Origin of the sequence: Chryseobacterium carnipullorum (genome assembly GCF_900142785.1) — a bacterium.
GTDB classification, from domain to species: Bacteria; Bacteroidota; Bacteroidia; order Flavobacteriales; family Weeksellaceae; genus Chryseobacterium; species Chryseobacterium carnipullorum.
The window spans coordinates 1-44,237 of record NZ_FRCD01000028.1 but is presented as its reverse complement, the minus strand read 5'-3'; the positions used below and the strand labels follow the sequence as shown (position 1 = coordinate 44,237).

Annotated in this window: 43 protein-coding genes; 39 read left to right on the top strand and 4 right to left on the bottom strand. The window is 36.6% G+C overall.

Annotated elements, in window-relative coordinates; all coding sequences use genetic code 11:
• Window positions 1–202 precede the first annotated feature (202 nt).
• From BUC06_RS22265 to BUC06_RS22125, 29 genes are all read left to right on the top strand, one after another.
• Window positions 203–2,041: a T9SS type A sorting domain-containing protein gene (locus tag BUC06_RS22265; RefSeq protein ID WP_073336686.1), complete on the top strand. Its 1,839-nt coding sequence runs from the start codon at window positions 203–205 to the stop codon at window positions 2,039–2,041.
• A gap of 138 nt (window positions 2,042–2,179) precedes the next feature.
• Window positions 2,180–2,794, top strand: coding sequence for a uridine kinase (gene udk, locus BUC06_RS22260; RefSeq protein WP_073336684.1), 615 nt, complete (start codon window positions 2,180–2,182; stop codon window positions 2,792–2,794).
• A 1-nt stretch (window position 2,795) separates the two neighbouring features.
• A complete protein-coding gene (locus BUC06_RS22255) occupies window positions 2,796–3,152 on the top strand; it encodes an FtsB family cell division protein (RefSeq protein WP_073336682.1) in 357 nt (118 codons plus the stop codon).
• Between the two features lie 213 nt (window positions 3,153–3,365).
• Window positions 3,366–4,529: a methylmalonyl-CoA mutase family protein gene (locus BUC06_RS22250; RefSeq protein ID WP_073336680.1), complete on the top strand. Its 1,164-nt coding sequence runs from the start codon at window positions 3,366–3,368 to the stop codon at window positions 4,527–4,529.
• Window positions 4,529–4,969 carry a DinB family protein gene (locus BUC06_RS22245; protein WP_073336679.1) on the top strand — a complete coding sequence of 147 codons (441 nt, stop codon included), beginning with the start codon at window positions 4,529–4,531 and terminating at the stop codon, window positions 4,967–4,969. The genes BUC06_RS22250 and BUC06_RS22245 overlap by 1 nt, the downstream gene beginning before the upstream one ends.
• Before the next feature lie 84 nt (window positions 4,970–5,053).
• On the top strand, window positions 5,054–5,233 hold the full coding sequence (locus BUC06_RS22240; protein WP_073336678.1) for a GxxExxY protein: 180 nt from the start codon (window positions 5,054–5,056) through the stop codon (window positions 5,231–5,233).
• A 65-nt stretch (window positions 5,234–5,298) separates the two neighbouring features.
• Complete coding sequence (locus tag BUC06_RS22235) at window positions 5,299–6,447, top strand: class I SAM-dependent methyltransferase (protein WP_073336690.1); 1,149 nt, start codon at window positions 5,299–5,301, stop codon at window positions 6,445–6,447.
• Between the two features lie 55 nt (window positions 6,448–6,502).
• Window positions 6,503–7,165 carry an OmpA family protein gene (locus tag BUC06_RS22230; protein ID WP_073336677.1) on the top strand — a complete coding sequence of 221 codons (663 nt, stop codon included), beginning with the start codon at window positions 6,503–6,505 and terminating at the stop codon, window positions 7,163–7,165.
• A gap of 77 nt (window positions 7,166–7,242) precedes the next feature.
• The gene (locus BUC06_RS22225; RefSeq protein ID WP_073336673.1) at window positions 7,243–8,622 is read left to right on the top strand and encodes a dipeptidase; all 1,380 of its coding nucleotides are present in this window, start codon (window positions 7,243–7,245) and stop codon (window positions 8,620–8,622) included.
• 138 nt (window positions 8,623–8,760) lie between these two features.
• On the top strand, window positions 8,761–9,678 hold the full coding sequence (locus BUC06_RS22220) for a T9SS type A sorting domain-containing protein (protein ID WP_073336671.1): 918 nt from the start codon (window positions 8,761–8,763) through the stop codon (window positions 9,676–9,678).
• A 285-nt stretch (window positions 9,679–9,963) separates the two neighbouring features.
• On the top strand, window positions 9,964–10,869 hold the full coding sequence (locus BUC06_RS22215) for a T9SS type A sorting domain-containing protein (RefSeq protein WP_073336669.1): 906 nt from the start codon (window positions 9,964–9,966) through the stop codon (window positions 10,867–10,869).
• A gap of 76 nt (window positions 10,870–10,945) precedes the next feature.
• A complete protein-coding gene (locus BUC06_RS22210; protein ID WP_073336668.1) occupies window positions 10,946–11,650 on the top strand; it encodes an SDR family oxidoreductase in 705 nt (234 codons plus the stop codon).
• Between the two features lie 154 nt (window positions 11,651–11,804).
• Window positions 11,805–12,551: an electron transfer flavoprotein subunit beta/FixA family protein gene (locus tag BUC06_RS22205; protein ID WP_065394252.1), complete on the top strand. Its 747-nt coding sequence runs from the start codon at window positions 11,805–11,807 to the stop codon at window positions 12,549–12,551.
• Window positions 12,552–12,593: 42 nt separating this feature from the next.
• Complete coding sequence (locus BUC06_RS22200) at window positions 12,594–13,541, top strand: electron transfer flavoprotein subunit alpha/FixB family protein (RefSeq protein WP_073336667.1); 948 nt, start codon at window positions 12,594–12,596, stop codon at window positions 13,539–13,541.
• A 203-nt stretch (window positions 13,542–13,744) separates the two neighbouring features.
• Window positions 13,745–14,344, top strand: a complete 600-nt coding sequence (locus BUC06_RS22195) for a bifunctional nuclease family protein (protein WP_073336665.1) — start codon at window positions 13,745–13,747, stop codon at window positions 14,342–14,344.
• Between the two features lie 22 nt (window positions 14,345–14,366).
• Entirely contained in the window at window positions 14,367–15,749 is a 1,383-nt protein-coding gene (locus BUC06_RS22190; RefSeq protein WP_073336663.1) for a nucleoside permease, read from the top strand.
• Window positions 15,750–15,865: 116 nt separating this feature from the next.
• The gene (locus BUC06_RS22185; RefSeq protein WP_073336661.1) at window positions 15,866–16,420 is read left to right on the top strand and encodes an RNA polymerase sigma factor; all 555 of its coding nucleotides are present in this window, start codon (window positions 15,866–15,868) and stop codon (window positions 16,418–16,420) included.
• Window positions 16,386–17,078 carry a hypothetical protein gene (locus BUC06_RS22180; RefSeq protein ID WP_073336660.1) on the top strand — a complete coding sequence of 231 codons (693 nt, stop codon included), beginning with the start codon at window positions 16,386–16,388 and terminating at the stop codon, window positions 17,076–17,078. The genes BUC06_RS22185 and BUC06_RS22180 overlap by 35 nt, the downstream gene beginning before the upstream one ends.
• Before the next feature lie 82 nt (window positions 17,079–17,160).
• The gene (locus BUC06_RS22175) at window positions 17,161–18,258 is read left to right on the top strand and encodes an OmpH/Skp family outer membrane protein (protein ID WP_073336656.1); all 1,098 of its coding nucleotides are present in this window, start codon (window positions 17,161–17,163) and stop codon (window positions 18,256–18,258) included.
• Window positions 18,259–18,407: 149 nt separating this feature from the next.
• Entirely contained in the window at window positions 18,408–18,812 is a 405-nt protein-coding gene (locus tag BUC06_RS22170) for a hypothetical protein (RefSeq protein WP_073336644.1), read from the top strand.
• Window positions 18,809–19,222 (top strand): hypothetical protein, encoded by a 414-nt coding sequence (locus tag BUC06_RS22165; protein WP_123880577.1) that lies wholly within the window; start codon window positions 18,809–18,811, stop codon window positions 19,220–19,222. The genes BUC06_RS22170 and BUC06_RS22165 overlap by 4 nt, the downstream gene beginning before the upstream one ends.
• Before the next feature lie 57 nt (window positions 19,223–19,279).
• Window positions 19,280–20,458, top strand: coding sequence for an acetyl-CoA C-acyltransferase (locus BUC06_RS22160; protein WP_073336640.1), 1,179 nt, complete (start codon window positions 19,280–19,282; stop codon window positions 20,456–20,458).
• A gap of 106 nt (window positions 20,459–20,564) precedes the next feature.
• Entirely contained in the window at window positions 20,565–22,055 is a 1,491-nt protein-coding gene (locus tag BUC06_RS22155; protein WP_073336638.1) for an MFS transporter, read from the top strand.
• Window positions 22,056–22,263: 208 nt separating this feature from the next.
• Window positions 22,264–22,662 (top strand): DUF3060 domain-containing protein, encoded by a 399-nt coding sequence (locus BUC06_RS22150; protein ID WP_167367462.1) that lies wholly within the window; start codon window positions 22,264–22,266, stop codon window positions 22,660–22,662.
• A 186-nt stretch (window positions 22,663–22,848) separates the two neighbouring features.
• A complete protein-coding gene (locus BUC06_RS22145; protein ID WP_073336636.1) occupies window positions 22,849–25,014 on the top strand; it encodes a T9SS type A sorting domain-containing protein in 2,166 nt (721 codons plus the stop codon).
• Window positions 25,015–25,361: 347 nt separating this feature from the next.
• Window positions 25,362–26,288 carry a mevalonate kinase family protein gene (locus tag BUC06_RS22140; protein WP_073336688.1) on the top strand — a complete coding sequence of 309 codons (927 nt, stop codon included), beginning with the start codon at window positions 25,362–25,364 and terminating at the stop codon, window positions 26,286–26,288.
• 10 nt (window positions 26,289–26,298) lie between these two features.
• Window positions 26,299–27,228 (top strand): UbiA family prenyltransferase, encoded by a 930-nt coding sequence (locus tag BUC06_RS22135; RefSeq protein ID WP_073336634.1) that lies wholly within the window; start codon window positions 26,299–26,301, stop codon window positions 27,226–27,228.
• A 64-nt stretch (window positions 27,229–27,292) separates the two neighbouring features.
• A complete protein-coding gene (locus tag BUC06_RS22130; protein WP_073336632.1) occupies window positions 27,293–28,459 on the top strand; it encodes a proline dehydrogenase family protein in 1,167 nt (388 codons plus the stop codon).
• A 223-nt stretch (window positions 28,460–28,682) separates the two neighbouring features.
• On the top strand, window positions 28,683–29,702 hold the full coding sequence (locus BUC06_RS22125) for a T9SS type A sorting domain-containing protein (RefSeq protein WP_073336630.1): 1,020 nt from the start codon (window positions 28,683–28,685) through the stop codon (window positions 29,700–29,702).
• Between the two features lie 57 nt (window positions 29,703–29,759).
• Here BUC06_RS22125 and BUC06_RS22120 read toward each other — a convergent pair whose 3' ends face one another.
• The gene (locus tag BUC06_RS22120) at window positions 29,760–30,296 is read right to left on the bottom strand and encodes a helix-turn-helix domain-containing protein (protein ID WP_073336628.1); all 537 of its coding nucleotides are present in this window, start codon (window positions 30,294–30,296) and stop codon (window positions 29,760–29,762) included.
• Between the two features lie 842 nt (window positions 30,297–31,138).
• Here BUC06_RS22120 and BUC06_RS22115 point away from each other — a divergent pair.
• Window positions 31,139–32,248, top strand: a complete 1,110-nt coding sequence (locus BUC06_RS22115) for a M14 family zinc carboxypeptidase (protein ID WP_073336626.1) — start codon at window positions 31,139–31,141, stop codon at window positions 32,246–32,248.
• 78 nt (window positions 32,249–32,326) lie between these two features.
• Here the strand turns inward: BUC06_RS22115 and BUC06_RS22110 are convergent, their stop codons facing one another.
• Window positions 32,327–32,842: a DUF4920 domain-containing protein gene (locus tag BUC06_RS22110; RefSeq protein ID WP_073336624.1), complete on the bottom strand. Its 516-nt coding sequence runs from the start codon at window positions 32,840–32,842 to the stop codon at window positions 32,327–32,329.
• Between the two features lie 143 nt (window positions 32,843–32,985).
• Between BUC06_RS22110 and BUC06_RS22105 the strand changes: the two genes are divergently transcribed.
• The 5 genes from BUC06_RS22105 (at window position 32,986) to uvrA (ending at window position 40,985) form a co-directional block, all read left to right on the top strand.
• Window positions 32,986–34,398 (top strand): APC family permease, encoded by a 1,413-nt coding sequence (locus BUC06_RS22105; RefSeq protein ID WP_073336622.1) that lies wholly within the window; start codon window positions 32,986–32,988, stop codon window positions 34,396–34,398.
• Window positions 34,399–34,567: 169 nt separating this feature from the next.
• Window positions 34,568–35,008, top strand: a complete 441-nt coding sequence (locus BUC06_RS22100; protein ID WP_073336620.1) for a GPW/gp25 family protein — start codon at window positions 34,568–34,570, stop codon at window positions 35,006–35,008.
• A gap of 25 nt (window positions 35,009–35,033) precedes the next feature.
• On the top strand, window positions 35,034–36,917 hold the full coding sequence (locus BUC06_RS22095) for a type VI secretion system baseplate subunit TssF (RefSeq protein ID WP_073336618.1): 1,884 nt from the start codon (window positions 35,034–35,036) through the stop codon (window positions 36,915–36,917).
• A 21-nt stretch (window positions 36,918–36,938) separates the two neighbouring features.
• Complete coding sequence (locus BUC06_RS22090) at window positions 36,939–37,871, top strand: YiiG family protein (protein WP_073336616.1); 933 nt, start codon at window positions 36,939–36,941, stop codon at window positions 37,869–37,871.
• 282 nt (window positions 37,872–38,153) lie between these two features.
• Window positions 38,154–40,985, top strand: a complete 2,832-nt coding sequence (gene uvrA, locus BUC06_RS22085; RefSeq protein ID WP_073336614.1) for an excinuclease ABC subunit UvrA — start codon at window positions 38,154–38,156, stop codon at window positions 40,983–40,985.
• 156 nt (window positions 40,986–41,141) lie between these two features.
• On the opposite strand, the gene BUC06_RS22080 is transcribed toward uvrA, so the two are convergent.
• Window positions 41,142–41,621, bottom strand: a complete 480-nt coding sequence (locus BUC06_RS22080) for a hypothetical protein (protein WP_073336612.1) — start codon at window positions 41,619–41,621, stop codon at window positions 41,142–41,144.
• Between the two features lie 202 nt (window positions 41,622–41,823).
• On the opposite strand from BUC06_RS22080, the gene BUC06_RS22075 reads away from it, so the two are divergent.
• Window positions 41,824–41,958, top strand: a complete 135-nt coding sequence (locus BUC06_RS22075) for a bacteriocin-like protein (protein ID WP_073336610.1) — start codon at window positions 41,824–41,826, stop codon at window positions 41,956–41,958.
• A 50-nt stretch (window positions 41,959–42,008) separates the two neighbouring features.
• Here BUC06_RS22075 and BUC06_RS22070 read toward each other — a convergent pair whose 3' ends face one another.
• Window positions 42,009–42,560: a DUF3828 domain-containing protein gene (locus tag BUC06_RS22070; protein ID WP_073336608.1), complete on the bottom strand. Its 552-nt coding sequence runs from the start codon at window positions 42,558–42,560 to the stop codon at window positions 42,009–42,011.
• 138 nt (window positions 42,561–42,698) lie between these two features.
• On the opposite strand from BUC06_RS22070, the gene BUC06_RS22065 reads away from it, so the two are divergent.
• The 3 genes from BUC06_RS22065 (at window position 42,699) to BUC06_RS22055 (ending at window position 44,096) form a co-directional block, all read left to right on the top strand.
• Window positions 42,699–43,211 (top strand): DUF421 domain-containing protein, encoded by a 513-nt coding sequence (locus BUC06_RS22065; protein WP_083564168.1) that lies wholly within the window; start codon window positions 42,699–42,701, stop codon window positions 43,209–43,211.
• A gap of 5 nt (window positions 43,212–43,216) precedes the next feature.
• The gene (locus BUC06_RS22060; protein WP_073336604.1) at window positions 43,217–43,711 is read left to right on the top strand and encodes a GNAT family N-acetyltransferase; all 495 of its coding nucleotides are present in this window, start codon (window positions 43,217–43,219) and stop codon (window positions 43,709–43,711) included.
• Between the two features lie 148 nt (window positions 43,712–43,859).
• Window positions 43,860–44,096 (top strand): hypothetical protein, encoded by a 237-nt coding sequence (locus BUC06_RS22055; RefSeq protein WP_073336602.1) that lies wholly within the window; start codon window positions 43,860–43,862, stop codon window positions 44,094–44,096.
• The last annotated feature ends 141 nt before the right edge of the window (window positions 44,097–44,237 follow it).

The window sequence follows — 44,237 nt, the reverse complement described above, 5'->3', positions numbered from 1 at the left end:
AAATTCATAAACAAATATCTGATTATCAAATATAAAAATATAAAAACCTAAAATAATAACCAAAAAAAACCGCCTCAGTTGTGAGACGGCCTCTTTTATTGAAAACATCATTTATTATAAATAATACGCACTTATTGGTGAATAATTGAACTAAATTTATTTATATTAGCAATTAATAGACACTATTTTAAAATATTAATAAATGAAACAAAAAATTACTTCGCTGATTCTCTGTGGTATATTATGCTGCTCTGTAGTACAGGCTCAGGAATCATCTTTTGAAACTAACGCAAGAGGTTGGATCAAAGAAAATACAAGAAGTTTAGGAATTCCAGGATTCACTGAACTTACACTACGATCAGTACGTAAAGGAAATACAGGAGAAACGCTGCGTTTTCAGCAGATGGTAAAAGATGTTCCTGTTTTTCAGTCTGAAATTGTAATTCATTTCAATAAAGAGGGTAAAATAAGCTATACAGGTACAGAAAGCTTGAAACATAATCTAAAGGAGGTAAGTACAGTTCCTTCTTTCCCTGTCTCAGAGGCGGTTAAAAAAGCTCATATTGCTTCAGCATCAAAAGGACAAATTACCTATGAGGAAAATAAGCTGTTTATTTATATTACAGATTCAGGAGACACAAAACTGGTTTACAGAGTATTGACCAGTTCCTTCGATAATCCCGGCAGTTGGGAAACCATTGTAGATGCAAAAACAGGTACTGTAATCAGTATGAAAGATATTGCAGTGAAACACCATGACAAAAATGAGCCATCTCCTAAGAAAAAAAATGAAAAAATAAAAGCAAAGAAAGCTTCTGTAACCGGAAGTGCCTATATTTTTCAACCAGACCCTTTATCTAAAACAGGATCAACCTATGCAGGTAACTTTGTAGATAATAATGATGCTACCAATGCCAGTCTGGATGCGGCAAGGACTTTAGTGACCATTCCTGAAATTGATCTTACAGGAGGTATTTATACCCTAAAAGGAACGTATGCGGAGATTAAAGAAATAGAAGCACCTGCAAAAGGTATTTTTACACAGTCTACCAATCAGTTTTTGTTTAACAGAAGTGATGATGGATTTGAAGCGGCTAATGCCTATTGGCACCTTGATAACAGCCTTAGATACATCAACGTAACTTTAGGAATTGTTTGCAAGCCTTCACAAAACAATGGGGTATTAAGATTCGATCCGCATGGTTTTAATGGTTCGGATAATTCTCATTACCTGACAGGAAGTGAATCCCTTGGATTCGGAGAAGGAGGGGTGGATGATGCCGAAGATGCCGACGTTATCCTGCATGAATTAGGACACGGAATTCATCACTGGCTGGCCGGAGGAATTTCCAACGCAGACGGTCTGAGCGAAGGATGCGGAGACTACTGGGCACATTCTTACAGCAGAAGCTTAAATCAATGGCCTTCATCAGCTCCCGAGTATCAATGGATGTTTAACTGGGACGGGCATAATCCTTTTTGGGCAGGAAGAATTACCAATACAACCATGACTTATCCCGGATCCGGATCTTACTATGATAAAGCACAGATATGGTCTGCTGCATTGATGAGAATCTACGACAGAATAGGTAAAGAAAAAACAGACAGGGCCTTTTTGGAAGGATTAGACCTTACAACTTCAACTACAAACCAACAGAATGCTGCTATTGCTGTAAGACAGGCTGCTATAGATATGTTGGGGCAGTTCGGGTTCAATTGTAATAATATCACGGCTATGACAGAAGAATTTACAGCAGCCGGATATGTACTTCCTGAATACAGCTGTGTACTGAGTACAAAAGAAACAGCTAAAGAAAATTTGATTTCAGTGTATCCCAACCCGGTTTCTGACCAATTGATCATTATATTAAAAGGAAATAAAGAAGAAAAAGCCGAAATTTATAATATGGAAGGCAGAAAAGTAATGGAAACAACCATTGGAAATAACAATAACAAAATTAATGTTTCCAATCTTCCGTCCGGAAACTATATTCTGACCGTAAAAGGAATTGAATTATCTGCAAAATTCATCAAGAAATAAAAAACCTGAAGAGAATCTTTAAAATCCGGTGGCAGTGCATCGGATTTTTTTAGTTTAAACTAAATTCTGCTGGGATTGTTTTACTTGCATTCATCTAAAATAGTATATTTGTACCAACTATAAAGAAACAAAAAAAGAATGCTTGTAATAGGAATTGCTGGAGGTACAGGATCCGGCAAAACTACAGTTGTTGATAAAATACTTCAACAGCTTGATATTGAAGGAATGAATATCCTTTCTCAGGATAATTATTATCACGATAACCAGAATCTGACACTGACCGAGAGAGAAGCGCTTAACTATGATCATCCGAAGTCGATTGATTTTGATTTAATGATAAAACATGTGAAAGCTTTAAAAAATAATGAGCCCATAGAACAGCCCATTTACAGCTTTGTAACGCATTCCAGAACAGGCGACCACGTCACTGTAGAACCTAAAAATGTATTGGTAGTAGAAGGTATTCTGGTCCTTACGAATAAAGAGTTACTGAAAGAATTCGACTTAAAAGTATTCGTTCATGCTGATTCGGACGAAAGACTGATTAGGAGAATCAGGAGAGATACCCAGGAAAGGGGAAGAGACCTGAGTGAAGTTCTTCACCGTTATCAGACCACATTGAAGCCAATGCATCAGGAATTCATAGAACCGTCGAAGAATGAAGCCGATTTGATCATTCCGAACATGAGACAGAACTCCGTAGCGATTGATTTTTTAACCACTGTCATTAAAAATTCGTTGAGAAAACATTAAAATGGAAGAAAATAAGCTTATCAAAGACATTCAGCCCAAGTCTGAAACGTTCAAAACCATTCAGAAATATGTTCTGAATAAATACACCATTACCATCTGTATGTTTCTGGTCTGGATGATTTTCTTTGATAAAACCTCTTTTCTTGTTATTAATGAACTCAATGGCGAAATAAGCCGTTACGAAGATCAGCTGGAATACTATAAAAAGGAATATGAAAAAAATGATACTTTTTATAAAAAGCTGATGAACAATAAATCGGAAAAAGAAAAATACGCAAGGGAAAATTATTTTATGAAAAAACCGGATGAAGAGATCTTCATTTTGGTGGTAGACAGTGTCAATGTCGCTAAAAAATAATTTGAAATGTGAGTAGTCAATTAGCTTTGTAACGAAGTGTCAATCATTAATTTTTATAGATTCACTATAGACTTGCGGAGCAAAAATTCAGCATTCACAAGATAAGTAATATAAATATCAACAGTGAATTGTCAATCGTCAAGCGTAAATTTTTTATAGATTCACCATTGATTTGCAAAGCAAAAATTCACTATTGACCATAAAAAATAGCCAATGTCCAATACAGATATCCTTCCAAACTGGGAAAAATTAGTTAAAAAGCAGCTTAAAACAGAAGATATTTATTCTATCCTGAAGAAAGAAAATTTAGAAGGAATTGATGTCCAGCCTTTTTACAGCGAAGTTCAGAAACCATTGGTTAACCTGCCAAAAGTTGAAGAAAGCACCCATTTGGTTGCAAAATATCATGAAAGTCTGGAAGAAGATGTATTTGCATTTATTTTAGACCAGAACGTAGACAATCTTGAGGAAAAAACAATTTTTGTTAATAATAAAGATCTGGCCGGTCACATCAGCCCAAAAGAAGAAGATCAATACTTCTCATTGATTGATGTTTTTAATGAAAATGAAGGCATGATTGATGATCAGCTGGCCAAAGAACTTTTATCCAAAAATTTCAAAAGAAATATCTGCGTTGATGTTTCGCTTCACCAGAATGCCGGAGCAGCGATTTACCAGCAATTGGGAATTGCCCTGGCGAAAACAAAGGAGCTTGTTGAAGTATATGGCCCTGAAATTTTAAATAAACTGATCTTCAGAATAGCAGTAGGAGGAAATTATTTCTTTGAAATGGCTAAACTCAGAGCTTTTAAAATAGTCTTTAATCAACTTTCCAAAGAATACGGTTTAAATGACACGCCCTACATCTTTGCAGAAACTTCTTCAAGAAATAAAGCGATTGCAGATAATGAAAATAACCTTATCCGCTCAACGTTAGAACTGGCTTCAGCCATGATCGCCGGAGCAGACGCTGTCTTCAGTACTAATTATCAGGTAAACAGAAGTACGGATATTTCTGAAGAGATTTCTTTTAAGCAACAGATTGTGCTGGCGTACGAAAGCATCATCAATGTATTTGAAGATGCATCGAATGGAAGCTATTACGTGGAAGACATTACCCGCCAGATTGCAGAAAAATCATGGACCTGGTTTATTGAGATCGAAGAAGGTGGCGGTTATCTTGAACTTTTAAAGCAGGGAAGTATTCAGAAAAAGATCTACGACCAGGCTGTTGAAGAGCAAAAATGGGTAGAAGAAGGAAAAATAAAGCTGATAGGAGTCAATTTATACCCCAAATTAGACGTTAAAAGATCAATCGGGGATATGTACAGCGAAAAAGAAATTAAAGCCGTACGTTGGGCTGAAATGTTTGAGTAATGAAAGAAAAACTGATTGATTTATTTGAATATACCTATCATTTCAATAAAGAAATGATTCAGATAATTTCTGAAAACATCACAACAGTTGATGAAAAAACAATCAGTCTCATCAATCATACCCTGAATGCCCAGCAGATCTGGAACTCACGGATACTCGATGAGAAATCGTTTGAAGTCTGGCAAGTCAATTCCTTTGAGTCTCTTGATGGAATTAATCATCAAAACTTTTTGAAAAGTATTGATATTATTCAAAATCAGGATCTTGATACAAGAAAAGAATATCACAATTCAAGAGGTACGAAATTTGAAAACAGTATTTTTGAAATGCTGTTCCACGCTATAAACCACTCAACCTATCACAGAGGGCAGATCAATTCTCTTCTAAAACAAAACGGCATTGAACCTTTGTTAACTGATTATATTTTTTATAAGAGGTAAATTTTACTGTTGTACAGAGGTCGTTTGAGTACTTTTTTTGCTCCCACAGATTTTGTAGATTTGTTATAAGCAAAATTTACACAAATGACTGAAAATGAAATTAGTTTTTATATCAGGAAGTCTATATTTTCTGTTTATAATGAACTTGGACCTGGACTTTTTGAGAAAGTATATGAAAAAGTACTAGCTCATGAATTACAAAATAATGGATTGAACATTCAAACACAGGTTGGTATTCCGATTAAATTTAAGGGAAAAGTATAATTAGAAAAATAAATGGACTTATAAATTAATTAATAGGCTTTAAATCTGTGGTATTTGTGTATTCTGTGGGAAATATTATAAAAAACAAAGAAATTCAGGACTATATCAATGCAAATCTAAATACAGATCTGCATGCTCAACTATTGAAAAAATCTCCATTTCCAGATGTTTCGATGCAGGAAATCGTGCAGCAGATCAAAGGAAAACAGACTGCTCAGAAGAAATTTCCTTTCTTACTGAAAGAAGGGATTGTTTTCCCGCCACAGCTTAATTTAGAGCAGGCATCATCAGAGAAAACGGCAGTCTATAAATCACAAATCCTCAAAGGAAAGAAATTCGTCGATCTGACCAGCGGTTTCGGAATTGATGCCTATTATTTATCTCAAAATTTTGATGAAGTTACTTTGGTAGAACAGAATCAGGAATTATTAGGTATTGTAGAACATAACTGGAATGTTTTAGGCAGAAAAGCAAAGTTTATCAATCAAAATCTGGAAGATTTCTTACAGATCAATAAAGAATATTTCAACATTATCTATTTAGATCCGGCAAGAAGAGATCAGAACAAAAATAAAGTCTTTCTTCTGGAAGATCTTTCGCCTGATATTCTTCAAATCAGAAAAAAATTACTCGAGACAGCAGATCAGGTCATCATAAAGCTCTCTCCCCTGATCGATTTGAAATATCTCATATCAGTTTTGCCATGTATTTTCAGGATAGAAATCATAGCGGTAAAAAACGATGTCAAGGAGGTCGTTATTTTCCTTTCCACTAAGGAAAACGAAGGAATTACCGTTAACTGTATTAATCTTGAAAGTGGAGAATCTGAGTTTACATTTACTTTTGGGGAAGAAGAAACTTCGCTTGCTGTATACTCTGAACCCGAAAAGTTCATCTATATTCCCAATCATGCGGTTTTAAAAGCCGGAATTTTTAATCTGATCTCAGAAAGATTGGGGCTGAAAAAACTTCACTCCAATACCCATCTTTATACTTCAGATCAAAAGATCAGTGATTTCCCCGGAAGAGTTTTTGAAATGGAAATTATTGAATCTAAACAGATTAAAAAGAAAGGACAGTTCAATATCATTGCCAAGAACTATCCTTTAAAACCGGAAGATATCAAAAAGAAATATGCCATAAAAGACGGTGGAAAGGACTATCTTATTTTTACACAATCCAAAAAAGGTAAAATTATTTTAAAATCAGTATAAAAATGTTGCCGAAAAAAACAGGATTGCTTAATTTTGGGGAATCTAAAATTTAAGCATGAGAAAATTAGTTATATGTTTAGCCATTGCAACTGTAGCTGTAAGCTGTAAAAAAATCCAGGCAGGAGGAAACAAGAATACTCTAAAACTGGAAGAAGGAATAGAAAGATATTCTGATGATCACCAGGGTGGTGAAAGTCATGGTCATGAAGCAGCAGCTGGTCACGGTTCTGAACATGCTGAAAAAAAAGCTCAGGTTTCTATTGATTTGAACGGTGTAGCTTTAAAAGGCTTTGCTAATGGAATGGAAGACAGTATGATCAAATACCTGAAATCCGGACAGTATGCATCTGCTACTGAAGACGGATTGAAGAATACTTGGTATAATTTTGACAACGTAAATTTTAAAACAGGATCTGCTAACCAATTGGAAGCTGGTTCTCATGACCAATTGGATAATTTAGCTAAAATTCTAAAGGCTTATCCGGATGCAAAAATCAAAATTGGAGGGTATACAGATAAGACAGGTGATGAAGCTAAAAACTTAAAATTATCTCAGGAAAGAGCTAATTTTATCAAAGCTGAACTTTCTAAACTGGGAGCTACAGCACAAATCGTTTCTGCTGAAGGATACGGAAGTCAGTTTGCTCACGTAGATGCAAAAGCTTCTGACTCGGAAAGAGCGTCAGACAGAAAAATGTCTGTTCGATTTACCAAATAGTAATTTACAATAAAGAAATATCAATGTCTTGCCCATGCAAGGCATTTTTTTTATTTTTAACAAAACAAATTTTTAAAATGCAAGAGACATTAAATTACATTAACGAAAACAAACAGCGTTTCGTGGATGAATTATTTGAGTTACTCAGAATTCCTTCTATTTCTGCAGATCCGGCTTATAAAAATGATGTATTGAAATGTGCGGACGTATGTGCAGAATATCTTAAAAATGCAGGTGCAGATCATGTGGAAGTATGCGAAACAAAAGGCTATCCGATCGTTTTTGGAGAGAAAATTTTAGATAAAAACCTTCCTACGGTGCTGGTGTACGGACATTATGATGTACAACCTGCAGACCCTCTGGAATTATGGAAAAAGCCGCCTTTCGAGCCATATATTGAAAAAACAGCACTGCATCCTGAGGGAGCCATCTTCGCAAGAGGTTCAGCAGATGATAAAGGACAGTTTTTCATGCATCTGAAAGCTTTTGAGGCAATGATGAAAACCAATACACTTCCTTGCAATGTTAAATTTATCTTAGAAGGGGAAGAAGAAGTGGGATCTGTAAGCTTAGGAGATTTCGTTAACGAAAATAAAGAAAAGCTTTCTTGTGACTGTATCCTGATTTCAGATACCCATATTTACAGTAATGAACAGCCTACCGTAACTACAGGATTAAGAGGTTTAAGCTATGTGGAAGTTGAAATAGAAGGTCCAAACAGAGACCTGCATTCGGGGCTTTATGGAGGAGCTGTTCCAAACCCGATCCATGTACTTTCCAGAATGATTGCTAAACTGATTGACGAAGACGGACATATTACGATTGACGGATTTTATGATAACGTAGAAGTGGTATCAGATGAAGAGAGAGCAGAGATGAATAAGCTGAAGGATAATCCTGAAGAATTCAAAAAATCCATCGGTCTGAACGGAGTAGAAGGTGAAAAAAGCTATACTACCCTTGAAAGAACATCTATCCGTCCTACTTTGGACTGCAATGGTATTTGGGGAGGGTATACAGGAGAAGGGGCCAAAACAGTCATTCCTTCAAAGGCTTCTGCTAAAATTTCAATGCGTCTGGTTCCTTATCAGACTCCCGAAGAAATCACAGAAAAATTTACAAAATATTTTGAAAAAATAGCTCCTGATAACGTAAAGGTAAAAGTAACACCTCACCACGGAGGTATGCCTTATGTATTGCCAAGTGATACTAAAGAATTTTTGGCAGCTAAACAGGCTATGGAAACGGCATTTGGTAAAGAGGTGCTTCCATACAGAAGTGGAGGAAGTATTCCCATTACTTCTATGTTTGAAAAAGTACTAGGCGCTAAGTCAGTATTAATGGGCTTTGGACTGGATTCAGATGCAATTCACTCACCGAATGAACATTACGGCTTGTTTAATTTCTATAAAGGAATTGAAAGCATTCCATTATTCTTTGAGAATTATTCTAAATAGTTAATATTTTAAAAAATATTGTATAAAGCGCTTCGGATTTCGGAGCGCTTTATGCTTTTTTATGATAATATCCCTATCAAATGATATTTTTTTACTTAATCTATGTGTTTATTTTTAATTCAACCTAAAAATAATGCTATGAAAAAAATTTACATTATCGCAATCTGTTTGCTATCAACGGTTTCCCTGGCACAACAGATCATTTCATTTGAAAGTTTAGATGGATTTTATACGGGAGATATTCACACACAGGGAACGTGGATCAGTACGCCAACGGGAGATGTCCCTCCTTATATACTTAATCAGACCATTTGCACGGAAAATGCAACGGACGGAATGAACTCCCTGAAGATTGTAAAAGAAAATACTTACGGAACGCAATCTATTCCTATCATCGGAGCCTTTGACAACCTTCCCATGATGCTTCCTTATGATAATTTTACAGTATCTTTTGATATCAATATGTCACAGCTCAACGGATCAATTTTTAGTTTTCAGGGATTAAGCAGCGCAGAAGAAAAATATGTAGTAAGACTTGATTTTGATAATACGGGAAATGTTAAAGTTCTGAGAATGATTTCAGGAACTCCTGTTATGGAGGCTACATCAGGGACCTGGCAACCCAATCTTTGGTACAGACTTACAGTGATAGGGACTTCAGCAGATGTCAAATATTATCTGAATGGAATTTTGATTTATTCAGGAACAGCAGCAGAATCAATGGGGATGAACCAATTGCGTTTTGTACATGATAACGCAGATGGAACTGCATATATAGATAATCTTAAGGTATACAGTGAAGCATTGCTATCTGCAGCCAATAATACCTTAGATAAAAACAATGTATCCTTATATCCGAATCCCGCCTCAGATTTTATAAAGATCAGCTATCCGGGTAAGATAAAAAGCATTGAAATATATGATTCTGCAGGGAAAAAAGTTCAGGTCAAGCTGGAAAATGACAAAGTGGCTGTGTCAAATCTACCGGTTGGGACCTATCTGATAAATATAAAAACGGAGACAGGCGATTTTTCTCAGAAGTTCATTAAAAAATAACTCAAATATTGTGTATTGATTTGAATTTCATTGATTTACTGTGTTTTAATCCTTTTTTGGTGAATTTTGTTAATTTTTACTGATTTTTCAGTTAAAATATTCTTAATGTTTCATATTTTCAGAAAAACGATTAGGGTAGTGTTTATTTATTAAAATCGATAATATTGATATATTTTCTGTTTTTTAGTTAAAATATTAATCTTATACCTTCTTTAAAGTTGATATTTTTCCGAATTAGAATAAAAGTTCTATATTTACTGGAGTAATTAATAATAAAAAAATATCATGAAGAAAATTTTACTCACTGCTGCATTATTCAGCTTTTTAATAGGTAATGCACAAATGAATTATAGCTTTGAAACAGCTCAGGGATTTAATGCAGGTAATATATCTGGCCAGGGAGGCTGGGGTGGAACAGCAGCAGCACATATTGCAGTGGTTTCAACAGAACAGGCTAAGCCTGGAACACAGTCATTAAAGATTACAGGTAATAATGGAACAAATCATGCCGCAGCAGGTCCCATCAGCCCTACTGTAACTGTAAATGGGCCGATTGTAACCATATATTTTAATGCCTATTTTACATCATCCATTCCGGCAGGAGATGAATGTGATTTCTTTTTTTCCCCACAGTCACCTGCTCAAAGTACAATCAATGCAAGGATGAGATTTGATTTCCAGAACAATATTCAGGTAATTGATATGGATCCACTAACTCTTCAGCTTGCTTACATTGACACAGGGGCGGATTTTACCAGAAATGCATGGAATACTTATAAGATACAATTAGATTTTACAAATAATGAGGCAAAATATTATCAAAACGGAACATTAATCCATACTGGACAAGTTGCAGGAGGGACTCTCGTTGGAAATATAGCGATTACCAATGATAATTATAATAGTTCAGCTTATTTTGATGGAATTCAGGTAGTGAGCGGTGTGCTGGGAACATCTGAAGTGACTCAGAAATTAAATTATAAAGTATATCCAAATCCAACTTCTGATTATGTTATAGTTGAATCTAAGGATAAAATAAACTCAATAGAAGTATATGATTTTGGAGGCAAAAAGTTAGCAGCACCTGTTGTTGGTAATAAAGTTGATTTGAGTAACTTATCATCCGGAGTTTATATCCTGAATATTGAGACTCCAAACGGGAAAGTAACAGAGAGAATTGTAAAAAAATAAGATAGAATAATTCTTAACTACAAAAACGCTCCAATTGGAGCGTTTTTGTTATTTTAGAGCATTAAAATTTACAAATATGTCAGATCATAAAGTAGCTTATATAACCGGAGGGACCAAAGGAATAGGTTTTGGAATAGCAAAAATATTATTGGAAAACGGTATTTCAGTGGCGTTTTCAGGACGTAAGAGACAGGAGGTGGAGAAAGCTGAAGAACAGCTTAAACAGTATTCTGAGAATGTGCTAGGAGTCGTTTCGGATGTAAGAAGCCTAGAAAGTGAAGAAGATGCTGTAAGATCTACCGTGGCGAAATTCGGAAGGCTGGATTTTGTCATTGCCAATGCAGGGCTGGGAATATTTAAACCCGTAGATGAGCTGACTGCCCAGGAATGGAATGATATGATAGAGACCAATCTTACAGGTGCTTTTTACACATTAAAAGCTTCAGTAGAAGAATTAAAAAAGACGGAAGGGTATTATATCACGGTTTCAAGTCTGGCAGGAGCCAACTTCTTTGAAAACGGAACGGGTTATAATGCGTCAAAATTTGGAGTAGTCGGATTTACTCAGGCAGCAATGATTGACCTCCGGAAATACAATATCAAATCTACCGTTATTATGCCGGGATCTGTAGCGACAAATTTCAACGGAAATGTTCCTTCAGAAAAAGATAACTGGAAGATCCAGCCTGAAGATATGGGGAATCTGGTGCTCGATATTTTAAAAATGAATCCACGCGTATTACCCAGCAAGATAGAGTTTAGGGCAACAAAACCAGCCTAGTAAAAGCATTTAATGTATTGAATAGTAAAAAAATAAGTATTATGCATGCATAATATATTTTTTAATTATATTAGCAAAAGTAAAATATAACAAAATCTCAGCATAAAACAGTAAGGTTTTTTATGCACAAACGGGAAAAAATAAAATAGTACACATGAAAATATTAGTTTGTATCAGTAGTGTTCCGGATACTACTTCCAAGATTAACTTTACGGCAGATAAATCTGCTTTCGACAAAAATGGAATTCAGTGGGTAATCAATCCTTTAGATGAATTTGCATTAACAAAAGCGGTTAAACTTCAGGAATCTCAGGGTGCAACTGTAACAGTGATCAACGTAGGAGATGCTGCTACAGAACCAGTAATCAGAAAGGCATTAGCTATTGGTGCCAATGATGCAGTGAGAGTAAACCTTGATCCTAAGGACAGCTATTCTACAGCAAAAGAAATTGCTGCCGTTGCTCAAAACGGAGGTTATGACCTTATTCTTTGTGGAAAAGAATCGATCGATTACAATGGTGGATCTGTTCCGGGAATGGTCGCTCAGTTATTGAATCAGCCTTTCGTAAACGCGTCTGTAGGATTGGATGTAAACGGAAGCGAAGCTACTGCTGTAAGAGAAATTGAAGGCGGAAAAGAAACGATATCAGTAAAATTACCTGCCGTGATCGCAGGACAAAAAGGATTGGTAGATGAAAAAGATCTTATCATCCCGAATATGAGAGGAATTATGTCTGCAAGAACGAAGCCTTTACAAGTAGTAGAGCCCACTTCTTCTGAAGTGAAAGTTCAGGGAGTATCTTATGACAGCGTTCCGCCAAGAGCTGCTGTGAAAATGGTTTCTCCTGATAATCTGGATGAGTTGGTAAGATTACTTCACGAAGAAGCTAAAGTTATCTAATCTTTTATTCCTTAAATTTTTTAATCTTTAAATTTTAAAAAAATGGCAGTATTCGTATACGCAGAAAATATAAACGGAGTTTACAAAAAAGCAGCTTTCGAAGCAGTTTCTTATGCTAAAGCGGTGGCAGACCAGGCAGGAGATACCGTTACGGCAATCTCTGTAAACCCTACAGATTCTTCAGATTTATTGTATAAATATGGAGCATCAAACGTCATCAATATCAAGGATGAAGGTCTTAAGAACTTTTCAGCAAAAGCATTTGCTCAGGCTGTAAGTGAAGTGGCAGACGGAAATACTATTGTTTTTCCCCACACTACAGATGCTTCTTCAGTTGCTCCCATGCTTGCCGTAATGAAGAACTATTCTTTAATTACCAATGTTTTGGAAGCACCTGAGAGCCTTTCTCCGTTCCAGGTGAAAAGAAGAGCATTCTCTGGAAAAGGATTTATGCATGCCAAAGCAGAAGGGAGCGGGGTGATCATCACCGTTTCTCAGAATGCTTTCGGTGTAAAAGAAAATGCAGTATCAGGTTCTGAAGAGGTTAAAAACCTTTCAGTAGCCAATGAAGATACTAAAGTGATCTCTCATGAGCAGAGTTCAGGTAAATTAGACCTTAAAGAAGCAGAAGTTGTTGTTTCTGCCGGAAGAGGGATGAAAGGTCCTGAAAACTGGGGTATGGTTGAAGATCTGGCTAACGTTCTTGGAGCTGCTACAGCTTGTTCTAAGCCTGTTTCTGATATCGGTTGGAGACCTCACACAGAGCACGTAGGGCAAACAGGTAAAGCAATTTCACCTAACCTTTACATCGCAATAGGTATTTCAGGAGCTATTCAGCATTTAGCTGGGGTAAACTCTTCTAAAACTATTGTAGTGATCAACAACGACGCTGAAGCACCATTCTTCAAGTCTGCAGATTACGGGGTAGTAGGAGATGCTTTCCAGATTATTCCTGCATTAACAGAGAAAATTAAAGCAATTAAAGGATAAAAAGTCAATAGGGAATTGCCAATTCGCTACGCTGTCAATTGAATAAAATCAATACGTTACAGCATGCATTCACTTATGAAGTAAAATTGCCCATTCACTATTTACAATTTTCACACATAAAAAATAAAAGCTCGGGCTTTTCCGGGCTTTTATTTTTGCGTAAAACTAAAATCACAATAAAAAATTAATCTATATTTGTAGCTATGGATTATAAGCAGCTAATTATTCGCGGAATATCGTACAGTCAGACCCAATCGGGGGCGTACGCTTTGTTACTGGAACATGAAGAGACACATATAAAATTACCTGTTGTCATAGGAAATTTCGAGGCTCAGTCCATTTCATTAGGACTGGAAAAAGACATCCATCCGCCTCGTCCGCTTACCCATGATTTATTCACAAAATTTATAGTTTCAGCCAATTATGAATTGGTTTCAGTGATCATTTATCAGATCGTAGACGGCGTATTTTTTTCCAATATTAATTTCAAAAATAAAGCTAACGATGAAGAGCTGATTCTGGATGCAAGAACTTCTGACGCGGTGGCCATGGCCGTAAGATTCGACGCGCCTATTTTCACCACACAGCAGGTACTGAATGAAGCAGGAATTCTTCTGGAACTGGAAGATGTTTCAAAAGAAGAACAGCCATTCTCAGAAACCGTGCAATCAGAAGATAATCTGAAAGCCGTTTCTATGGAAGAACTTCAAAAATTACTTGATGAAGCCGTAAAAGAAGAAGATTTTGATACCGCTCTGGAAATTCAGGAAGAAATTAAAAGGAGAAAAAAGAAAATTGATTAAAAGAGACATTTTATACTAAACTATGAATTTAAAATTACGACTGACCATCCTCAGTTTTCTCCAGTTTTTCGTTTGGGGAGCCTGGCTGATTACGATGGCTAATTTTTGGTTCGGTACAAAACACTGGGACGGAACCCAGTTTGGAGCCGTTTTCGGAACCATGGGAATAGCTTCTATTTTTATGCCGACCATTACCGGAATCATTGCCGACCGCTGGATCAATGCCGAGCGTATCTTTTCGGTACTGCACATCCTGTATGGTGTGGTACTTTTTATACTGCCTCATTCCGCTGATCCCAATTCTTTCTTCTCGCTGATGCTTCTGGCTATGTGCTTTTATATGCCAACCATTGCTCTTGCGAATTCCATTTCTTATACGATTCTGAAAAACAGTAATCTGGATGTGGTGAAGGATTTTCCGCCAATCCGTGTTTGGGGAACCATTGGATTTATTGTAGCCATGTGGATTACCAATCTTACAGGAAATAAAGCAACAGAAGGACAGTTCTATATCGGTGGGGCTATTGCTATATTATTAGGAATCTATGCGCTCACTTTACCAAAATGTCCGCCACAGAAACTGATTGATAAAAGCGCACCCTTATCTGAGCAATTAGGTTTGAATGCATTTAAGCTTTTCGGAAGCTACAAAATGGCTTTGTTCTTCCTGTTTTCTATGCTGTTAGGGGCAGCACTTCAGCTGACCAACGCGTATGGAGATGTATTCTTAAGTGAATTCTCTCATTTCCCAAAATATGCAGATTCATTTGTCGTACAGAGATCTACGATTATCATGTCAATTTCTCAGGTTTCGGAGACCTTATTTATTTTGGCAATTCCTTTCTTTCTGAAGAAATTTGGAATTAAAAAAGTAATGCTGATGTCAATGCTGGCCTGGGTACTGAGATTTGGATTCTTTGCCTACGGTGTTCCGGATGGATTTGGACTTTCACTGATCATTTTCTCTTGTATTGTTTACGGAATGGCATTTGATTTCTTCAACATTTCAGGTTCTCTTTTCGTAGAAACTACGACTGATAAAAAAATACGTTCATCTGCTCAGGGATTATTTATGATGATGACGAACGGTTTTGGAGCTTTGTTTGGAAGTTATATTGCAGGCTGGGCGATCGATAAATTTTTCACCCATAAATTTACGAATGCTGCAGATCTGTCAACCTATCTGGATACCACCCCTGATAATCCTACTTTCCTGCAAATTCTTAAAGACAGTTTCAATTCAGCGGTGAACGCTGACGGAACGCTTTCATCTGTAGTGATGGTAAAAGACTGGCAGAATATCTGGCTTTCATTTGCGATCTATGCATTGATTCTTGCTATATTCTTTGCTATTCTATTCAGGCACAAGCATAATCCGGAAGATATTTCTTCAGTGAAACATTAATTCTATCGGATTGATTATTAAAATATTACATTGCACTTTTGAAAAAAGGTGCAATTTTTTTTTATTTTCAGGCAACCTTTTGCAAAATATTCCGTCTTACAGATAGAAACCGATACATGGAGAACCTCGAAAAGAATTTTTTACTGGCTAAAAAACAGGACCGGAAAGCTCAGAAAGCTCTTTACGATATGTTTTCAGCTAAAATGCTGGCCCTATCAAATTCTTATACGAATAACCTTCATGATGCAGAAGATATTCTGATGAGTGCGTTTATGAAATGCTTTACCAGACTTGATGAATGCAGAGACTGGAAAAGTTTTCCTTTCTGGCTGAGAAAGATTGTTGTAAATGATTCCATAAGTTTTGTCAGAAAAAACAGGAATATTCTTTATGCTGATATAGAAATTGCAGATGATTATTCGGATGAAGATATGGATGAAAAACTGGAGGGATTCAATATTGAGGAAATATTTTTAAAGATGCCCGCAGGATACAGACTTGTCTTTAATTTATATGTCTTTGAAGAGAAAAAGCATCAGGAAATTGCTGAAATACTGAATATTTCAGAAGGAACCAGCAAAAGCCAGCTGAGCAAAGCGAAAAAATGGCTGATAGAATTTTTAAAAACAGAAGAAAATGAAAAAAGAGATACTGAAACAGTTAAAGTCTGATTACGAAAGGCTCGAAATAAAGCCTTCTGAAGGTCTTTGGGATAGATTAGACGAGAAGTTGGATGAAGTGTCTGAAATCCCTCTAAAAACCTCTTTTCAGTGGTGGAAATATGCCGCAGTTGTCTTGCTGTTCATTTCTGCAGGAACTTTCATTTATTTTAACAATTATGAAACAAATTATATTGTTAAAAAAGCGATTGAAAAAACAGGAGATCCACTCAATACTGATTTTCAAAATCAGTCCGTTATCTCCAATGACTATTCCATTAAGGGAATAGAAGAGAAAAAGGTAAGTGAAAATCACGAAAAAATGAGCTCTGATAAAATTTTGATTCCCCAAAAAGAAAAAAAAGTATCAAATATACAGGTTGCAGAGCATAAAGAACAGCTAAATACTTTTAAACAACCTGAAAACACTCCTGTTAATAAGATAAATACAGAGAATGCAGTTATATCCAATTCTCCTGTCATTGCAGAAGCTAAAAAATCAAATTATATCAATCCTGATGAACTTCTTTTGGGCAGAGAGTTGGATAAAGCCCGGGAGAAATCTGGTAAAGATGAACGAAAATTAGGAGCTTTCAAATTTGATAAAGTTGTTCCTAATGTAGGGAATGTAACCGTTTTGGGAGTCACCGTTTATCTGGAATCTAAATAAATCTGAAATTTTTCATAAAATCAACCTACTGTCCTGAAGTGAGGACAGAGTAAAAGTATTGTCTAAAAATTAATAAAAAAATATGAAAACGAAATTAATCTTCATGGCTGCTGTAATGGCTTTTACCTATACTGCTGCCCAGAGAAATCCGGACAGAAATCCACAGATTAAAACTTATTCCAAGAAAATCGACAGCATTGTGGTTTCAGAAAAATCCAAAATGAATGCAGAACTGGATATCATAGATAAAGATTTTAAAGAAAAGAAAATCACCTCAGAACAAAAGCAAAAGCAGCGTTTGGAAATTGCTTCCAAATACCAGCAAACCATCAATGAGAAAGTAGATGCCCAGCAGAGTGAACTGCAGTCTGCCACCAAAGAGATGGTGAAGAATGCTGTTTTTATGGATCGGGATAGTGCCGGTAACCATAGAAACGAAATGTGGGTGGGACTTAATGGTCTTAATATGAAATTGGGACAGAACAAAAAGAAAAGTCCACAACATTCCTTACAAACCGTAGAACTTTCTGCCAGTATGATGGGAAGTGGACTGACTTCAAAAAATGAACCTTTTAACTTCTACAATAAAGACTCCGACACCAGAAATACAATCATGAATTCTTCACAGATGGCATTGAGATATGAAGGTCAGATCGGAGGCTTTAAAAGTCCCGTGTTTTATCGTGTAGGCTTAGGAGTTAGATTTGATCAGTATGTTCCCAAATACGGAAAAGTCTTTAAGCAGGAAGATCATAATTTATTTGTAGATGATTTCGACAGGGGCAATTTAAAGAAAACCCAGTTCAACAATATGTACCTGTATATCCCTGTTGATTTAAGATTTGTACTGAATCCAAAATATTTAGAATATGAAGGGGTTCAATATCTTGATAATAAAAAAAGACAACTGAGCCTTGTGCTGGGAGTATATGGTGGGGTGAAAGTGGGAAGCGTAAACTATATAAAATATTCCAATGAAAATTCAAGACGAATTGTAGAAAGAGAAAGAATAATGGATGGGGTAAATGATTTTATCGTGGGTGGAAAATTTGGAATCAGCTACGGAAGTTTTAAAGTATTTGTTCAGAAGGATTTTACCCCGATATTCAATGATAGTGCACTTCTGAAGAATAAATACGGAGTACAGATTGGTATTGAATTTGTTAACATCATTTTTTAATTAAATAATAAAATGGGCTTTTAATTGAATATTATTTAATTTTTATCAATTTTCATTGATACTAACAAATGTTTGTACGGGAATCATCCGTTTTTAAAACACACTGTTTAAAAGTGTGTTTTTTTTTGTATTTTGGCACTTTAGTAAATATGAAAAACATTCAGTTATTAGGATTGATATTAGTCGTGGCGGGCAGCTTTATGCCACTTGTTCACGTACCTATTATCGGAAATTGGAACTACTGGAAACTAGACCATTATCTGGCTATTACCTGTTGGATTCTTTCAGCATGTGCGGTTTTTGGAATTGTGAATAGCAGCGCTAAGGTGGTGAGGGTCTTTGGTATACTGCTTATCCTTTTGTTTGCATTGACATTAGTGGCCGTCAAAATGCAGTCTCTGGAGTATTTTAGCTTTCTGCCTTTTAAATCCTGGAGAGAAACTTTTGCAGGAGTGGTAAAGTTAAAATGGGGCTGGATAGTAGAATTTTTAGGAGCGATCCTTATGGTTTTTGCAGTAGGTAATAAAAAAGGAGATCAAAGGACACAGATATGAAACATTTAAAAATAGCATCAGCCGCTCTATTAATGCTGGCATTTTCCCAGGCTAAATCTCAAAATACAGAGTTTGAAAAGCCTGATCAGCCTGCAAAATGCAAAAACATACGAGCAGGGAAGTTTTTGCGCGCCAACTACCCGGAAGGAATTTTTTATATGACCATTAAAGACAATGTTCAGACTGAATATTTTAACAATGGTAAAGATTACATAAAATCTACCCTTGTTTTTGTGGATGATTGTAATTACAAGTCCATCGTTCTGGAAAAATCAGATAAAAATGATCCGGTACAGATAGGGGATGTTTTGAACAATAAAATTGTAGAAACTCAGGATAATTTGATAAAAGTACAGTCCAGGATTGATAATAACCAGTTCGAGGTGATCTATATCAAAGAAAAAAAATAAACAGGGTAATAAAGCCGCAAGGCTGAATTTCGTCAAAATAAGTAAAATATAATACACATGAAAGAAGTATTCATCGTTTCCGCAGTAAGAACACCGATAGGGAGTTTTATGGGAAGCCTTTCAACGGTTCCTGCTACAAAGCTGGGATCTGCTGCTGTAAAAGGAGCATTAGAAAAAATCAATCTTGATCCTAAAAATGTTCAGGAGATCTATATGGGAAATGTGCTGCAGGCAGGAGAAGGTCAGGCACCGGCTCGTCAGGTAGCTCTGGGAGCAGGATTGTCTATTGAGACTCCTTCTACTACAGTCAATAAAGTATGTGCTTCAGGAATGAAAGCCGTTACGATGGCAGCACAGGCTATTAAAGCGGGTGATGCTGAAGTGATCGTTGCCGGAGGAATGGAAAACATGTCATTGGTTCCCCATTATTATAATGCAAGAGTTGCCACTAAGCTAGGCGATATCAAAATGCAGGACGGAATGATGCTGGATGGTCTTACAGACGTTTACGGTAAAGTTCACATGGGAGTATGTGCAGAAAAATGTGCGGTAGATTATAGTATTTCAAGAGAAGATCAGGATAATTTCGCTGTAGAATCTTATAAAAGATCTGCAAAAGCATGGAGCGAAGGTAAATTTGCTGAAGAAGTAATATCAGTTGAGATTCCTCAGAGAAAAGGTGATCCCATTGTTTTTTCAGAAGATGAAGAATACAAAGCAGTTAATTTTGACAGACTTCCTACACTTCCCACGGTCTTCAAAAAAGAGAATGGTACAGTAACGGCAGCCAACGCATCTACATTAAATGATGGAGCTTCTGCTTTAATTCTTGTATCTAAAGAAAAAATGGAAGAATTAGGACTTAAGCCTTTAGCTAAAATCGTTTCTTATGCTGATGCTGCTCAGGAGCCTGAAAACTTTACAACCTCCCCTGCAAAAGCTTTACCAATCGCTCTTAAAAAAGCAGGTTTAGAGATTTCAGATATCGATTTCTTTGAATTTAATGAAGCGTTCTCTGTAGTAGGTCTTGCCAACAATAAAATCTTAGGATTGGATGCATCTAAAGTGAACGTCAACGGAGGAGCAGTAGCGATCGGACATCCACTGGGAAGTTCAGGATCCAGAATCATCGTGACGCTGATCAATGTATTGAAGCAAAATAATGCAAAATACGGCGCTGCAGCGATCTGTAACGGTGGTGGTGGAGCTTCTGCTATCGTGATTGAAAATATGTAATATACTCTCAAAGAATATTTTACCATTAAGGAATCGATAATTTTTCTAAATTCTAATCGATTTCTTAATGGTTTTTCTATTTTTGTGCTATTAATATTTAATTGAAATGTCTGAAATTGAGAATCAACAACCTCAAAACATAAAGAATAATCCACGGATTATGAAAGCCTGGGCCGTATACGACTGGGCGAATTCTGTTTACTCATTGGTTATTACTTCTACTATTTTCCCTATTTACTATTCTATCCTGACTACTGCTTACGAGAAAAAGGAGTACGTGGAAGAAACAAAATCGTGGATTGATGTTCCGGTAAGGCACATGATAAAAATATTCGGGAGAGAATATCAGCCTGATGCAGTCTACGGATACTCACTGACGATATCATTTTTTATTGTCGTATTGCTTTCTCCGTTCCTGTCTTCACTGGCTGATACCATTGGAAATAAGAAATCATTCCTGCAGTTTTTCTGTTATCTTGGAGCTACCTCATGTATGGGGCTGGCGATGTTTACAGGAATGCATAATGTATTTTTAGGCCTTTTGTTCAGTATTACCGCGAGTGTCGGATTCTGGGGGAGTCTGGTGTTTTACAACTCCTTTCTGCCGGATATTGCAACGCGGGATAAACAGGATGCACTTTCCGCAAAAGGATATGTGTACGGATATCTGGGTTCTGTAGTTCTTGTGGTGATCTGCCTGGTACTGATTCAGGTTTTTGCCAAAGGAGCGGCACAACAACTTTTATTCACAAGAATAAGCTTTCTGTTGACCGGTGCCTGGTGGTTCGGTTTTTCCCAGTATACTTTCAAGCACCTTCCTCAGTTTGGAGATGTTAAAGAGAAATTACCCAAAGACCTGGTGCTTCTCAACTATAAGAATATCTTTAAAAGACATGAAGAGCAGGGCGGTTTCTTTGAAGTGTTGAAGGACAATATGAGCTTTTATAAAGATATTGCTAAAGAAAGCTTTCATGAGCTGTTTAAAGTAGGCGGGGAATTGTTTAAAGATAAAAACCTGAAGTTTTTCCTTTCAAGTTTCTTCTTTTACAGTGTAGGAATGCAGACCATTTTCTTAATGGCGACCTTATTTGGAAAGAGTGAAATCAATCTGGCTCAGGATAAACTCATCGGAACGCTTTTGGTAATTCAGATCGAAGCCATTATCGGAGCTGTTATATTCTCCAGATTATCAAGAAAGATTGGAAATAAGAATGTCATCTCTATTGCGATTGTATTATGGATCGTTGCTTGTCTATGGGCCTATTTCCTGAACAAAGAAAACCCTACGGTGGAATATCAGTTTTATGGGGTGGCGGCAGTAGTAGGATTGGTCATGGGCGGGCTGCAGGCGATGTCCAGATCTACTTATTCAAAACTTCTTCCTGAAAATTCTATGGAAAATACCACCTACTTCAGTTTCTACGATGTACTGGAAAAAATAGCGATCATTATCGGGACGTTTATCTTTGCAACACTCATTGAACATTTCAATAATATGCGTATCGCAGCCCTTTCAATGACCTTATTTTTCGCGACGGGACTTATCCTGATCCGATTCTTAAAAGTCAATATGTTGAAAGACAGAGATACTTTGTAAAAGAATTTCAAATGCTGAAATATAATTTTAGCAAAAGAACAATAAAAAGGATGTCTTACTTTAGGACATCCTTTTTTGTGATGCAGAATAGGTATTTTACTACTTTATACCCTCACAAATGAACAGATGTTAATTCTTTTTATCATTGTGAATCAGCTTACTGGCATTTTAATTGCAGCAGTTTTGAATCAAAATTAATATGGATATTATGAAAAAAACACTTATCGCATCTATTCTTTTTATAGGAATAGGTTTAACACATGCTCAAAAAAATTCGGAAACAAATTCTGAATTTGGAACAAGTACTAAGAAAGGGAAAAATATTGAAATTGATGGGGTGGGCCACAAGCAGAGTTTTTCATCAGATGGTGGCAATGCTACTGTTTCGGGGGTCAACAACGTAATTACAATCAATGGTTTTGCTGCAAAACTTGAAGTGTCAGGTTCAGGTAATACGGTCTACGTAGATAAGGTGACCCGCGTTGTCTTGGAAGGAACAACAAATAAAGTTTTTTATAGAGAGTCACCTACAAAAACAGGTAAACCCAATATTTCTACAACAGGAGTAGGGAATAGTGTTCAAAAAAAAATAGAAAAAACTGTATAGTAAGAAATAGCAAAGGAACTGGATGTGAAAATTCAGTTCCTTTTATTTAAGTTGACCTCCATTTAAGAAATGTTGTTCTATCTGTCATTTCATTGATAGTTACATTAAAATTTGTATTAAAATGTAATTATTTTTTCACTATAGTTTGATTTTTTTTGTTTATTTGTATATCTAATTAAGTGAAATATGACAAGAAAAATTCTACTGCTATGCTTGCTGCAATGCTTTGTCCTTGGCTTTTCCCAAAAACTGAGACCTGTTGCACAAAAAATTTCCGATTATCATGCAGAAAAAAATACTTTTCAGAAGTATGATCTGTTTGACGTGAATAAGTCAACACAAAAGCTCGCCGAATACAAAAGAGCAGCGACCGACATTACCGTCATGAATGTTAAATCTGCACAACTGAAAAGGCTTGTTGCTGAAAAACCCGATTACCTTGAAATAAGCTTTCCTTTTGAAGGAGATAAACAGATTACTGTAGAGCTTTATAAAAATCAGATTTTCACCAATGATTTCAAAGTGGTGACCAATAAGGGAGAAATAGTAAACTATACTCCGGGAGCCTACTATATTGGAATTGTAAAAGGAGATGATACTTCTATTGCAGCTTTCAGTTTCTTTAACGGTGATATCGTAGGTGTGGCTTCTACTTCTGAGCTTGGAAATGTGGTTCTTGGAAAAGCAAAAAATGCTGAAGAATTTGTAAGCTATTCAGAAGCAAAACTCACAGGAGCTAACCCTTTCGTATGTGGAGTAGATGAGCTGAAAGAAAATCAGGCAAAAAATATTTCATTCAATCCGGCTACAGATAAAAAAGCGATGACGGAGAATTGTGTGAGAATCTACTATGAAGTATGTTTTAAGCCATATCAGAATAATAATTCTGATGTAACCACTACTACAAACTGGCTGACTGCCGTTCATAACAATATTGCCACACTCTACAGTAATGATGAGATTAAAGTAGCATTGAATGAGATTTTTATCTGGACCACACAGGATCCCTACACGGGAACTCCAAACAATAATCTTTTGAGTTTTAGGAATAACAGGCAGACATTTAATGGTGATCTTGCGCATCTGATCAACGCTCCAGCTACAACGAGTGTTGCGTATGTCAATTCTCTATGTGGGACCTATAAACATGCGTATTCGGGGATTTCACAGACCTATTCTAATGTTCCTGTGTATTCATGGACGATTCAGGCGATGACCCATGAAATGGGACACAGTTTAGGATCTCCGCATACGCATGCGTGTGCATGGAACGGAAATAATACTGCAATTGACGGATGCGGAGCTCAGGCTGGTTACAGCGAAGGATGTACAGGACCAATTCCCTCGACAACAGTGAAAGGATCTATTATGAGCTACTGTCACCTCATTTCCGGAGTAGGAATTAGCTTTAATAATGGATTTGGACCGCAGCCTGCTGCTTTGATCAGAAATACCGTTGAGTCAAAACCATGTCTGGGAACCAATTGTACTAGCGCATGTGAATCTACCATTACACAAATGAACATATCAAATATTACACAGGTTTCCGCTAATGCAGCATTTACTGACGCAGTGTCGGCATCGTGGAAATATAAACTGACCAAAACAGACGGTTCCCTTGTACAATCAGGAAATACAAGTGCTCAGGCACTTAATTTTAGTAACCTTCAGCCTGCAACGTATTATAAATTGTCAGTAGGAACGAACTGTTCCGGATCCAATGCTTATCAGAGAACTCAGCTCTTTCTTACAGATGGAGCATGGTGTGATGGCACATCGTTTACAGATACTGGAGGTCAGACTGCAGGATACGACAATAACGAAACAATTGTTAAAACATTTTATCCTTCTTCAGGAGCACTGACAATGAATTTTACAGAATTTGCTTTGGAGCAGGACTATGATTTCATGTCTATCTATAACGGACCTTCTACTGCTTCCCCTGTATTTGCGAATGGCAATAATCTCACAGGAAGCACAATACCGGGTCCTTTTACTTCTACTCATTCTTCCGGAGCCATTACGGTAAAGTTTGTATCTGATCCCGGAGTGACGGATAATGGATGGAAAGTTAATTTTTCGTGCAATGTTTTAGGGGTTAATGACGTCACTAAAAATGATAATACAATAACGGTTTATCCCAACCCTGCCAAAAATATGATCGTTATTTCTTCTAAAGACGTTTTAAGATCTTATACAATATATGATGAAGCAGGAAGACTTGTGATGTCGGCATCCTCACTGAAAGGAAATAAACAGGAAGTAAATGTTTCATCTATCCAGACCGGAAACTATATTCTAACAGTAGAAACGGATAAGCAGACGATCAATAAAAAATTTATCAAACAATAATTAAAGAATTAAGAAGCTTGATATGGGAAAAAGGAAATTGTTGAGGAACAAAATAGAAGAGGTACGACCTATCGTCATTCTATTTTAATAGCACCCATCAAATTCTGCCAATGGCAAGAAAATGACAGGTCTAATTGTAACTTAATATCCCTTTTTGCCGTTCAAACATAATAGTAAAAGCCTGATGAATTCAGGCTTTTTACTTTGTTTTAATAAAATAGCCTGATTTTTTGTTGGCTTCATTAAAAGGAAAAGAATTTTTATCTAGTAATAAATTGCAATTCGGCTTGAGTTTTGCTTATATTCAGCGGAATAATTTTAACTTTGTAAAAAGATTTATTGTCAAAATGACGAACCCTCTATTTTATGCAAAAATAATTCTGTTCGGAGAATATGGGATGATTGAAGACTCTCAGGGTCTTGTAGTACCCTACAGTTTCTATAAAGGAACCCTTAAATTCTCAGATTTGAGTTCTGAATTTGAACTTAAATCCAACAGACATCTGCAGAAATATTCTGATTTCCTTGCAGCGCTTGATCTTTCTGATGATTTTCAGTTGGATATTGAACGCTTTAAAAATGATATTGCATCAGGACTTTTCTTTGATTCCAATATTCCTCAGGGATATGGAGTAGGAAGTTCAGGAGCTTTGGTTGCTGCTATTTTCGAAAAATATGCAATCAGCAAATTAGATCCTGACCAGATTTCAAAAGATAATCTGAAAAAATTAAAAACTGTCTTCGGAGAGATGGAAAGCTATTTCCATGGTAAAAGTTCAGGAATGGATCCTTTGATCTGTTATATGAACCTGCCCATTCTTATCGAAAATAAAGAAAACCTGGACCGTGTTTCCATCCCGGATGGAGAGGAAGGAAAAGGAGCGATATTCCTTATCGACAGTGGGATCACCGGAGAAACCGGACCTATGATCCAGATCTTCTTTGAAAAAATGAAGACCGAAGGTTTCCGGAAAACCCTAAAAGAGGAGTTCATCCGTTACAACAACGCATGCATCGAATCTTTCCTTAAAAAAGACATGAATCCTTTCTTCAGAAATCTGAAAAAGCTTTCCCATTGGGCTTATGAACATTTCCGCCCTATGATTCCTGAAAGTATTTTCAACATCTGGAAAAAAGGACTTGATTCTAATGCCTACTATCTGAAACTCTGCGGAAGTGGTGGAGGTGGATATATTCTGGGCTTTACCAAAGATTACGCGAAAGCAGAAAAAATGCTTGAAGGCTTCCAGAAAGAAGTGATTTACAGATTTTAAAAAAACTGGAATGAATTCTGAAAAAGAAACTTTCCAGTCTAAAAATTATATCTGGAAATCTATATTGTACAGATTTTCGCAATTCGTTGGCTTTCTTATCGGTGCCCGTTTTTTTGTAGCACTATTGCTTACGTTTGCTTTGTATGTATCTACTTTTTTCCTTTTTAATCAGGATGAAACCTTTAGAAAATTTGTCTTCGATTTCAAAGTACACGGTATTATTTTCTGTACGGTAGTGACTATTCTGGCTGGCGGAATCATCAATCAGTTTTATGACCTTGAAAAAGATCATATTGTAAAGCCTTTCCGCACCAGAATCCAAAGTTTCATCAAGCAGAAATATTTTTTATATGCTTATCTTGTTCTTAGTGCCATTTCTCTTGGTGTCGCCTGGACGATTTCCCATAAAGTTTTTGCATTCTTTGTCGTTTACCAGTTTTTTATGTGGTTTTACAGCCATAAATTAAGCAGATTGCTGATGATCAATAATCTTACTTTTGTAAGTCTCACATTATATCCTTTTTTTGGAATGATGGTGTATTATGAAACGTTTTCCAGGAAGGTGATGTTGATGGCTATTTTTCTTTTCCTAATACTTTTATGCATCGATATTGTCAAAGATATGCTTACTAAAAGTGTTGACAAAGCATTTGGGTATACCACAATTCCTAACTATTTTAAAAGCAGAAATACCCAGATCATTATTATTTCTCTACTGATGATCACCATGGCTGTTTCTATGAAGCTTATTGCCAAAACCGGTATTTCCGGATTTATGGCTTACTATTTTACTGGAGGGCTGTTTGTGATGATTCTTTGTATTTATCTTTTATTGAGTTCTTCCCGAAGAAATAAGTTCTTTACCCTCAATATATTAAGATTTTGGGTTTTTATAGGAATTATAGCCATGCTATTGAACGGAATTGAGAATAAATTATAGAAAAATTTCTTTAAATAAACTGAGGTTATTATTACCTTTGCAAAACTAAATTTAATAAAAAGGAATGCCCATTTTTAACGATACTAAAGTTGCATTTGCAGACAAGTCTGATGCACAATTGAGAAAGGCCTACTGGATGTTTAAAATGATTGAACAGCCTGCTCTTACCAGTCTTGGAACTTCTGTCCTTAATTTTACAGTACACAACAATTTTCCTTTTGTAACGGGAATTGTAAAAAGCACTTTGTTTGAACAGTTCTGCGGAGGAGAGACCCGTGAAGAAAGTATGAAAGTGGTTAAACAGCTGTTCAAAAGAGGAGTAGGAAGTATTTTCGATTACTCGATTGAAGGTAAGGAAGATGAAGAAACTTTTGATGCAGTGTGCAAGGAAATTAAAGATATTATCAGATTTTCGGTAGGAAATCCGGCGATTCCTTTTATTGTATTTAAGCCAACTGCTTTTGGAAGAATTGACCTTTATGAAGCGGTGGGAAAAGGGGCTGAACTTACTTCTAGCCAGAAAGAAGAATGGGCAAGAGTCGTTAAAAGATTCGATGAAGTATGCGGACTTTGTCATGAAAATGATAAAAAAGTAATGGTAGATGCTGAAGAGACCTGGATGCAGGATGCGGCAGACCAACTGTGTGAACAGATGATGGAAAAATATAACCAGCAAAAGCCGATCGTTTGGAATACCATCCAGATGTACAGGACAGGCAGACTGGAATATATGGAGCAAGATCTTCAGAGAGCAAGAGAAAAGAATTATTTCATTGGATATAAGATCGTTCGTGGTGCTTATATGGAGAAGGAAAGGGCAAGAGCCGCAGAAAAAGGATATGCGGATCCTATCCAGCCAACCAAAGAAGCTTCAGACAAAAATTACAATGCGGGAATTGATTTCGTCATGAATCATTTAGATAAAGTATCTGCATTTTTTGGTACCCATAATGAGATTTCTTCAGAATTGATCATGGATAAAATGAAAGCAAAATCTCTGGAAAACGGAAATCCACACATCTATTTTGGACAGCTTTACGGAATGAGTGATAATATTTCATTCTACCTTTCAGATAAAGGCTATAATGTGGCTAAATATCTGCCTTATGGCCCCGTTAAGGATGTGGTTCCATATCTTACAAGAAGAGCAAGGGAGAATACTTCTGTAGCCGGACAAACGGGAAGAGAGCTGGGTCTTATCAAAAAAGAACTGGACAGAAGAAAAAAATAGTTATAATTATTATTATAGATGCTAAACCTGCAATTTTTGCAGGTTTTTTTGTTGCTCTATTTATAGAAGAAGGTGATCCAATAATGAATTTTGATAGTTATCTTCTATTTATGATAATATACATAAAATAAGATTATGTTGAATATTTATTAAAAATATTAACTTTTTATTGTTTTATTTGTTATAATTTTCTACATTTGATTCAACCAATAAAAACTAATATATGAAAAAAACATTACTCGTTGCTGTCTGTATGACAGCTAACCTTGCCTTCGCCCAAACCTATAATAATGGAGGCTTAAGTACCGGAGCTACTTCTAAAGGCGGTACTGCAGCACCGACTGGATATACATGGTCTGAACTTCAGAATAACACAGGGAATACTACAGAATCTAATACCAGTCTTGGATTGGGTGGAACATTCAGCTCTTCGACAGCAAGCTTTTTTCTCGCAGATGATTTTACAGTTCCAGCGGGTTCCAGCTGGCAGATGACTACCATTGATTTTTTTGCCTATCAGACCAGCTACGCGGGGACTACTTCACCTTTTAATACGGTAAGGGTTAATATTTTTAGTTCAGATCCTTCGATAACAGGTGCTGTAAGTGTATATGGAGATGATACAACCAACAGATTCAGTGCTGGTGTAGATTCCAATATGTACAGGATTGGAAATAGTCAGGTACCTCTTCCCACCACGCCGGGAACCACCAGGAAGATATGGAAAATTACAGCCAGTACTCCTAAAACTTTAGGCCCGGGAACGTATTGGATAAAATATCAGTTGCAAAATGTAGTTCCTGCTAGCGCCGGATTTTTACCTCCGGTCACCATCATAGGAAATAGAGGACTTGCTACCTTTAATGCCAAACAGTTTGATGCTATTGGTGGAACTTGGACTAGTGTTGTAGATGCCGGAAATCCTGCAACTGCCCCGGACTATCCTTTGGATATGCCTTTTGTCATTACTTTTACTGCTGCAACATTAGGAACACAGGAAACGATGCAATATGATAACAGAGTGCAGGCTTATCCGAATCCCGTAAAAGATATTTTCAGAATTAATAATCCTGAAAAATTTAAAATAAACAGTGTGGAAATTATAGATGCTTCCGGAAAGTTAATAAAAACATTGAAAGGTTCTGAAGAATACAATGTTTCGGATCTGCCGAAAGGAAACTATATTCTGAAAATACAGAATGAAGGCGGCCATACAAAAATTACAAAATTAATAAAGCAGTAGCTTTAGTTTTCTTCTTCAAATATTTTTTATCCTGGTCATTTTCTTTGGCCAGGTTTTTTATGGCTCAAAACTTTCAAATTTTCCATTTTCATAGAACAAAACAATTCTCTTTATCTTACTGGATTGATTTCCAATAACTTGATTAATGATTTGATCATTTGGATGGTCTAATCGCTGAGAATCGGATATATTTTTCTGAGCTTTATATGGGGGCGGTGTAAACGATTCTCGCGGGCTCTCATTAAGGGCCTCAATTTCCTCTTCTGTTCCGAAATCTTCATCATCCTTCATCATGGTAAATAAATCGGGCAGAGGAGTAGGTTTTACTTTTTCCTCCTCCGTTTTCTCTTCCGGGGAAGATTCTATTTCAGGTAAGTCAGATTTCAACATCTCACCTTCTCCTGTCACTAGCCAATCCCAAAGAATTTCAGGAAAACGGGATTTGATCTTTATAATAAATTCAAGAGACGGTTTGTTTCTTCCGGAAGTAATATGGGATATGGAAGATCGCTGCACATCAATTTCATCTGCAAACTCAGAAGAACTGAGGTTGGAATACTCTATAACTTTGGAAATTCTTTCGTTTAAACTCATAAAAATAAGTTGTCAATTGTTTTACAAATGTAAATAACATAATTTACATAGACAAGTTACAAAAGTAAATAGTTCTAAATTTCGGTCGTGTACAATTGTAAACTTAAATTTAATTACTTAATATATAGCCATTTATATAATTTTATTTTCTATTATATATCTATTTAACTAAGTAAATTATAGATGTCTGTGTTTTATCTGTTAAATAGTGATCATTAAATATTACTTTGTTTACTAATGTCAAAATGGGTTTAATTATAATGATAACTATCTTTTAATCAATTAATTATTGGTGTTTTCAAATGTAAATTATAGATTATCGCTTTTTTATGATAAAAGGTCACTTTATACATAAAAGAAGGGGTTATTACGGTGTATACAAAAGTAAACAACAGGATAAACACTTTATTATAAGTCTATTATGTTATAAATGGAGAAGGAATCATTCTTTTCCTAAATTCGGATTTTGTGAATTCATATTAAGATCCTTTTAAACTATAAATCACTCTGAAATTCAGCATTAAATGTCAAAAAATCCAATTTTACATTTGTATACATAGGTCAGTTACTGAGTTTTCCACATTTTTATTGTTTAGTTATATTATGTCTATTGATAGATATTGAGTATCTTTTAAGCTTAAAGTAATGTTGTAAATATAATTGATATAAACTTTATAATAAACTGATTTAGTGTTAATTGCATGTTTTGATCTATATTGTATTTAATTAACAATTTTATCCACAGACAAAATGGCAGTCAGGCTTGTTTAGATAAATTACAAATGTTAACTTATTTTTTCTGTCTAAAAATCATTAAATTTGACTCTTGTAAATTATTTATAATGAATTTTGAACAGATCTATTTTCCAAATCCTAATTTCTCAAACCGCTATATTTCCCCTAGAAAATTATTTTCTTATTTACAGGCCAATCTCGGCGATTACATTCAAGAGATTGGAAAATCATATTTAGATAAGCCCATTTATCAGTTAAGCGTAGGAACAGGAACAGTTAAAGTTCTTGCCTGGTCACAAATGCATGGTAACGAATCAAACGCTACCCATGCAATGCTCGACCTGCTTGAAACTTTGGATAAGACTCCCGAAATGAAAGAAGATCTTTTGAGCAAGATCAGGCTGGATTTTATTTTTATGCTTAATCCTGACGGATCGGAAAAATGGACAAGGCTTAATGCTGTTGAGATTGATCTGAACAGAGATTTCCATAATGAGTCCAGTAAGGAGATTAAATTTCTTAAAAAGGCTGCGGCTTCAGATACCTATGATTATGCGTTAAATCTTCATGAGCAGAGAACCATTTTCACAACAGACGGGATCCATCCGGCGACTCTTTCGTTTCTGGCTCCTTCAGAAAATGTAGAACGTACGGTAACGGATAACAGAAAAAAATGTATGGCTGTTATAGGAAGGGTATATGAAAACTTAAAAGAATTAATTCCCAACCAGATTGGAAGATACTCTGATGAGTTTTATCCAACCTCTACAGGAGATAATTTTATTAAGGAAGGAATGCCTACGATTTTATTTGAAGGGGGCCATTTCGTAGAGGATTATACGAGAAAAGAAACCAGAAAATATTATACGATCGCTTTGTATTATGCTTTGAAGGCAATCAGTGAATTGAACACTGATACAGAGGGCTGGGAGAAATACCTTGAAATACCTGAAAACCAGGAAACGCATTACGATATTATTTACAGGAATGTAAAACTCAATACAGACCATGAATGCATTTTGGATGTTGCAGTTCAATACCGCGAAATGATCGAAGAAGGAAAAGATGAGATATCTTTCGTTCCGTTTGTGATGGAAGTAGGAGACGTAAAAGGTAAAAAAGGTTGGCTTGAAATAGACTGTACAGGAAAGAAGTTTATAGCGGCTACTAAATATCCAAAACTGGATGCCCAGGTTGAATTTACAATAGAAGATTAGATTGTACGAGTACACATAAACGAAACGTCCTCAAAAAGGAGTACTTCTTGAGGACGTTATTTATTTTTAAAGCGGAGACTAGTTCACTACTTTGATTCCGTTGGCTACAAACCTGATCTCTTCTTTAGGAGAGGTAATGGCATCAATTTCAGCCTGAGGTTTTTTGGCATCCTCGGCATAATGTTTCTGCTCGTCTATAGAAGTTACTTTTCTTTCTGCCGTTCCCTCCATTACTACCATCTTACCTTTTAAAGCGGTCGGTACAAAGAATGCATAGTCTTTCATTTTTACGAAAAACTGAGAATTATCTTCAGTCTGAATCGTTAGCCAGCATCCTTTTTTCTCACATACATCCGTTACTTTTCCTTTTACAGCTACGCCTTCCACTTTTTTGTTATCCTTTTTAAGTTTTTTGCTCAGCTTATCTACTGTAATGGCTTTTGATTCTGAAGTTGAAACCACTCCTGATCCGTAAGTATCACCTACAATAGCATTTCCTGCCGGTGGTCCGAACTTTTTCTGTGAGGTCTCCTGTGCAAAAGCTAAAGTAGAAACACTTACAGCTGTTGCTAATAAAATAGCCTTGAATTTCATTTTTAATATTTTTTTCAAAAGTACTAATTAAAATTGAATAATAATTCGGTAAAAAGTTGATAAAAAGCAGGTGTTGCTGTAAATTTTAAACAAATTCCAAAATGAATGTCAGATTTGTTTATATTTGACGCCTATACTTGACTATGCAAAAAAAACTGAAACTTTGGGATGCCATTATGCTGGTAATGGGCTCCATGATTGGAAGTGGGATATTTATTGTTAGTGCCGATATGATGCGGAATCTGGGATCCGGTTTCTGGCTGGTGATCGTTTGGATCATTACGGGAATAATGACTGTAGCAGCGGCCATCAGTTATGGAGAACTTTCAGCTTTGTTTCCAAAGGCCGGCGGACAATATACTTATCTTAAAGAGATTTTTGGAAAAAAAATGGGGTTTCTTTACGGATGGGGACTGTTTACAGTGATTCAGACGGGAACTATTGCCGCAGTGGCGATGGCTTTTGGTAAATTTACCGCGTATCTTGTTCCGTCATTGAATGATGCTGCACCCCTTTTTCAGAGTGGAGAATTTAAAATCACATGGATACAGATCTTGGCAATAGCCGTTATCCTTTTACTTACTTATATTAATACAAGAGGTGTTCAGAGTGGGAAACTGCTTCAGAATGTATTTACAGGTTCAAAAATCATCGCTTTACTAGGATTGATTGCTGCAGGATTCATTTTGGTTGATTTCTCCCATCTGTCTGAAAATTTTAGCCTTGGTTCAGATTCGTATAATAATCTCAAAAAAGATATAAGTGGTAATTTTCTTAAAGAAGGTTGGGAGCCGATTGGTGGAATGACTTTACTTGGAGGTATTGCTGCTGCAATGGTAGGGTCCGTTTTCAGTTCTGTAGCTTGGGAAAGTGTGACGTTCGTTTCCGGAGAAGTGGAAAATCCAAAAAAAAATATTGTTAAATCAATGATCTATGGAACTTCCGCAGTGATGATTCTCTATCTGGCGGTTAATTATGTATACCTAAACGCCTTGGACAGAGACAGCATTGCTTTTGCTACGAATGACAGGGTAGCGGTGGCTGCATCACAGAATATCTTTGGAAGTGCAGGGACTGTTATTATTGCAGTTCTTGTGATGGTTTCCACATTCGGATGCAACAACGGGCTGATCCTTGCCGGAGCAAGAGTATTTCAGACCATGGCCAAAGACGGAATGTTTTTCAATTCAGCGGAGAAGAATAATAAAAATGAGGTGCCGGAAAATGCTTTATGGATGCAGGGAATATGGGCTTCATTGCTTTGCCTGAGCGGGCAGTATGGTAATCTCCTGGATATGATTTCTTTCGTGATTGTTTTATTTTATATGATCACTGTTTTCGGAGTTATTTATTTAAGGTTTAAGAAGCCGGAACTGGAGAGACCATATAAAACGTGGTTGTATCCGGTAACTCCTATCATCTATCTTCTGATAGGAACAGGATTTTGTGTACTGCTTCTGATCTATAAACAGCAATACACATGGCCTGGATTTGTAATGGTCTTGCTGGGACTTCCGGTTTATTATTTTATTAACAGAAAAAAACAAATAGATTAGTACGCTGAAATCTAACCGAATTTATATTGCTTGAGGGCTTCCGGACGAATCTGTGAGCCCTTATTTTTGATAATATTTTTGCGGTATTTTCCTGTTTATTTCATGAAAATGTGTATTTTGGTAGTTCTTTTTAAGTAAACTAGACCATGAAGTAAATAAGAAGCTGACTATGGATACACCAAATTACAGAATGCCTTTTGTGCCTTCAACACTCATGACTGAAGGCGGGAGCATTGATATCTGCGACATGGGAGAAAGCATTGCGCACAATATCATGCTGCTGATCACCACCAAAAAAGGCGAAAACCGATATGATGACAACTATGGAAACGACGTTTGGAGTCTGGAATTCGATAATGGAGTTACCAGCGCCGTATGGGAAAGCGTTTTCATCAAAAGCCTGAGAAGGCAGATTCAGGAATACGAACCACGGATTGTACAGGCACAGGTTGATGCTCATATTCAGTTTGTAGAACACAGCTACGATACCAAAGAACACACAGAGATCAAAAAGAAAGTAAGAATTGCCATTAATGCAAAAATGGAGGCAACAGGGGAGCGTTTCAGCTTTTCTACAGAATTATTTTTAAGTCCGATGTCTATTGACTAAATCTTTTTAACAGCAAGAAAAATTTATGAACTTAGATCAAAATATATATTCCAAAGAATCGGTAAAAGCAAGAATGCTTCAGAACGCCACCAAAGTGTGGGGACTGAAAAGCCCGCAATCTCTGGATCCTTTTGTGAAATTACTGATAGACGCCTTCAGTACGGAAGTCTTTAAAGCCAATAACGAAATTCAGACAGTTAATGCAAGGATCCTTGAGAAACTGGCAAAACTTCTGACGCCTTCCATTTACACTCATCCGGTTCCTGCCCATGCGGTTGCTTTTACACTGCCTTACGAATCTTCGGAGGTTCTGCTGGAACATACAGAATTCTTCTTCCGTAAGCAAATGACCTCTACCGTGAAATCGGAATCGGACAAACAGCTGAATATTCCTTTTACACCGGTAGGAAATGTGCGGATCAATAAGGTACAGACTGCAGTAATGTTTGTGGGAAATACCTGCTACAGCATTGATGACAGACTTAATAAAATACCGGTAGCCAGATTCCAGGGAAAACCGGAAGATTACAGAAAGGTGACGATAGGAGTGGATGTCAGCAGATATACGAGTGAAAATTTCCCCAAATATATAAGCGTATTCTGCTCAAATCCTGCTTTTGAACATATGGATTTTGTCTATAAGCTTCTTCCTTATATTACGGTAACCAGTAATGGAAATCCTTTGTTTGTAAGAGAAGGATTAAGCTACCTTACGAATAATCAGCCTGAAGGATATGAGCAGATGTTTAAAGAGCAATCAATACGGAATAAAGCTATTGAAGATATTAAAAGTATTTATCGCCATAAATTTATCGAAATCACAGGACTTTCAAGCAGTCTTTTTTCAGAGCCTGGAAAGCTTCCACAGAACCTTGATTTTCTCGATGGAAAAGAGGATATCAGAAAACAGATCGGCGACAAGCGCTATCTATGGCTGACTTTTGAATTTCCACCCCAGTTTTCTGCCGAAATTCTGGATAATTTTTCGTTTGTAATGAATGCTTTTCCCATTTACAACAGAGGCTGGAAGAAAACAGAATACAGTTTAGATATCATGGGAAACAATATTCCTCTCGTTACAGACGAAGGCGAACATTTCCTCTATGTGGATGAAGTTCAGGACGGTGATGGAAGAAAATATACCGAGATTCCTTTTACTCCTGCCGATGACCTTAAAAAAGGTTTATATACGGTAAGAAAGGGAGGAATGGAACGTTTTACCAATAGAAATGCGGTAGACATGATCGCCAATGTGCTGGAACTCACCAGAGATGAGATCGCTGCATTTTCACTTTTAAACAGAGATAATGTTAAAGGCGTACTCAGCGAAATGTCTGACAAAATGAAGACCATGGTGCAGAAAGTAAACAACGCCAAAAGAAATATCAGACAGGAGCTGAATTACGTGATCATGGAACCTGTAGAAAAAGCAGACCATACTTATGCTTCTTTCTGGGTGACCCACTGTACACTGGCGAATCATATGCGTCCGGGAACAGAACTTTCCAACCAGCTGAAGTCTCAGACTGTTGTGCTTCTTACAGAAACTATAGGTGGTTCTGAAGAGCAGAAAGGTACAGATAGTATTCAGGCGTATAAATATGCTTTAACCACAAGAGATAAGATCATTTCACTCGAAGACGTTAAGAACTATTGCAGAATGATCCTGAAAGATGAGGTGAAAGAAGTAAGGGTAAAAAGGGGAACCATGATCAGCAACCGTCCTAAAGAAGGTTTTGTAAGAACTGTTGAGGTGGAAATCATTCCTATGAACTATTCTTTTTACGGAAGAGCCTACTGGGAAAATATGGCCAATATCCTAAGGAACCAAATCATTTCAAAAGCTATTGACGGGATCGAATATGTAGTAAAAATAAGCAATGAAGACATCGATCTTGACGAAATATAAATAATACCTAAACTATAAAATATGAGAAAGATTATCGTACTTGCAATGGCGCTGACATTTACTTCAGTAAGTGTCATCAGCTGTAAAAAAGACATCAGTACACTGGGTAAATCTGTTTTGAATCTTGGCGGAGCAAATGATGCCAATGCAATTATTGATTTTAACAACAATTTTTTAGATTCCTATAAAAGTACTTCCAAACATATCGAAAGCATACTTAAATACGCAGATGCCGCCTCAGCGAAAGCGAAAGGAGAAAGAGTTGTGATGATGCCTATTGTGATCAACTCAATGGATTATGCATTCGGAAAGATTAAAGAGGTGCCTTCAGGGTTTGGAAAAGACAAAGCAGCGATAGAAGCAGACTTTAACATCTACAAGGCTAAAAAAGAAAATATTGAGAAAAAGTTTGAAGAGCTTAAATCCTATATGAATTCTGAAGATTATAAAGACGATAAAGGAGCGAAAGCAGATGCCATCACAAAGGATATTGAGACGGAAGCTCAGGCTCTATTTACTTCAGGAGAAAACGTGGTGGCCAAAATTAAGCCGGGAACCGATGCTTCCGAAGAAGTAATTCTTAAGGATCACCCGATGAAGGAGTACATCATCTCTTCCAAAAATGTAATGAACTCTCTTGATTCCAATATTGATCTGTTGGATAAGCAGTATTCAGGAAAGTTCAACGAAGCGGAAGCTCAGAAAAAATATGATGAGCTTGCCAAAACGGTAGAAGTCAATTCAAAATTAGAATTCAGCGTGAAAGATCCTCAGTATTCTTATAAAAAATCACAGTTTGAAAACTTCAATAAGACTGCTTCCAGCTTTTTGGATACCTATAGAAAACTGATCCGTGATGCTAAAGGCACAGGAAAGATTTCCGACGGTGATATCCAGCAAATTGATTCCTCGTATGAATCTGTACTCAACTCATACAATTCATTTGTGAAATAGGGATTACAATATAATTTATAGGAAAAGACTGATACATGCTATGCTGTCAGTCTTTTTTATGAGCTTATACTACAAAGCAATTAAAATCACTAAAACAGCCGGTAGTTAGCAGAAACTGAAATTCCACTTCTGATTATTAAGACAGATATGCTTTTTCTCAATATTGACCCCCTTAAAAATTTAACTAAAATTAAACTTTAATAAAAACTTTCCACCTTACACAATTCCATAAAATTCCGTAATTTTGCACATTGTGATTTTCAGGCAGAGTCACTCCAAATTATGAGTAAATCAACCGAATATATAGAAGTTTACGGAGCACGTGAACACAACCTTAAAAATATTAATGTTAAGATTCCGCGCAACGAACTGGTTGTCATTACCGGACTTTCAGGGAGCGGAAAATCATCTTTGGCTTTTGATACCATCTTTGCTGAAGGGCAGCGTCGTTATATCGAAACATTCTCGGCCTATGCGCGTCAGTTTTTAGGAGGCTTGGAGCGTCCTGATGTAGACAAGATCGAAGGACTTTCTCCGGTAATTGCTATCGAGCAGAAAACAACCAACAAAAATCCAAGGTCTACTGTAGGAACCGTTACTGAACTTTACGATTATCTGCGTCTTTTATATGCAAGGGTTTCTGATGCCTACTCTCTGTCTACAGGAAAAAGATTGGTAAGTTATACAGAAGATCAGATTCTGGAAGCGATCAAGGAAAATTATAAAGGTGAAAAAATAATGCTGATGGCTCCTGTCGTACGTTCCAGAAAAGGACATTACCACGAGCTTTTCGTGCAGATGGCTAAAAAAGGCTACGGACAGGCGAGAATTGACGGTGAACTTCAGGACATCGAATACGATCTCAAACTTGACCGTTACAAAACCCACGATATCGACATCGTTATCGACCGCTGGATCATTGGGGAAAATGCTTCCGAATCCAGAATGGAAAAATCCCTGCGTACGGCAATGGAAATGGGTGAGGGAGTGATAGGAATCCAGAAACTGGGAGGTGCAGATATTGAATACTTCTCGAAAAACCTGATGGATGCCGAAACAGGACATTCACTGGCACTTCCGGAACCGAATACATTCTCCTTCAACTCTCCGAAAGGAAGCTGCCCGGACTGCAAAGGATTAGGAACCATTAAAAAGATCAATACAGATTATTTTATTGAAAATCCTAAACTGTCAATCAACCAGGGGGGACTATTACCACTGGAAGATATTAAATCCAACAAATGGATTCTTTCTCAGATCAAAAATATCCTTGAGATTTTTGGATTGGGAATGGCAACGCCTATGCAGGATATTCCCGAAGAGGCTTTGGACTATATCTACAACGGATGCCATAAAGAATTTAATAAAGACCTGAAATATGCAGGGATTACCAAAAAGATAAAAATAAGCTTTGATGGTCTGATTACTTTTATGGAAGAGATCATTGATGAAAGAGAGTCTTATGAAGCAGTGTTGCTGGAGAGACATTTCACCACTGAAGAAACCTGTCCGGAATGCGGCGGAACGCGTCTTCAGCCTGCAAGCTTAAGTTTTAAGATAGATGGTAAAAATATCGCTGAGGTAAATGCTTTAAGCCTATCTGATTTAAAAGAATGGTTATCATACATTAAAGATAAATTCTCGGAAAAAAATAAAATCATTGCGTACGAGATCTTAAAAGAGATTGAAACAAGACTTCAGTTCCTTTTGGATGTAGGCTTAGATTATCTGAGCTTAAGCAGAAGTTCCAGAACGCTTTCGGGAGGTGAATCACAGAGAATACGTTTGGCGACACAGATCGGGTCACAGCTTGTGAATGTGTTGTATATTCTGGATGAACCCAGTATCGGACTTCACCAGAGAGATAATGAAAGACTGATCAGCTCACTGAAGAACCTCAGAGATATCGGAAACTCTGTGATTGTTGTAGAGCACGACAAAGATATGATCCTGGAAGCTGATGAGGTACTGGATATTGGACCGAGAGCCGGAAAATTCGGCGGAGAAATATTGTGGCAGGGAAAACCGAAAGATCTGTTAAAGGCAGATACGATTACGGCACAGTATATTAATGGAAAAAGAAAAATCGAAGTCCCTTCAGAGAGAAGAGCAGGAAGCGGAAAAAATATACTCTTAAAAGGAGCTACAGGAAATAATCTTAAAAATGTTACCCTTGATATTCCGTTAGGAAAATTAGTAGTGGTAACAGGGATTTCAGGAAGCGGAAAATCTTCATTGATTAATGGAACTTTATATCCCATTCTAAATAAGCATTTCTACAGAGCGGTTCAGGAGCCTCTTCCTTATAAGAAGATTGAAGGTCTTGATAATATTGATAAGATTGTAGATGTAGACCAGACGCCAATCGGAAGAACACCACGTTCAAATCCTGCGACGTACACGGGAATGTTTACCGATATCAGAAATCTTTTTGCAGAACTTCCTGAAAGTAAAATCCGTGGATATAAACCCGGAAGATTCTCTTTCAATGTAAAAGGAGGAAGATGTGAAACCTGTCAGGGGGGAGGATTGAAAGTCATTGAAATGAATTTCCTTCCTGATGTATATGTTCATTGTGAAACCTGTAACGGAAAACGTTTCAACAGAGAAACCCTGGAAGTACGTTACAAAGGAAAATCCATCTCCGATGTACTGGATATGACAATCGATGAAGCGGTAGATTTCTTCCAGCCGATTCCCAAGATCTTTGCTAAGGTAAAGACTCTGCAGGATGTCGGATTGGGATATATTACTTTAGGACAGCAGTCGACCACTCTTTCAGGAGGAGAAGCACAACGTATTAAGCTTGCGACAGAACTTTCAAAAAGACAAACCGGAAACACCCTGTATATCTTAGATGAACCTACTACCGGACTTCACTTTGAGGATGTAAAGATTCTGATGGAAGCTATTAATCAACTGGTAGAATTAGGAAACTCATTCATCATTATTGAACATAATATGGATGTGATCAAACTGGCCGACCATATTATTGATGTAGGCCCGGAAGGTGGAAAACATGGTGGACAAATCGTAGCTCAGGGAACCCCTGAAGAGATCGTGAAGTCTAAGAAAAGTTTGACCGGAAAATTTTTGAAAAGAGAATTAGAATAGACTTTGAATAATACAGAAAGCCACGGTGAGATTGTGGCTTTTTTATTTCTGATATTTTGTATTCACAAAAAATAAAAAAGAGCGATCCGGATAGGTTTCGCTCTTTTTATTAAAATTTATAGGATCTGATTCTTAAAAATTGAGAATCATAATCTGTTATAAAGAAGATATATAAACTTCTATTTTAGTGCCGTCATAATTAAATGTTCCGTCATCATTAGGCTTACCTAAAACCCACTTCATATCTATCGGAACTGACCATGCAGTTCCCAGTGAAAAACCGTTTACAGATCTTACTTCTGATCCGTTTCCTGTAGTGATAGCTGAATGAAACCATGTTTTATCTCTTACTCTGTAAAAACCTATTGCTTTTCCCTTAGGAAGTACAGCGTAGCCATCCCATTGGTCTCCCGAAGGATAATTGAATTTAGTCAGCCATCCTTGCGCACGAAACTGTACAAGCTCATCCGGAGATATAGCAGCGCCTCTCATATAAAGAGCATATGCTACAACATCGTGACATACGCCTTTGTTATAAATGCTCATGTCATCCTGCCCAGAAAGAAGACCATTTGATATCAATGATTTTTTTGCTGGTTCTAATTGCCCTGCATGGGCCCCTTTTGGTGTGATCATTTCAATATTTTTTAATTGTTTTTGGTGTATTTAAAGATATAGAATAAAATCTAAACAAGATTTCAGTCCTAAAAAGATGCCTTTTTAGAATATTGCAGCTCTTTTTAGTGCTGATTATAAATTATGAAAGCTTAACATATTAAACTGTAATAAACGATTGGAAATTTCGTTGTTAATAAACCAATCATAAAATTAAAGCAATATGAAAAATTTAAAAAAACTGACAAAAACCGAATTAAAGTCTGTCTATGGCGGAGAGCCAAAGAAATACTGTGTCTATTGTGAAAGATTAAATAAAGTAGTATGCAGTGAGGTTCCGATCGCTCAATGCCCTTAAAAAGTAAAGCTGCTCTCAAAGCAGCTTTTTTTATGATGAGGTTTTAACAATTATTGAGCATTCTGAGTGAAGTCCTTCAGACTTGATTTAAGATCTTTTGAATTTCCGATACTGTCAAAACTGATGTTGTCTATTTTCCATCCCTGACCGGAATTAATTACATGCACCGTGTCAGTCCACTTAATTGTGGGTGGACTCATTGTGTATTCCAATTCAACAAACGCATCTGCTGAGGTACCGGAAGGATTGATCTTAACCGATTTTATTTTATATCCGCTAAAACCTTCATATAAACTTGAAAAAACCGAACCTTCAAACAACAGGGGTTTTTCATCAGGATGATCGCTTTTCTTGACCTTTTCCATATCAGCTTTTGATGCATTGACAGCTCCTTCCAAAGCTTTTTTCAGTTCTGGAGAAAACAAACGGTCGGAAAACGGCTGGTTGTAGAGCGCATCATTAGAATTCCCATACAATTTGTATAGTTCATCAATTTTTTGGCTGATCTCAGTTTGTGGAGGTAGAGATTCTTTGATTTTTTCTTTTTTACAGGATATGAGAAAAAGAAAAGCACTTAGAAATAAAATGGTTTGTTTCATCATTATTTGTAGAGACTTATTTTGCAATCAAGTTGTCAAACCATATGCCACTCTTTTACCATCCTGTTTTATTTTTTAAGGTTAAAATAAATTGATCAGCTAATCATAAAAATGTATACATTTGATTATAAATCCAGATCTGTGAACCCTATACTTGATGTCGTAGTACGCTCTTTATGCGTTTATCTTTTTATGGTAATCGCTATCCGTCTTTTTGGTAAAAATCAGCTTTCGCAGCTCAATGCCGGTGATGTGGTCTTATTGCTGCTGATCTCCAATGCGGTCCAGAATGCAATGGTAGGACCCGATACTTCCTTGCAGGGCGGTCTTATTGCTGCACTTGTTCTCTTTGCGGCTAATTTTATTTTAAAAAGACTCATGTTTTCCAACCGGAAATTTGAAACGTTCATGGAAGAAGATCCTGTAGTTCTCATCAGGGACGGGATTATAGATCAAACGGCATTAAACAGGGTAAAAATCACTAAAGATGAGCTGGAAGAGGCCATCAGAGAACACGGGGTAGAAAAAATAAAAGATGTCAAGCTTTCCATCCTTGAGGTAGATGGAAATATCAGTGTGGTTTCGCAGGATCAAACAGGAAAACAAACACACTATTCAAGAATAAAAAGAAAGAATAAAAGAAAATACCATTAAATAAAATGAATTACGAATTAAGAGAAATGCTTCCCAGTGACGAAAAAAGGGTATTGGAAATTTTCAGGCAGGGAGTAGAGGGTGGTATAGCCACTTTTGAAACAGAAATTCCTACTGCTGAAGCATGGAATATGGAATATTTTAACGATTGTCGCTGGGTGCTGGAAAATGAAAGTAATGAAATAGTAGGATGGTGTGCCTTGAAGCCGGTGAGTAAGAGAGAATGTTTTAAAGGAGTCGCTGAAGTAAGTATTTATTTCGATAATACGTATCAGAGGAAAGGTTTGGGTTCGGTCCTGCTGAAAAAAATGATCCTTGACAGCGAGAGCCATGGATTCTGGACTCTTCAGGCCGGTATTTTTCCTGAAAATGAAGCGTCCATAAGATTTCATCAGAAAAACGGCTTCAGAACCGTAGGGGTCCGAAAGAAAATCGGAAAATTGAACGGACAGTGGAAAGACATTATCATGATGGAAAAAAGAAGCGAAATAATAAATTAATGAAAAGTTAGAAGTTACAAATTAGATATTAGTGTGAAACTTTGAAAGAGATCACTAAACTAACTTCTAATTTCTAACCTCTAACCTCTTTTTTAAATTTTGGCATCAACCTTGTTATTTCACTACCGAAATTTGAAAAAGTAGAATAATGAAAGGTTTAATTAAAATGGCAGGAGTCGTTACGGTCTTGTTCATGATGTCATCATGTGTTGTACATGATCAGCATGTAAGAAGAGTTCCGCCGGGACACGCCAAAAGAATGTATGGAGGAAGCGCGAGGTATTATGCACCGGGACAGGTCAAAAAAAGAGTGTATTATGATGATAATGATCACAGAGACCGCCACCATCATAAACACAAAGGCAGAAAACATCACAGAGATTGAAAAAATAAAAAAGCCCTGATTTTTCAGGGCTTTTAATTTGTACTTATGTCTAGTCCTGAAATATCGATACACAAAAAAAGCATCGTTATGGAAGAACATTTAGAAACCCAGTACGTCAAGCGTACGCAGCGAGATTACAAT

Bases quoted from the DNA above. Each gene is read 5' to 3' on its own strand.
- BUC06_RS22080 (WP_073336612.1), bottom strand. From the start codon at position 41,621: ATGATCACACCAAAAGGGGCCCATGCAGGGCAATTAGAACCAGCAAAA.
- BUC06_RS22180 (WP_073336660.1), top strand. From the start codon at position 16,386: ATGAAAAAAGAGATACTGAAACAGTTAAAGTCTGATTACGAAAGGCTC.
- BUC06_RS22090 (WP_073336616.1), top strand. From the start codon at position 36,939: ATGAGAAAGATTATCGTACTTGCAATGGCGCTGACATTTACTTCAGTA.
- BUC06_RS22215 (WP_073336669.1), top strand. From the start codon at position 9,964: ATGAAGAAAATTTTACTCACTGCTGCATTATTCAGCTTTTTAATAGGT.
- BUC06_RS22160 (WP_073336640.1), top strand. From the start codon at position 19,280: ATGAAAGAAGTATTCATCGTTTCCGCAGTAAGAACACCGATAGGGAGT.
- BUC06_RS22130 (WP_073336632.1), top strand. From the start codon at position 27,293: ATGCCCATTTTTAACGATACTAAAGTTGCATTTGCAGACAAGTCTGAT.
- BUC06_RS22195 (WP_073336665.1), top strand. From the start codon at position 13,745: ATGGATTATAAGCAGCTAATTATTCGCGGAATATCGTACAGTCAGACC.
- BUC06_RS22075 (WP_073336610.1), top strand. From the start codon at position 41,824: ATGAAAAATTTAAAAAAACTGACAAAAACCGAATTAAAGTCTGTCTAT.
- BUC06_RS22265 (WP_073336686.1), top strand. From the start codon at position 203: ATGAAACAAAAAATTACTTCGCTGATTCTCTGTGGTATATTATGCTGC.
- BUC06_RS22115 (WP_073336626.1), top strand. From the start codon at position 31,139: ATGAATTTTGAACAGATCTATTTTCCAAATCCTAATTTCTCAAACCGC.
- BUC06_RS22240 (WP_073336678.1), top strand. From the start codon at position 5,054: ATGACTGAAAATGAAATTAGTTTTTATATCAGGAAGTCTATATTTTCT.
- BUC06_RS22060 (WP_073336604.1), top strand. From the start codon at position 43,217: ATGAATTACGAATTAAGAGAAATGCTTCCCAGTGACGAAAAAAGGGTA.
- BUC06_RS22055 (WP_073336602.1), top strand. From the start codon at position 43,860: ATGAAAGGTTTAATTAAAATGGCAGGAGTCGTTACGGTCTTGTTCATG.
- BUC06_RS22190 (WP_073336663.1), top strand. From the start codon at position 14,367: ATGAATTTAAAATTACGACTGACCATCCTCAGTTTTCTCCAGTTTTTC.
- BUC06_RS22125 (WP_073336630.1), top strand. From the start codon at position 28,683: ATGAAAAAAACATTACTCGTTGCTGTCTGTATGACAGCTAACCTTGCC.
- BUC06_RS22165 (WP_123880577.1), top strand. From the start codon at position 18,809: ATGAAACATTTAAAAATAGCATCAGCCGCTCTATTAATGCTGGCATTT.
- BUC06_RS22150 (WP_167367462.1), top strand. From the start codon at position 22,264: ATGAAAAAAACACTTATCGCATCTATTCTTTTTATAGGAATAGGTTTA.
- BUC06_RS22250 (WP_073336680.1), top strand. From the start codon at position 3,366: ATGTCCAATACAGATATCCTTCCAAACTGGGAAAAATTAGTTAAAAAG.
- BUC06_RS22095 (WP_073336618.1), top strand. From the start codon at position 35,034: ATGAACTTAGATCAAAATATATATTCCAAAGAATCGGTAAAAGCAAGA.
- udk (WP_073336684.1), top strand. From the start codon at position 2,180: ATGCTTGTAATAGGAATTGCTGGAGGTACAGGATCCGGCAAAACTACA.
- BUC06_RS22220 (WP_073336671.1), top strand. From the start codon at position 8,761: ATGAAAAAAATTTACATTATCGCAATCTGTTTGCTATCAACGGTTTCC.
- BUC06_RS22070 (WP_073336608.1), bottom strand. From the start codon at position 42,560: ATGATGAAACAAACCATTTTATTTCTAAGTGCTTTTCTTTTTCTCATA.
- BUC06_RS22100 (WP_073336620.1), top strand. From the start codon at position 34,568: ATGGATACACCAAATTACAGAATGCCTTTTGTGCCTTCAACACTCATG.
- BUC06_RS22145 (WP_073336636.1), top strand. From the start codon at position 22,849: ATGACAAGAAAAATTCTACTGCTATGCTTGCTGCAATGCTTTGTCCTT.
- BUC06_RS22135 (WP_073336634.1), top strand. From the start codon at position 26,299: ATGAATTCTGAAAAAGAAACTTTCCAGTCTAAAAATTATATCTGGAAA.
- BUC06_RS22175 (WP_073336656.1), top strand. From the start codon at position 17,161: ATGAAAACGAAATTAATCTTCATGGCTGCTGTAATGGCTTTTACCTAT.
- BUC06_RS22170 (WP_073336644.1), top strand. From the start codon at position 18,408: ATGAAAAACATTCAGTTATTAGGATTGATATTAGTCGTGGCGGGCAGC.
- BUC06_RS22110 (WP_073336624.1), bottom strand. From the start codon at position 32,842: ATGAAATTCAAGGCTATTTTATTAGCAACAGCTGTAAGTGTTTCTACT.
- uvrA (WP_073336614.1), top strand. From the start codon at position 38,154: ATGAGTAAATCAACCGAATATATAGAAGTTTACGGAGCACGTGAACAC.
- BUC06_RS22120 (WP_073336628.1), bottom strand. From the start codon at position 30,296: ATGAGTTTAAACGAAAGAATTTCCAAAGTTATAGAGTATTCCAACCTC.
- BUC06_RS22230 (WP_073336677.1), top strand. From the start codon at position 6,503: ATGAGAAAATTAGTTATATGTTTAGCCATTGCAACTGTAGCTGTAAGC.
- BUC06_RS22255 (WP_073336682.1), top strand. From the start codon at position 2,796: ATGGAAGAAAATAAGCTTATCAAAGACATTCAGCCCAAGTCTGAAACG.
- BUC06_RS22140 (WP_073336688.1), top strand. From the start codon at position 25,362: ATGACGAACCCTCTATTTTATGCAAAAATAATTCTGTTCGGAGAATAT.
- BUC06_RS22200 (WP_073336667.1), top strand. From the start codon at position 12,594: ATGGCAGTATTCGTATACGCAGAAAATATAAACGGAGTTTACAAAAAA.
- BUC06_RS22155 (WP_073336638.1), top strand. From the start codon at position 20,565: ATGTCTGAAATTGAGAATCAACAACCTCAAAACATAAAGAATAATCCA.
- BUC06_RS22205 (WP_065394252.1), top strand. From the start codon at position 11,805: ATGAAAATATTAGTTTGTATCAGTAGTGTTCCGGATACTACTTCCAAG.
- BUC06_RS22245 (WP_073336679.1), top strand. From the start codon at position 4,529: ATGAAAGAAAAACTGATTGATTTATTTGAATATACCTATCATTTCAAT.
- BUC06_RS22210 (WP_073336668.1), top strand. From the start codon at position 10,946: ATGTCAGATCATAAAGTAGCTTATATAACCGGAGGGACCAAAGGAATA.
- BUC06_RS22185 (WP_073336661.1), top strand. From the start codon at position 15,866: ATGGAGAACCTCGAAAAGAATTTTTTACTGGCTAAAAAACAGGACCGG.
- BUC06_RS22225 (WP_073336673.1), top strand. From the start codon at position 7,243: ATGCAAGAGACATTAAATTACATTAACGAAAACAAACAGCGTTTCGTG.
- BUC06_RS22105 (WP_073336622.1), top strand. From the start codon at position 32,986: ATGCAAAAAAAACTGAAACTTTGGGATGCCATTATGCTGGTAATGGGC.